At 72.3% G+C, this 56,955-nt stretch carries 50 protein-coding genes (1 of these 50 only partly in view); 39 read left to right on the top strand and 11 right to left on the bottom strand.

Going from position 1 to position 56,955, the window contains the following annotated elements; genetic code table 11:
- A protein-coding gene (locus ACP7BI_RS12475) for a MerR family transcriptional regulator (protein ID WP_425846794.1) crosses the window boundary here: on the top strand, positions 1-526 show its 3' portion. It extends 158 nt beyond the left edge of the window; the window shows 526 of its 684 coding nt (coding positions 159-684); the start codon falls outside the window, past its left edge; the stop codon is at positions 524-526.
- 166 nt (positions 527-692) lie between these two features.
- A complete protein-coding gene (locus ACP7BI_RS12470) occupies positions 693-1,262 on the top strand; it encodes a MerR family transcriptional regulator (RefSeq protein WP_211449555.1) in 570 nt (189 codons plus the stop codon).
- A gap of 750 nt (positions 1,263-2,012) precedes the next feature.
- Here the strand turns inward: ACP7BI_RS12470 and ACP7BI_RS12465 are convergent.
- Complete coding sequence (locus tag ACP7BI_RS12465) at positions 2,013-2,933, bottom strand: ParA family protein (protein ID WP_425846792.1); 921 nt, start codon at positions 2,931-2,933, stop codon at positions 2,013-2,015.
- 64 nt (positions 2,934-2,997) lie between these two features.
- On the opposite strand from ACP7BI_RS12465, the gene ACP7BI_RS12460 reads away from it, so the two are divergent.
- Both ACP7BI_RS12460 and ACP7BI_RS12455 read left to right on the top strand, forming a co-directional pair.
- On the top strand, positions 2,998-6,402 hold the full coding sequence (locus ACP7BI_RS12460; protein ID WP_425846790.1) for a pyruvate carboxylase: 3,405 nt from the start codon (positions 2,998-3,000) through the stop codon (positions 6,400-6,402).
- On the top strand, positions 6,399-6,890 hold the full coding sequence (locus ACP7BI_RS12455) for a peptide deformylase (RefSeq protein WP_425846788.1): 492 nt from the start codon (positions 6,399-6,401) through the stop codon (positions 6,888-6,890). The genes ACP7BI_RS12460 and ACP7BI_RS12455 overlap by 4 nt, the downstream gene beginning before the upstream one ends.
- 41 nt (positions 6,891-6,931) lie before the next feature.
- Here ACP7BI_RS12455 and ACP7BI_RS12450 read toward each other — a convergent pair whose 3' ends face one another.
- The gene (locus ACP7BI_RS12450) at positions 6,932-8,737 is read right to left on the bottom strand and encodes an AMP-dependent synthetase/ligase (RefSeq protein WP_425846825.1); all 1,806 of its coding nucleotides are present in this window, start codon (positions 8,735-8,737) and stop codon (positions 6,932-6,934) included.
- Positions 8,738-8,887: 150 nt separating this feature from the next.
- On the opposite strand from ACP7BI_RS12450, the gene ACP7BI_RS12445 reads away from it, so the two are divergent.
- Positions 8,888-9,616 carry a lysophospholipid acyltransferase family protein gene (locus ACP7BI_RS12445; protein WP_425846786.1) on the top strand — a complete coding sequence of 243 codons (729 nt, stop codon included), beginning with the start codon at positions 8,888-8,890 and terminating at the stop codon, positions 9,614-9,616.
- A gap of 44 nt (positions 9,617-9,660) precedes the next feature.
- Complete coding sequence (locus ACP7BI_RS12440; protein WP_425846785.1) at positions 9,661-11,061, top strand: class II 3-deoxy-7-phosphoheptulonate synthase; 1,401 nt, start codon at positions 9,661-9,663, stop codon at positions 11,059-11,061.
- Positions 11,062-11,080: 19 nt separating this feature from the next.
- On the opposite strand, the gene pknB is transcribed toward ACP7BI_RS12440, so the two are convergent.
- Positions 11,081-12,997 (bottom strand): Stk1 family PASTA domain-containing Ser/Thr kinase, encoded by a 1,917-nt coding sequence (pknB, locus tag ACP7BI_RS12435; protein ID WP_425846782.1) that lies wholly within the window; start codon positions 12,995-12,997, stop codon positions 11,081-11,083.
- Positions 12,998-13,070: 73 nt separating this feature from the next.
- Here pknB and ACP7BI_RS12430 point away from each other — a divergent pair, with 73 nt between their 5' ends.
- The gene (locus ACP7BI_RS12430; RefSeq protein ID WP_026374152.1) at positions 13,071-13,403 is read left to right on the top strand and encodes an Rv2175c family DNA-binding protein; all 333 of its coding nucleotides are present in this window, start codon (positions 13,071-13,073) and stop codon (positions 13,401-13,403) included.
- 3 nt (positions 13,404-13,406) lie between these two features.
- Here ACP7BI_RS12430 and ACP7BI_RS12425 read toward each other — a convergent pair whose 3' ends face one another.
- Entirely contained in the window at positions 13,407-14,528 is a 1,122-nt protein-coding gene (locus tag ACP7BI_RS12425) for a polyprenyl synthetase family protein (RefSeq protein WP_425846779.1), read from the bottom strand.
- 63 nt (positions 14,529-14,591) lie between these two features.
- Between ACP7BI_RS12425 and ACP7BI_RS12420 the strand changes: the two genes are divergently transcribed.
- From ACP7BI_RS12420 to ACP7BI_RS12305, 24 genes are all read left to right on the top strand, one after another.
- Positions 14,592-14,966, top strand: a complete 375-nt coding sequence (locus ACP7BI_RS12420; protein WP_425846777.1) for a DUF3040 domain-containing protein — start codon at positions 14,592-14,594, stop codon at positions 14,964-14,966.
- A gap of 388 nt (positions 14,967-15,354) precedes the next feature.
- Positions 15,355-15,786 carry a division/cell wall cluster transcriptional repressor MraZ gene (mraZ, locus tag ACP7BI_RS12415; RefSeq protein WP_211449537.1) on the top strand — a complete coding sequence of 144 codons (432 nt, stop codon included), beginning with the start codon at positions 15,355-15,357 and terminating at the stop codon, positions 15,784-15,786.
- Positions 15,787-15,884: 98 nt separating this feature from the next.
- On the top strand, positions 15,885-16,892 hold the full coding sequence (gene rsmH / locus ACP7BI_RS12410; RefSeq protein WP_425846774.1) for a 16S rRNA (cytosine(1402)-N(4))-methyltransferase RsmH: 1,008 nt from the start codon (positions 15,885-15,887) through the stop codon (positions 16,890-16,892).
- On the top strand, positions 16,889-17,554 hold the full coding sequence (locus ACP7BI_RS12405; protein WP_425846772.1) for a hypothetical protein: 666 nt from the start codon (positions 16,889-16,891) through the stop codon (positions 17,552-17,554). Before rsmH ends, ACP7BI_RS12405 begins: the two co-directional genes overlap by 4 nt.
- Before the next feature lie 91 nt (positions 17,555-17,645).
- Complete coding sequence (locus ACP7BI_RS12400) at positions 17,646-19,439, top strand: peptidoglycan D,D-transpeptidase FtsI family protein (RefSeq protein ID WP_425846769.1); 1,794 nt, start codon at positions 17,646-17,648, stop codon at positions 19,437-19,439.
- A gap of 29 nt (positions 19,440-19,468) precedes the next feature.
- Positions 19,469-21,043: a Mur ligase family protein gene (locus ACP7BI_RS12395; RefSeq protein WP_425846766.1), complete on the top strand. Its 1,575-nt coding sequence runs from the start codon at positions 19,469-19,471 to the stop codon at positions 21,041-21,043.
- Positions 21,043-22,446, top strand: coding sequence for a UDP-N-acetylmuramoyl-tripeptide--D-alanyl-D-alanine ligase (locus ACP7BI_RS12390; RefSeq protein WP_425846764.1), 1,404 nt, complete (start codon positions 21,043-21,045; stop codon positions 22,444-22,446). The genes ACP7BI_RS12395 and ACP7BI_RS12390 overlap by 1 nt, the downstream gene beginning before the upstream one ends.
- On the top strand, positions 22,447-23,550 hold the full coding sequence (gene mraY, locus ACP7BI_RS12385) for a phospho-N-acetylmuramoyl-pentapeptide-transferase (protein ID WP_425846762.1): 1,104 nt from the start codon (positions 22,447-22,449) through the stop codon (positions 23,548-23,550).
- Positions 23,547-25,043 carry a UDP-N-acetylmuramoyl-L-alanine--D-glutamate ligase gene (gene murD, locus ACP7BI_RS12380; protein ID WP_425846760.1) on the top strand — a complete coding sequence of 499 codons (1,497 nt, stop codon included), beginning with the start codon at positions 23,547-23,549 and terminating at the stop codon, positions 25,041-25,043. The genes mraY and murD overlap by 4 nt, the downstream gene beginning before the upstream one ends.
- Positions 25,009-26,229 carry a putative lipid II flippase FtsW gene (gene ftsW / locus ACP7BI_RS12375; protein ID WP_425846758.1) on the top strand — a complete coding sequence of 407 codons (1,221 nt, stop codon included), beginning with the start codon at positions 25,009-25,011 and terminating at the stop codon, positions 26,227-26,229. The genes murD and ftsW overlap by 35 nt, the downstream gene beginning before the upstream one ends.
- Positions 26,230-26,231: 2 nt before the next feature.
- A complete protein-coding gene (locus ACP7BI_RS12370) occupies positions 26,232-27,314 on the top strand; it encodes a UDP-N-acetylglucosamine--N-acetylmuramyl-(pentapeptide) pyrophosphoryl-undecaprenol N-acetylglucosamine transferase (protein ID WP_425846756.1) in 1,083 nt (360 codons plus the stop codon).
- Positions 27,311-28,726, top strand: coding sequence for a UDP-N-acetylmuramate--L-alanine ligase (gene murC / locus ACP7BI_RS12365; protein ID WP_425846755.1), 1,416 nt, complete (start codon positions 27,311-27,313; stop codon positions 28,724-28,726). Before ACP7BI_RS12370 ends, murC begins: the two co-directional genes overlap by 4 nt.
- On the top strand, positions 28,723-29,832 hold the full coding sequence (locus ACP7BI_RS12360) for an FtsQ-type POTRA domain-containing protein (protein ID WP_425846752.1): 1,110 nt from the start codon (positions 28,723-28,725) through the stop codon (positions 29,830-29,832). The genes murC and ACP7BI_RS12360 overlap by 4 nt, the downstream gene beginning before the upstream one ends.
- Positions 29,833-30,033: 201 nt before the next feature.
- Positions 30,034-31,200, top strand: a complete 1,167-nt coding sequence (gene ftsZ / locus ACP7BI_RS12355) for a cell division protein FtsZ (RefSeq protein ID WP_425846751.1) — start codon at positions 30,034-30,036, stop codon at positions 31,198-31,200.
- Between the two features lies 1 nt (position 31,201).
- Positions 31,202-31,876 (top strand): YggS family pyridoxal phosphate-dependent enzyme, encoded by a 675-nt coding sequence (locus ACP7BI_RS12350; protein ID WP_425846748.1) that lies wholly within the window; start codon positions 31,202-31,204, stop codon positions 31,874-31,876.
- A gap of 27 nt (positions 31,877-31,903) precedes the next feature.
- Positions 31,904-32,374 (top strand): cell division protein SepF, encoded by a 471-nt coding sequence (locus ACP7BI_RS12345; protein WP_425846746.1) that lies wholly within the window; start codon positions 31,904-31,906, stop codon positions 32,372-32,374.
- 10 nt (positions 32,375-32,384) lie between these two features.
- Positions 32,385-32,693 (top strand): YggT family protein, encoded by a 309-nt coding sequence (locus tag ACP7BI_RS12340; RefSeq protein WP_425846743.1) that lies wholly within the window; start codon positions 32,385-32,387, stop codon positions 32,691-32,693.
- Between the two features lie 115 nt (positions 32,694-32,808).
- Positions 32,809-33,594 carry a DivIVA domain-containing protein gene (locus ACP7BI_RS12335; RefSeq protein ID WP_425846741.1) on the top strand — a complete coding sequence of 262 codons (786 nt, stop codon included), beginning with the start codon at positions 32,809-32,811 and terminating at the stop codon, positions 33,592-33,594.
- A gap of 8 nt (positions 33,595-33,602) precedes the next feature.
- On the top strand, positions 33,603-34,202 hold the full coding sequence (gene lspA / locus ACP7BI_RS12330; protein ID WP_425846739.1) for a signal peptidase II: 600 nt from the start codon (positions 33,603-33,605) through the stop codon (positions 34,200-34,202).
- The gene (locus ACP7BI_RS12325) at positions 34,202-35,122 is read left to right on the top strand and encodes an RluA family pseudouridine synthase (protein ID WP_425846737.1); all 921 of its coding nucleotides are present in this window, start codon (positions 34,202-34,204) and stop codon (positions 35,120-35,122) included. The genes lspA and ACP7BI_RS12325 overlap by 1 nt, the downstream gene beginning before the upstream one ends.
- Before the next feature lie 56 nt (positions 35,123-35,178).
- Complete coding sequence (gene dnaE / locus ACP7BI_RS12320) at positions 35,179-38,688, top strand: DNA polymerase III subunit alpha (RefSeq protein ID WP_425846735.1); 3,510 nt, start codon at positions 35,179-35,181, stop codon at positions 38,686-38,688.
- Positions 38,689-38,911: 223 nt separating this feature from the next.
- Positions 38,912-40,222, top strand: a complete 1,311-nt coding sequence (gene hisD / locus ACP7BI_RS12315; protein ID WP_425846732.1) for a histidinol dehydrogenase — start codon at positions 38,912-38,914, stop codon at positions 40,220-40,222.
- Positions 40,222-40,701, top strand: coding sequence for a transcriptional regulator NrdR (gene nrdR, locus ACP7BI_RS12310; protein ID WP_425846729.1), 480 nt, complete (start codon positions 40,222-40,224; stop codon positions 40,699-40,701). The genes hisD and nrdR overlap by 1 nt, the downstream gene beginning before the upstream one ends.
- Complete coding sequence (locus tag ACP7BI_RS12305) at positions 40,698-41,717, top strand: quinone-dependent dihydroorotate dehydrogenase (RefSeq protein ID WP_425846727.1); 1,020 nt, start codon at positions 40,698-40,700, stop codon at positions 41,715-41,717. Before nrdR ends, ACP7BI_RS12305 begins: the two co-directional genes overlap by 4 nt.
- 16 nt (positions 41,718-41,733) lie before the next feature.
- Here ACP7BI_RS12305 and ACP7BI_RS12300 read toward each other — a convergent pair whose 3' ends face one another.
- On the bottom strand, positions 41,734-42,333 hold the full coding sequence (locus ACP7BI_RS12300; RefSeq protein ID WP_425846725.1) for a DUF3043 domain-containing protein: 600 nt from the start codon (positions 42,331-42,333) through the stop codon (positions 41,734-41,736).
- Positions 42,334-42,375: 42 nt separating this feature from the next.
- On the opposite strand from ACP7BI_RS12300, the gene ACP7BI_RS12295 reads away from it, so the two are divergent.
- From ACP7BI_RS12295 to ACP7BI_RS12275, 5 genes are all read left to right on the top strand, one after another.
- Positions 42,376-43,785 carry a dipeptidase gene (locus ACP7BI_RS12295; RefSeq protein WP_425846722.1) on the top strand — a complete coding sequence of 470 codons (1,410 nt, stop codon included), beginning with the start codon at positions 42,376-42,378 and terminating at the stop codon, positions 43,783-43,785.
- 46 nt (positions 43,786-43,831) lie between these two features.
- Complete coding sequence (locus ACP7BI_RS12290; protein ID WP_211449491.1) at positions 43,832-44,173, top strand: HesB/IscA family protein; 342 nt, start codon at positions 43,832-43,834, stop codon at positions 44,171-44,173.
- 251 nt (positions 44,174-44,424) lie between these two features.
- Positions 44,425-45,231, top strand: coding sequence for a cytochrome c oxidase subunit II (gene coxB, locus ACP7BI_RS12285; protein WP_425846719.1), 807 nt, complete (start codon positions 44,425-44,427; stop codon positions 45,229-45,231).
- A complete protein-coding gene (ctaD, locus tag ACP7BI_RS12280) occupies positions 45,231-46,964 on the top strand; it encodes a cytochrome c oxidase subunit I (protein WP_425846717.1) in 1,734 nt (577 codons plus the stop codon). The genes coxB and ctaD overlap by 1 nt, the downstream gene beginning before the upstream one ends.
- 1 nt (position 46,965) lies before the next feature.
- Positions 46,966-47,388 (top strand): cytochrome c oxidase subunit 4, encoded by a 423-nt coding sequence (locus ACP7BI_RS12275; protein WP_425846715.1) that lies wholly within the window; start codon positions 46,966-46,968, stop codon positions 47,386-47,388.
- 55 nt (positions 47,389-47,443) lie between these two features.
- Here ACP7BI_RS12275 and ACP7BI_RS12270 read toward each other — a convergent pair whose 3' ends face one another.
- The 4 genes from ACP7BI_RS12270 to pepN are packed head-to-tail and all read right to left on the bottom strand — an operon-like array spanning position 47,444 to position 52,960.
- Positions 47,444-49,072 (bottom strand): FAD-binding dehydrogenase, encoded by a 1,629-nt coding sequence (locus tag ACP7BI_RS12270; RefSeq protein WP_425846713.1) that lies wholly within the window; start codon positions 49,070-49,072, stop codon positions 47,444-47,446.
- 23 nt (positions 49,073-49,095) lie between these two features.
- On the bottom strand, positions 49,096-49,479 hold the full coding sequence (locus ACP7BI_RS12265) for a globin (RefSeq protein ID WP_425846712.1): 384 nt from the start codon (positions 49,477-49,479) through the stop codon (positions 49,096-49,098).
- Complete coding sequence (locus tag ACP7BI_RS12260; protein ID WP_425846709.1) at positions 49,479-50,408, bottom strand: mechanosensitive ion channel family protein; 930 nt, start codon at positions 50,406-50,408, stop codon at positions 49,479-49,481. Before ACP7BI_RS12260 ends, ACP7BI_RS12265 begins: the two co-directional genes overlap by 1 nt.
- Positions 50,409-50,419: 11 nt before the next feature.
- Positions 50,420-52,960 carry an aminopeptidase N gene (gene pepN / locus ACP7BI_RS12255; RefSeq protein ID WP_425846706.1) on the bottom strand — a complete coding sequence of 847 codons (2,541 nt, stop codon included), beginning with the start codon at positions 52,958-52,960 and terminating at the stop codon, positions 50,420-50,422.
- Positions 52,961-53,078: 118 nt separating this feature from the next.
- Between pepN and ACP7BI_RS12250 the strand changes: the two genes are divergently transcribed.
- From ACP7BI_RS12250 to ACP7BI_RS12240, 3 genes are read left to right on the top strand one after another with little or no spacing between them, the layout of a single operon-like run.
- Positions 53,079-53,726, top strand: a complete 648-nt coding sequence (locus ACP7BI_RS12250) for a DsbA family protein (protein ID WP_425846703.1) — start codon at positions 53,079-53,081, stop codon at positions 53,724-53,726.
- The gene (locus tag ACP7BI_RS12245; RefSeq protein WP_425846700.1) at positions 53,726-54,211 is read left to right on the top strand and encodes a ribose-5-phosphate isomerase; all 486 of its coding nucleotides are present in this window, start codon (positions 53,726-53,728) and stop codon (positions 54,209-54,211) included. Before ACP7BI_RS12250 ends, ACP7BI_RS12245 begins: the two co-directional genes overlap by 1 nt.
- The gene (locus tag ACP7BI_RS12240; protein WP_425846698.1) at positions 54,211-55,203 is read left to right on the top strand and encodes an Fpg/Nei family DNA glycosylase; all 993 of its coding nucleotides are present in this window, start codon (positions 54,211-54,213) and stop codon (positions 55,201-55,203) included. The genes ACP7BI_RS12245 and ACP7BI_RS12240 overlap by 1 nt, the downstream gene beginning before the upstream one ends.
- A gap of 25 nt (positions 55,204-55,228) precedes the next feature.
- Here the strand turns inward: ACP7BI_RS12240 and ACP7BI_RS12235 are convergent, their stop codons facing one another.
- Both ACP7BI_RS12235 and ACP7BI_RS12230 read right to left on the bottom strand, forming a co-directional pair.
- On the bottom strand, positions 55,229-55,885 hold the full coding sequence (locus ACP7BI_RS12235; RefSeq protein ID WP_425846695.1) for a hypothetical protein: 657 nt from the start codon (positions 55,883-55,885) through the stop codon (positions 55,229-55,231).
- 182 nt (positions 55,886-56,067) lie between these two features.
- On the bottom strand, positions 56,068-56,955 hold an 888-nt coding region (locus ACP7BI_RS12230; RefSeq protein WP_425846692.1), incomplete at its 5' end, for a DUF222 domain-containing protein.

The following is a 56,955-nucleotide window of genomic DNA, read 5'->3' as shown; positions in this document are numbered from 1 at the left end:
CAAGTTCGACGCGACTGACGTCGAGCGGCTCCGCTACATCCTCACGCTGCAGCGCGACCACTACCTGCCGCTCAAGGTCATCCTCAGCCACCTCGACGACATCGACGCGGGCCGCTCGCCGCAGATCCCGGGCGCGAACGTGCGCCTCGAGGCGCCGTCGATCCTCGGCAGCGAGCGCCGGCTCTCGCGCACCGAGCTGCAGGCGGAGGCAGGCGCCTCGAAGCAGCTGCTCGCCGACGCGATCTCGGCGCAGCTGCTGCCGGGCGCCGAGCCGTTCGGCGACGCCGCCGTGCAGGCGCTGCGCGCGCTCGTCGAGCTGCAGCGGTACGGCATCGAGCCGCGGCACCTCCGGGGCATGCGGCAGTCGGCGCAGCGCGAGGCCGCGCTCATCGAATCGGCGCTCAAGCCCATGCGCGGGCGCCGCGAGACGGGCAGCCAGGCGAAGGCGGCCGAGACCGCTCGCGACCTCGCGGGCCAGATCCAGGCCGTCCGCGACCTGCTCACGCGCGACGCGCTCGGCGCGTGAGCGCCCGCGCGTCCCGGCCGCGCGTCGGCGGCAGGGCGTAGACTCGACCCGACACGCCGCGCCGGTCGCAGGTTCCGCCGGGTCGGGGCGACGGGTCGATACGGTGGGCGACAACACTCAACCTCGACTTGAAGGTTGGGGCTCAGCTCTTCGGAAGGGAACGGCGATGCGCGACGGCACCCGGGATGCAGATCAGGGCGGCACCCCCCGCATCGACTCGGGCCTGCTCTTCACCGACGGCCTCCCGCAGGAGCACGACGCGGTGGGCTACAAGGGCTCCATCGCCGCCGACGCCGCCGGCATCACCTACCGCCAGCTCGACTACTGGGCGCGCACCGGGCTCGTCGAGCCGACGATCCGCCCCGCCCACGGCTCCGGCAGCCAGCGGCTCTACTCCTTCCGCGACATCCTCGTGCTCAAGCTCGTCAAGCGGCTGCTCGACACCGGCATCTCGCTGCAGCAGATCCGCGTCGCGATGCAGCAACTGCACGACGCGGGCGTGCGCGACCTGACGCAGACGACCCTCATCTCCGACGGCGCGAGCGTCTACCTCTGCACCTCGAACGACGAGGTCATCGACCTGCTGAGCAACGGCCAGGGCGTGTTCGGCATCGCCGTCGGCCGCGTGCTCCGCGAGGTCGAGTCGCAGCTCATCGAGCTCGAGGGCACGCCGGTCGACGAGCGCCCCGTCGACGAGCTCGCCGCGCGCCGCGCGCGCCGCAGCCGCACCGCCTGACCCGCCCCCCGCATCCGCGCCGCCCGCTGCCGCCACCCCCGCAGCCGACTGGCGCCTCCCGCAGTTGACTGGCGCCTCCCGCATCTGAGTGGCGCTTCCCGCATCTGAGTGGCGCTTCCCGCATCTGAGTGGCGCTTCCCGCATCTGAGTGGCGCCTCCCGCAGGCGAGTGGGGGCGAGCCGCAGACGGGTGGCACCTCCCGCCTCCGAGCGACGCCTCTCCGAGCGGTCAGTTCCGCCCGCGAGCGGTCAGTTCCGCCCGCGAGCGGTCAGTTCCGCCCGCGAGCGGTCAGCTCCGCCCGCGAGCGGTCAGTTCCGCCCGCGAGCGGTCAGCTCCGCCCGCGAGCGGTCAGCTCCGCCCGCGAGCGGTCAGCTCCGCCCGCGAGCGGTCAACTCCGCCCGCGAGCGGTCAGCTCCGCCCGCGAGCGGTCAGCTCCGCCCGCGAACGGTCAACTCCTCTGGGGATGACAGCTCGAGGCCCGAAGCGACCGCTCACGCGCGGAAGTGACCGTTCACGCGCGGAAGTGACCGTTCACGCGCGGAAGTGACCGCTCGCGCGCGGAAGCGACCGCTCACGCGCGGAAGCGACCGCTCACTCGCGGAAGTGACCGCTCACTCGCGGAAGCGACCGTTCACGCGCGGAAGTGACCGTTCACGCGCGGAAGTGACCGCTCACGCGCGGAAGTGACCGCTCGGGGCGGGCGGGATGCGAGAGCGCCCGCACCGGAGGGGTGCGGGCGCTCTCGGGCTGCTACTGCTTGTCGGGAGCGGAGGAGGAGTTGGCCTCCGCCTCGGCTGCCGCTGCCTCCTCGAGCTGGGCAGCGGCCGTCGCGTCGACGGCAGCCGTCGGCGCCGGCACCTTGCGGCCCGAGGCCGCCTCGTCGCCCGCGCGGCCCGAGGCGGTCAGCACGAGCTGCAGCAGCTCGTCGAACTGCAGCGCCATCTCCTGCGCGCCCTCACCGGGCCACACGTGCAGCGGCCGGGCGGCGCCCTGCGCCTGCTGCATCGAGGTGCGCTCGGGCAGCACCGTGTCGAGCACGAGCGGGCCGAACATGTCCTTGAGCTCCTGGATGCGGTACTGGTGCTCGAGGGACTGCGGGCGCGCGCGGTTCACGACGATGCCGAGCGGCTGGAGGCGCGGGCTGAGGCCGCGGCGGATCTCCTCGATCGCGCGCAGCGCGCGGTCGGCGGCGGCCACCGAGAACAGGCCGGGCTCCGTCACGACGAGCACGCGGTCGGACGCGGCCCACGCGGTGCGCGTGAGGGCGTTGAGCGACGGCGCGCAGTCGACGAGCACGAGGTCGTAGTCGTTCTCGACCGTCGTGAGCGCCGTCTCGAGCTTCCAGATGTCCTTGATCGTCGGGTGCGGCCCGTCGAAGTTGATCGCCGAGGGCGAGCCGATCAGCACGTCGATCGTGCCGCCGTGGCCCTGCGTCCAGCCCGAGGGCGAGATGGCCTGCTGGACGACCTTGTCCTTCGGGTTCGCGAGCACGTCGGCGACGTTGAGCCGGCCTTCGATCTCGATGTCCATGCCGGTCGAGGCGTCCGACTGCGGGTCGAGATCGACGACGAGCGTGCGGAGGCCCTTGGCGAAGGCGGCGGAGGCGAGGCCGAGCGTCACCGTGGTCTTGCCGACACCGCCTTTGAGCGAGCTGATCGAGAGTACGTGCACGGCGCCCAAGCCTAGCCCCACTACATTGAGAAGCCCGCGTCGCCGCACCCTGGAGGGTTCCTCTATGTTCTCGAAGCTCCTCGTCGCCAACCGTGGTGAGATCGCCATCCGGGCCTTCCGCGCGGCCAACGAGCTCGGCATCCGCACCGTCGCCGTCTACGCGCACGAGGACCGCAACTCCCTCCACTGCCAGAAGGCGGATGAGGCGTACCAGATCGGCGAGCCCGGCCGCCCCGTGCGCGCCTACCTCACGGTGAGCGAGATCATCCGGGTCGCGAAGGACGCGGGCGCCGACGCCATCTACCCCGGCTACGGCTTCCTGAGCGAGAACCCCGAGCTCGCGACCGCGGCCGCCGAGGCCGGCATCACCTTCGTGGGCCCGGGCCCGTCGGTGCTCGCGATGGCCGGCAACAAGGTGACGGCCAAGGAGCACGCGATCGCCGCGGGCGTGCCCGTGCTGCGCTCGACGCCCGCGACGACCGACATCGAGGCGCTCGTCGCCGGCGCCGACGAGATCGGCTTCCCCGTCTTCGCGAAGGCGGTCGCGGGCGGCGGCGGTCGGGGGATGCGTCTGGTCCAGCGTCGTGAGGACCTCCGGGATGCGCTCGAGGGCGCGATGCGCGAGGCCGACAGTGCGTTCGGCGACCCGACGATGTTCATCGAGCAGGCGGTCGTGCGCCCCCGCCACATCGAGGTGCAGATCCTCGCGGACGCGACCGGCGAGACCGTGCACCTGTTCGAGCGCGACTGCTCGGTGCAGCGCCGCCATCAGAAGGTCGTCGAGCTCGCCCCGGCCCCGAACCTCTCGCAAGAGCAGCGCGACGCGCTCTACCGCGACGCCGTCGCCTTCGCGCGGTCGATCGGCTACGTCAACGCGGGCACCGTCGAGTTCCTGCTCGACACCGCGGGGGAGCGCGCTGGCCAGCACGTCTTCATCGAGATGAACCCGCGCATCCAGGTCGAGCACACCGTGACCGAGGAGATCACCGACGTCGACCTCGTCGCGAGCCAGATCCGCATCGCCGCGGGCGAGTCGCTCGAGCAGCTGGGCCTCACGCAGGACCGCATCGAGATGCACGGCGCCGCGCTGCAGTGCCGCGTCACGACCGAGAACCCGGCCGACGGCTTCCGCCCCGACACGGGCCGCATCACGGCCTACCGCTCGCCCGGCGGCGCGGGCGTGCGGCTCGACGGCGGCACGATCAACCCGGGCACCGAGGTGAGCCCGCACTTCGACTCGATGCTCGCGAAGGTCACGTGCCGCGGTCGCGACCTCGACACCGCCATCCGCCGTGCCCACCGCGCGGTGAGCGAGTTCCGCATCCGCGGCGTCGCCTCGAACATCCCGTTCCTGCTCAACCTGCTCGACGACGAGGAGTTCCGGGCGGGGGATGTCTCGACCCACTTCATCGACGAGCACCCCGAGCTCACGCGCATCAACCCGCCGAAGGACCGCGCGTCGAAGGTGCTCGCGTGGCTCGCTGACGTCACCGTCAACCAGCCGAACGGCGCGGCCGACGGCGTCATCAACCCGGCGATCAAGCTGCCCGGCTGCGACCTCGAGACCGAGGCGCCCGCTGGCGAGCGCCAGAAGCTGCAGCAGCTCGGCCCCGAGGGCTGGGCGCAGGCGCTCCGCGACCGCACCTCGCTCGCGGTCACCGAGACGACCTTCCGCGACGCGCACCAGTCGCTGCTCGCGACGCGCGTGCGCACCGCCGACCTCGTGGCGATCGCGCCGCACGTCGCGCGCATGACGCCGGAGCTGCTCTCGATGGAGGCGTGGGGCGGCGCGACCTACGATGTCGCGCTGCGCTTCCTCGGCGAGGACCCGTGGGAGCGGCTCGCGCGGCTGCGCGAGGCGATGCCGAACATCCCGCTGCAGATGCTGCTGCGCGGCCGCAACACCGTCGGCTACACGCCCTACCCGACGGAGGTGACGAGCGCGTTCGTCGACGAGGCTGCCGCGACCGGCATCGACGTCTTCCGCATCTTCGACGCGCTCAACGACGTCGACCAGATGCGCCCCGCGATCGATGCGGTGCGCGCGACCGGCACCGCGGTCGCGGAGGTGGCGCTCTGCTACTCCGGTGACCTGCTGAACCCCGACGAGGACCTCTACACGCTCGACTACTACCTGCGGCTCGCCGAGCGCATCGTCGACGCCGGCGCGCACGTGCTCGCGATCAAGGACATGGCGGGGCTCCTCCGCGCCGGCGCGGCGTCGAAGCTCGTCGCGGCGCTGCGCGAGCGCTTCGCGCTGCCGGTGCACCTCCACACGCACGACACCGCGGGCGGCCAGCTCGCCACGCTGCTCGCCGCCTCGGCCGTCGGCGTCGACGCCGTCGACGTCGCGAGCGCCCCGATGGCGGGCACGACGAGCCAGCCCTCGCTCTCGGCCCTCGTCGCCGCGGTCGCGCACACCGAGCGCGACACGGGCCTCTCGCTCCAGGCCGTGAGCGACCTCGAGCCCTACTGGGAGGCTGTGCGCCGCCTCTACAAGCCGTTCGAGTCGGGCCTGCCCGGCCCCACCGGCCGCGTCTACCACCACGAGATCCCCGGCGGGCAGCTCTCGAACCTGCGCCAGCAGGCGATCGCGCTCGGCCTCGCCGACGACTTCGAGCGCATCGAGGACTGGTACGCCGAGGCGAGCCGCATCCTCGGCCGCCCCACGAAGGTGACGCCCTCGTCGAAGGTCGTCGGCGACCTCGCGCTCCAGCTCGTCGCGCAAGGCGTCGACCCGGAGGAGTTCGAGCGCGACCCGCGCAAGTTCGACATCCCCGACTCCGTCATCGGCTTCCTGGCCGGCGAGCTCGGCGACCTGCCGGGCGGCTGGCCCGAGCCCTTCCGCTCGAAGGTGCTCGAGGGCCGCGACGTCGACATCTCGGTGAAGCCGCTCGCCCCCGAGCAGGCCGCGCGCCTCGCCGAGCCGGGCGCCGACCGCCGCGACGCGCTCAACGAGCTGCTCTTCGCCGGACCGACGAAGGCCTTCAAGGAGACGCGCGAGCAGTACGGCGACCTCTCGGTCGTCGACACGATCGACTTCCTCTACGGCATGCAGCACGGCGAGGAGCACCACGTCGGCATCGGCCGCGGCGTCACGCTCAACGTCTCGCTCGAGGCGGTCGGCGAGGCCGACGACGACGGCATGGTGACGGTCATGACGGTGCTCAACGGCCAGCTGCGCCCCGTCTACGTGCGCGACCGCTCGGTCAAGGTCGACAAGCCGCAGGCGGAGAAGGCGGATGCCTCCATGCCGGGCCAGGTCGCGGCTCCCTTCGCGGGGGCGGTCACCGTCAAGGTCGCCGCGGGCGATCAGCTCGCGGCCGGCGACCCCGTCGCGACGATCGAGGCGATGAAGATGGAGGCGGCGATCACGACCCCGATCGCCGGCACCGTCGAGCGGCTCGCGCTCTCGGGCACGACGCCCGTCGAGGCGGGCGACCTCATCGCGGTGGTGCGGCCCGCGTGAGCGTCCGAGAGATCCGCGTCTTCGGCGATCCGGTGCTGCGCGAGCGCGCCGAGCCCGTCGACCCCGCCGACCCGGCGACGGCCGCACTGGTGCAGGACCTGCTCGACACCGTGCAGCTGCCCGGTCGCGCCGGCGTCGCCGCCAACCAGATCGGCGTCGCGAAGGCCGCGTTCGCCTACCTCGTCGACGGCGAGCTCGGCTACGTGCTCAACCCGCGCATCGACGAGGTGCGCGGCGAGCCGGAGCTCGTCGACGAGGGCTGCCTCTCGGTGCCTGACCTCGGCTTCCCGACCCCGCGGCACCCCTTCTGCCGCGTGATCGGCGTCGACCTCGACGGGCGCGAGGTCGTGCTCGAGGGGGAGGGCCTCATGGCGCAGATGCTGCAGCACGAGATGGGGCACCTCGACGGGCGGCTCTACCTCCAGTCGCTCGACAAGGAGACGCGCGCGGTCGCGATGCACGCCGTGCGACAGGCCGACTGGTTCTGAGACACGAAGGGGGCCCCGCGGGGCCCCCTTCGTGCTGCGGCTCACTCGCCGACGTCGTGCGCCTTCGAGTCGGCGGCGTAGATGTCGTCGATCTGCGCCTCGAAGTCCTGCAGGATGTTGTGGCGCTTGATCGACATCTTGGGCGTCAGGTGACCGTTCGCCTCGATGAACTCGACCGGCACGATCGCGAACTTGCGCACCGACTCCGCGCGCGAGACGAGCCGGTTCGCGCGCTGGATCGCGGAGCGCACCTCCTCGATGACCGCGGGGTGCTGCGCCGCCTGCTCGAGCGAGAGCGACTTGTCGTGGCCGTTGTTCTCGAGCCACGTGGGGAGCATCTCGCCGTCGAGCGTGATGAGGGCGGCGATGAAGGGCCGCTGGTCACCGACGACGACCGGCTGGCCGATGATCGTGTTCGAGCGGATGGGGTCCTCGAGCGTGTTGGGCGCGACGTTCTTGCCCGCAGCCGTGACGAGGATCTCCTTCTTGCGACCCGTGATCGTCAGGTAGCCCTCGCTGTCGAGCGACCCGATGTCGCCCGTGTGGAACCAGCCGTCCTCGGTGAACGCATCCTTCGTGGCCTGCTCGTTCTTCCAGTAGCCCGCGAACACGGCGACGCCCTTGCCGAGCACCTCGCCGTCCTCGGCGATGCGCACGCCGTTGCCGGGCAGCGCCGGACCGACGGTGCCGATCTTGAAGCGGTCGGGCACGTTGACCGTGAGCGGCGCGGTCGTCTCGGTCAGGCCGTAGCCCTCGAGGATGCGGATGCCGAGCGAGCGGTAGAAGTGCGCGAGGTAGGTCGACAGCGGCGCCGAGCCGGACACGGCGTACTTCACCTGCCCGCCCATCGCGACCTTGAGCTTGTTGAGCACGAGGCGCTCGAGCACCTTGAAGCGCAGCTTGAGGCCGAGCGGCACGTGGCCCTCGTCGAGCGCCTTGGAGTGGGCGACGGCGGCCTGCGCGGCCGCGCGGAAGATCTTGCCCTTGCCGCCAGCCTCGGCCTTCTGCTCGCTCGCGTTGTAGACCTTCTCGAACACGCGCGGCACGGCGAGGAAGAAGGTCGGCTTGAAGCTGCCGAGCGACGCGAGGAGCTTCTTCGTGTCGGCCTGGTGGCCGACGCGGACGCTCGCCGAGATCGCGAGCACCGAGATGAAGCGTGCGAAGACGTGCGCCTGCGTGACGAACAGCAGGGTCGACGAGCCCGGCCCGACGACGTCGGACATCACGGCGGCAGCGTTGCGGCACAGCTCGACGAAGTTCGAGTGCGTGAGCATCGTGCCCTTGGGGCGACCGGTCGAGCCCGACGTGTAGATGAGGGTCGCGAGGTCGCTGCCGACCGCGAGCGAGCGACGGCGCTCGATCTCGTCGTCGGCGACGTCCTTGCCCTGCTCGACGAGCCGGTCGAGGTCGCCGCGGTCGATGCGCCAGACGTCGGCGACGGCGGGGAGGTCGCCGTGCGCCTCGTCGAAGCGCGAGACGAGGTCGGCGTCCTCCAGGATGACGCGCGTCGCGCCGCTGTCGGAGAGGATCCACTGGATCTGCGAGGGCGCCGAGGTCTCGTAGACCGGCACCATGCGCGCACCGGCGTACCAGAGCGCGAAGTCGACGAGCGAGAACTCGTAGCGCACCTTGCACATGAAGCCGACGAAGTCTCCCGGCTGCACGCCCGCAGCGACGAAGCCCTTCGCGAGCGCGATCACCTGGCGGTGGAACTCCCGCGCGGTGACCTCGCGCCAGCCCTCGCCCTCGGGGATGGCGAAGAGGGAGCCGTCGGGGGTGCGGCGGACGGTCTCCTCGAGGAGATCGGTGACGTTGGCGTCTGGGTCGGCTGGGACGACCGGGGGCATGACGCCGTCAGGGACGGTGATCTGAGGCACTGGGACTCCTTCGGCTCTCGTGCATTCCCCTCATCATATTGCCGCGGTGCAGCGACGGGACGCGGCGCGCATGTCCCTGTGGCCGCGCGGCCTGCCCTAGGCTCGCGTCCTGGAGGTGCGATGTTCTACTGGCTGATGCGGCACTGGGTCGTCGGCCCGTTCATGACGCGGGTGTTCCGGCCCTGGGTCTCCGGACTCGAGAACGTGCCGGCGTCGGGTGGCGCCATCATCGCCGGCAACCACCTCTCGGTCATCGACTCGTTCCTCATGCCGCTCGTGCTCGACCGGCGCGTGTACTTCCTCGCGAAGTCGGACTACTTCAACGGCACGGGGCTCAAGGGTCGGCTCATCCGCTGGTTCTTCCTCGGCGTCGGGCAGCTGCCGATGGACCGCTCGGGCGGCGAGAAGAGCTCGCAGAGCCTCAGCGCCGCGCTGCAGAAGCTGCAGGACGGGCAGCTCATCGGCATCTACCCCGAGGGCACGCGCAGCCCCGACGGCAAGCTCTACCGCGGCCGCACCGGCGTCGCCCGCATGGTGCTCGACGCGCGCGTGCCGGTCATCCCGTGCGTCATGGTCGACACCGAGAAGATCATGCCGATCGGCCGGCGGCTGCCGCGCGTGGGCCGCATCGGCATCGTCTTCGGCGAGCCGCTCGACTTCTCGCGCTACTACAACCTCGAGGGCGACCGCTTCGTGCTGCGCTCGATCACCGACGAGATCATGGTGACCCTCAACCGCATCTCCGACCAGGAGTACGTCGACATGTACGCCTCGAGCGTCAAGTCGCGCATCGACGCCGAGCGGCGGGCGCCCGTCGCGACGCCGGTGACCGACCCCGCGCCTCGGTAGACTCGACAGGTGGCGCACTCGGCGCCCACGTGAGGCAGAGGCACATGACTGACACGATCGCGATCCCGCATTCCGACGAGCGCCGCTCCATCGAGCAGGGCCTCGACGCGTATCGGGCGCTGCCGATCAAGCAGCAGCCGCAATGGCCCGACGAGGCCGAGCTCGAGCGCGTGCGCCGCGAGCTGCGCGCCGCGCCGCCGCTCGTGTTCGCGGGCGAGGTCGACATGCTCCGGGATCGGCTCGCTGCCGCGGCCGAGGGTCGCGCGTTCCTCCTGCAGGGCGGCGACTGCGCCGAGACCTTCGCAGGCGCGACCGCCGACAACATCCGCAACCGCGTCAAGACGATCCTGCAGATGGCGGTCGTGCTCACCTACGGCGCTGCGATGCCGGTGATCAAGATGGGCCGCATGGCGGGGCAGTTCGCCAAGCCGCGCTCGAACGACCACGAGACGCGCGGCGACGAGACGCTGCCGGCGTATCGCGGCGACATCGTCAACGGCTACGACTTCACGCTCGGCTCCCGCACGGCCGACCCCGAGCGCATCCTGCGCGGCTACCACATGGCCGCGTCGACGCTCAACCTCGTGCGCGCCTTCACGCAGGGTGGCTTCGCCGACCTGCGGCAGGTGCACTCCTGGAACAAGGGCTTCGCCGAGAACCCGCTCTTCGCGCGCTACGAGGCGCTCGCCGCCGAGATCGACCGCGCCGTGCGCTTCATGGAGGCCGCGGGCGCGAACTTCGATGAGCTCAAGGGCGTCGAGTTCTTCACCGGCCACGAGGGCCTGCTCATGGACTACGAGCGGCCGCTCACGCGCATCGACTCGCGCACGGGCCTCGCCTACAACACGTCGAGCCACTTCCAGTGGATCGGGGAGCGCACGCGCGAGATCGATGGCGCGCACGTCGACTTCTTCTCGCGCGTCCGCAACCCCATCGGCGTGAAGCTCGGGCCAACCACGACGCCCGCCGACATGGAGGCGCTCGTCGACAAGCTCGACCCGCACCGCGAGCCTGGCCGCCTGACGTTCATCACGCGCATGGGAGCCGGCCGCATCCGCGACGCGCTGCCGCCGCTGCTCGAGGCCTCGAAGTCGCTCGAGTCGACGCCGCTGTGGGTCACCGACCCGATGCACGGCAACGGCATCACGACGCAGAACGGCTACAAGTCACGGCGCTTCGACGACGTCGTCGACGAGGTGCGCGGCTTCTTCGCGGCGCACCGCGCGGTCGGCACGTTCCCGGGCGGCATCCACGTCGAGCTCACGGGCGACGACGTCACCGAGTGCCTCGGCGGCTCGGAGGACATCGACGAGCTGGGCCTCGAGTCGCGCTACGAGTCGCTGTGCGACCCGCGCCTCAACCACATGCAGTCGCTCGAGCTCGCGTTCCTCGTCGCCGAGGAGCTGCGCGACGCGGGTCGCCTGCGGGAGCGCGCCGCGAGCTGACCGAGCCAGACGGCGCCGCTCAGTAGGTGGCGTCGATGACGATCGTCGAGCCCTCGACGACCGGCCCGGGCGCGCCCGGGTCCTGCGAGAGGATCGCGGCGAGCGCCTGCAGCGGCGACGGCACGTTCGTGCGGAGGTCGGGCACGAGGCCCGCATCGCGGATGGCCTGCACGGCCTCGGGGATGGGGTCGCCCACGACGTCGGGGACCTCGATCATGCGGGGTCCGAGCGAGACGACGCCGCCGATCGTCGCGCCGCGGCGCACGGGCCCGTCACTCGGGATCGCGACGGAGATGAGCTGCCCCGTCGGCACGTCGAGCGAGTGCTCCTCGGAGAAGTCGGCGCGGAGCCCCGCTCGCTCGAGCGCCGCGGACGCCTCGGCCGCGCTCTGGCCGGCCGCCGCGGGGATCGGGCCGAGCGAGACGCGCAGCGCGATGGGGGAGAGCTCCTCGAGCGACTCGAGCTCCGCGAGATCGGTGCCATCAGGCGCGAACGCGGCGAGCACGGTGTCGGCCGGCGCCTGGTCGAACACGAGGTCGGGATCGCCCTCGGCGATGGTGAACTCCGCCGCCTCGATCGCGGTGCGCGCCTCCTCGAGCGGCATGCCCGCGAGCGCGGGCACCGCGAGGCTCCGCCGGCCTGAGGAGACGATGAGCCGCACGCTCTCGCCGTTCGCGAGCTCGGTGCCCGCATCCGGATCGGTGCGGAGCGCGAGGCCAGCCTGCATGTCGTAGTCGGGCTCGGCGACGGTCTCGGACACCTCGATGCCGTGCTCGGCGAGCAGGGCGATCGCGGCGTCCGCGGCCTCGCCCGAGACCTCCGGCACCGTCGATCGGCCGCCCGGCCCGAGGTTGAACCACCAGCCGACGCCGGCAGCGACCAACGCGCCGATGACGACGACCGCGAGCCACAGCATCCCGCGCCTGCGCCGCACGGTCGCGCGCCGCGCGAGCGCGCCCGCGGCGACCCCGTCGCCGGAGTCGTGCACGACCTCCGGCGCGGCGGCGATGCGGCGCTGCGGCTTGGGCCGCTCGATGACGGTCGTCGAGCGGTCGTCCTGGGAGAGCGAGGGGAGGAGCGCCGTGCGCGCGTCGAGGCCCCGCTCGCGGATCGCGAGCACCTCGGCGAGCATCTCGCTCGCGTCGGCGGGCCGCAGGTTGGGGTCGCGCTGCGTCGCCCAGTGCACGAGCGAGTCGAGCTGCTCGGGCACGCCGGGCGCCTCGGTCGAAGGCAGCGGCACCTGCTCGTTCGCGTGCTGGAACGCGATCTGCATCGGTTCGTCGCCCGTGAACGGCTGCTTGCCGGTGAGCATCTCGAAGAGCATGATCCCCACCGCGTAGATGTCGCTGCGGGCATCGGCGACGCCGCGCGTGACGAGCTCGGGGGAGAGGTAGGCGATCGTGCCGAGCAGCGCCTTGCCGGTCGCGGTGTTGGCGGTCGCAGCGCGCGCGAGGCCGAAGTCGCCGATCTTGATGCGCCCGTCGTGGGCGAGCAGGATGTTCTCGGGCTTGAGGTCGCGGTGCACGATGCCGGCGCGGTGCGCGGCCGAGAGCCCCGCGAGGATCGCCTCGAGCACGTCGAGCGACTGCTCGGGCGTGATGCGGCCGCGCTCGGCGAGCAGGTCGCGCAGCGTGATCGAGGGCACGAGCTCCATCACGAGCCACGCGAGCTCGCCCTCCTCGCCCTGGTCGTAGGTGTTGACGACGTTCGGATGCGCGAGGCGGGCCGCCGCCTTCGCCTCCTGGATGAAGCGCTCCCGGAAGTCCTCGTCGTCGCTCAGGTGCGGGTGCATGACCTTCACGGCGACCTTCCGGTCGAGCCGCAGGTCGACGCCCTCGTACACGCTCGCCATGCCGCCGCGCGCGATGCGCTCGCCCACTTCGTAGCGACGGTCGATCATCCGTCCGATGACGGGATCGCGGGGGTCGACGGGCACGAAGCGAGGATAGGCGGCCGCGACGCGCTCGCCGTGACCCACGCCGCTGAGCGAGCGATGCCAAGATGGGGGCGTGACGCAAGACACCGCATGGCTCTCCGTGCCCGACCTCGTGACACTGCTCGGCCAGCCCGTGGGGCGCATCCATCGCCTCATCGAGGAGCATCGCCTGCCCGCGACGCGGCGCAACGGCCCGCTGCAGGTGCCGGCGCTGTGCGTGCAGGACGGCGAGCCGCTGCCTGAGCTGCGCGGCACGCTGCTCGTGCTGCTCGACCAGGGCTTCACCGAGGACGAGGCGATCGACTGGCTGCTCGCCGAGGACGACTCGCTCGGCGTGCCGCCCGTCGAGGCGATGCGGGGCGGCGCGAAGGCCGCGGTGCGCCGAGCGGCGCAGCTGCTCGGCTGAGGCTCAGCGGTCGCGCTTGGCGACCGTGTCGGCGAGCCGCTCGAGCTCGAGCATCGCCGCCCGTGAGAGCTCGCCCTCGTGGAGCGACTCGAGCGCCTCGCCGACCGCGCGGTCGATGAGCGACTCGAGGCGCGCGGGCGCCTCGGAGCGCGCGATCGCGTCCTGCAGGATCGCGACCTGCCGCTCGTCGAGCTCGCGGTCGCCGAGCAGCTCGTCGAGCATCGTGCGGATGCCGGGCGCGAGCCGCTGCCGAGCGATCTCGATGAGCACCGTGCGCTTGCCCTCGCGCAGGTCGTCGCCCGCCGGCTTGCCGGTGACCGCGGGGTCGCCGAACACGCCCAGCAGGTCGTCGCGCATCTGGAACGCGACGCCGAGCGGCAGCCCGTAGCCCGCGAGCGCATCGAGCTGCGCGTCATCGCCGCCTGCGAGCAGCGCGCCGAGCGCGAGGGGCGCCTCGACCGAGTACTTGGCCGACTTGAAGATCGCGACCGTGTGCGCGCGGTCGAGCAGCGCATCCGGATCCTGCCGGATCCACGCGGCCTCCTCGAGCACGTCGAGGTACTGGCCGAACGTGACCTCCTCGCGCATGCGCCGGTAGGCGTCGTGCACGCGCTCGCCGTGCGCCGAGCCGCGGCACGCCTCGACCATGCGGTCGTCGGCCCAGTTGAGCAGCAGGTCGCCGACGAGGATCGCGGCGCTCGTGCCCCACGAGGCGGCATCGCCCACCCACTCGCCCTCGCGGTGCATCGCCTCGAGCGCGCGGTGCATCGCGGGCCGTCCACGACGGGTGTCGGATGCGTCGATGATGTCGTCGTGGACGAGCGCGGCGGCGTGGAAGAGCTCCATCGCGGTCGCGACGCCGACGACGTCGTCCCACGCCGGGTCGCGCTCGGTGCCGGCCGCGTGCGTCGCGCCGGGGCGCGCCGCCGTGACGGCGTGCCAGCCCCACAGCACGAAGGCGCTCCGCACCCGCTTGCCGCCCGAGACCATCTCGCGCACGTGGCGCACGAGCACCTCCGCATCGGGGGAGATCGTGGCGAGGGCGCGCTCGCGCGCGTCGAGGTACTGGTGGATCGAGCCCTCGACTGCTCGGGCGAATCGCTGCTGTGCGGACACAACCCACATGCTATTGACAGGAGTGATGCGTAGACTGGCGCTCCGCACCGGTCGGACGAAGGGGGGTGCGAGATGGGCCTCTCCGAGCACGAGCAGCGATTGCTCGACGAGATGGAGCGCAATCTCTACAAGCACGAGGCGGACATCGTCGCGACGACGAGCGGGCCTCGCACGGTCGACTACACGAAGGTGGCCGTCGGCGTCCTCGGCGTCGTCGCCGGCCTCGTCCTCATCGTCGTCGGCGTGCTCATGAAGCTCGCCTTCATCGGCGTCGCCGGCTTCGGCGTCGCGGTGCTCGGCGCGCTGTGGGCGCTCTCGGCATCGCGCCCCGCGACGGGCGACGAGGTGCCGCGCTCCGGCGCGATGGGCGAGGGGCCCGCCGCGACGAAGCAGTCGACGAGCCTGATGGACCGCCTCGCCGAGGAGTGGGACGACCGCAACCGCTGAGCCCGCAGCGCTCACCTTCACGGTGAGCGCGGAGGGCTCAGGGTCGAGTGGCGCGCGGCATCGCCGCGCGCGTATCGAGACCTGCTGACCCCGGCGCAGCCCGATCCAGCTCCGGACACGCACCCCTCCACGTTCCTCCCCCAGGGACCGACTCACCCGAGTCGGTCCCTTTTTCGCGCCCGCAAGTCACTCCGACGCCCCGTCGTACGGCGCATCCGACCCGATTCAGCGTCGAACCCCTCCACCGCCTTCTGCCGCAGAATCCTGCGCAACACGCGGGCGAATGCAGAGCATTCCTAGGCTGCAGTGGCGGTCTGTGGAGTAGAGTGGAGGAAGTCGGGGCGACCCGGCGCACCAGCTGCTCGCAGGCCGGACGAGAGGGGGCACCGTGTTCCTCGGCACGCACACGCCCAAGCTCGACGACAAGGGCCGCGTGATCCTCCCCGCCCGCTTCCGCCAGGAGCTCGAGGGCGGGCTCGTGCTCACGCGCGGCCAGGAGCGGTGCATCTACGTCTTCTCGATGCGCGAGTTCGAGCGCGTGCACGACCAGATCCGGCAGGCGCCGCTCACCTCGGCCGGTGCGCGCGACTTCCTGCGGCTCTTCCTCTCCGGCGCCTCGAGCGAGCAGCCCGACAGCCAGCACCGCGTGACGATCCCCGCGAACCTCCGCGACTACGCGGGCCTCGGCCGCGACCTCACCGTGATCGGCGCGGGCTCCCGCGCGGAGATCTGGGACACCGAGGCGTGGAACGCCTACTACGCGGCCAAGGAGGCCGACTTCGCTGCGACGACCGAGGAGGTGATCCCCGGCATCTTCTGACCCGACCCGTGACCCTCAGCCGGTCGCCGCGCCGCACCTTCCCCGGTGGCGCGTCGCACGGATGGGGATCAGGGGCCGGGTCGGACCGCCCGAAGCCCATGGACGCATCCGACCTCCACATCCCCGTCATGCTCGCGCGCACGCTCGAGCTGCTCGCGCCCGCGATCGAGCGCGCCGAGTCCGCGGGCCGCGCGCCGCTCGTCATCGACGGCACGCTCGGCATGGGTGGCCACACCGAGGCGATGCTCGCGGCGCACCCGTCGCTCCGCGTCGCCGGCATCGACCGCGACCCCGACGCCATCCGGCTCGCGGGGGAGCGGCTCGCGCCCTTCGGTGACCGCTTCGTGCCCGTGCAGACCACGTACGACCGCATCGACCTCGCGCTCGAGGCCGCCGGCGCCGCGCGCGCCGACGGCATCCTGCTCGACCTCGGCGTCTCGAGCCTGCAGCTCGACGACGCCGAGCGGGGCTTCGCCTACGCGAAGGACGCGCCGCTCGACATGCGCATGGGCCAGTCGGGCGATGTGACGGCCGCGACGATCCTCGCCGAGCGCAGCGACCGAGAGCTCGCGCGGCTCTTCCGCGTCTACGGCGACGAGAAGCTCGCCGACCGCTACGCGCGGGCGATCGTCGCCGCGCGCGCCGAGGCGCCGATCGAGACCTCCGCGCGGCTCGTCGACATCCTGCAGGCGGCGACGCCGCGCGCGCTCGCGAACCAGGGCCACCCCGCGAAGCGCGTCTTCCAGGCGCTGCGCATCGAGGTCAACCAGGAGCTCGCGATCCTCGAGCGCACGATGCCCGCCGCGATCGACGCGCTCGGCGTCGGCGGCAGGCTCGTCGTGCTCGCCTACCAGTCGCTCGAGGACCGCGTCGTCAAGCGCGCCCTGCAGGCGGCGTCGAGCTCGACCGCGCCGCGCGACCTGCCCGTCGAGCTGCCCGAGCACGCGCCCCATCTGCGACTGCTCGTGCGCGGCGCCGAGCTCGCCGACGAGGCCGAGCGCGCCCGCAACCCCCGATCCGCACCCGTCCGCCTGCGCGCGGCCGAACGCATCCGGCCCGCATCGAACGACTCGACCGACGCCCCGACCCCCAGGGAGCAGCCATGACCAGCCTGAGCGTCTTCGACCTGCACGCACAGCCGGTGTCCGCGCCCGAGGCGCCCGCCGAGCGGCACCTGCGGGCGCTGCCGTCGCCGCGCGTCGCGCCCCGGCGCACGCCGCGCCTCGTGCACGGCGTCATCGCCCTCGCGGGCCTCGCCGGCATCGTGTGCGCGCAGCTCGGCCTCTCGGTCGTCATCAGCGAGGGCGCCTACCGCATGAGCGCGCTGCAGGCCGAGTCGACGAGCCTCGCGCGCGCCGAGCAGAGCGTCGCCGAGGAGCTCGCGGTGCTGAGCTCGCCGCAGCACGTCGCGGTCGCGGGCGCCGAGCTCGGCATGCTCGCAGGCCAGCCCTCGCAGTTCCTCACGCTCGCGACGACCTCGACCGCGGGCGGCCCCGACGCGCTCCACATGCAGGTGCCGGCCGTCGACGGCTTCGGCATGTACGTGCCCAACTCCCTCCTGACCGCCCAGCCGCAGGTCGCCGCGTCCGTCGCCCAGGTGCAGGCCGCAACGATCGAGCCCTACCCGGGCATGCTGCTGCCCGCAGGCGAGAGCGCCCCGGCGATCGCCGCGGCCGCGCCCGCCGCCGCGCAGGACGTCGAGCCGACGGCGGTCGCGCCGACCACCGTCGCGCCCGGCACGCTGCTGCCGGCTCCCGGGCAGGAGTGAGCCGGCGAGGGCGTGGCGGCACGGCCGCGCGCCCCGACGCCGATACCGTGCACGTCGACATGGATGCTCGGCCGCCGAGCAGGAAGCGCAGGTGAGCGTGGCCGCGAGCGCGAAGCGCAGCAGCGATCGGCTGCGGACCGTCCTGGTCGCCATCCTCACGTTCGCGCTGCTCGCTGTCTTCGTCGTGCGGCTCGCCGACATCCAGCTCGTGCGCGCCGAGGCGCTCAACGCCGAGGCGGATGGGCGCCGCGGGGTGACGCAGACGATCTTCGGCACGCGCGGGCCCATCGTCGACGCGAACGGCACGGTGCTCGCCGAGAGCGTCGACCGGTGGGACCTCACGATCTCGCCGCGCTACACGCGCGACCTGCAGCCCGGCATCGACCGCGTCGACGCGACGCTCACCGTCGGCGACGCACTCGTCCAGATCGGCGCCATCACGGGCCAGGACCCCGTCGACCTGCAGGCGAAGATCCTCGCAGAGCTCGAGCGCGACCCCGACTCCGACTACCTGCTGCTCGTCGGCGGACTCGACGTCTCGCAGTTCGAGGCGGTGCGCGACCTCGGCCTGCCCTACGTCTACCTCCGCCTCAATCCCCAGCGCGTCTACCCCGCTGGCTCGGTCGCGGGCAACCTCGTCGGCTTCATGGGCGCAGACGAGCCGCTCGCGGGCGTCGAGCGCTCCGAGCAGGAGTGCCTCCGGGCGGAGTCTGGCTCGCGGGTGTTCGACCGCGGCGCCGACGGGACGCCCATCCCGGGCTCCATGACGACCAGGCCCGCCGTCGACGGTGGCTCCGTGCAGCTCACGATCGACACCGACGTGCAGTTCCAGATGCAGCAGCTCACGCAGCAGTACACGTCGCAGCTGCGCGCGCGCAGCGGCACGAGCATCGTCATGCGCACCGACGGCTCGATCGTCGCGGTCGCCGAGTCATCGACCGTCGACCCGAACGACCCCACGGCATCCGATTCCCGTGACCGCGGCTCGCGCGCGTTCACCGCGGCGTACGAGCCGGGCTCGATCTTCAAGGCGTTCTCGTTCGCGGCCATGCTCGACCTCGGCATCATCACGCCGCGCGACGAGCTGAGCGTGCCGTGGACGTACACGGCGCCCGGCGTGCGCGTGCGCGACGCCGTCTCGCACGAGGTCAAGCAGTGGACGGCCGCGGGCATCCTCGTCAACTCGTCGAACTCGGGCATGGTGCGCCTCGCGGAGCCGATGGCGACCGCCGACTACTACGACTACCTCGACCGCTTCGGCTTCGGCGAGACGAGCGCGGTCGACTTCGCCGGCGAGCAGCCGGTGGCGCTGCGCAACCCCGTGAACCTCGACGCGCAGACGCAGCTCAACGTGCTCTTCGGCCAGGGCATCGCTGCAACCCCCATCCAGCTCGCGTCGGCCTACCAGGCGCTCGCGAACGGCGGCGTGCACCTGCCAGCGCGGCTCATCGCCGGCTGCACCGACGCCGAGGGCGAGGTCACCGCGCCCGAGGTGGGCGAGGGGGAGCGGGTCGTGAGCGACACGACCGCGCGCCAGACGCTCGAGGTGCTCGAGAACGTTGTGACCGACTACGGCTACGACACCTTCCCGATCGAGGGGTACCGCATCGCCGCGAAGACCGGCACGGCGCAGATGGCGTACGAGGACGGATCGGGCTACGACCCCAACCGCATGATGATCTCGGTCGCGGGCGTGTTCCCCGTCGACGACCCGCAGTTCGTCGTGCTCACGATGTACGACAGCCCCCAGACGATCCGCACGAGCGGCGGGGCCATCCCAGCCTTCCACGATATGGTGAACCTGTTGATCCGCCACTTCGACATCCCGCCCAGCACGACCCAGCAGCCGGAGATCCCGCTCGAGTGGACCGCCGATCAGCCATGAGAGCAGCGTTGGACGAGGAGAGGATGTCCGTGGGACCCGTCGCACCGAGGATCCTGCGGCCCGAGCACCCGACCCCCAGGCCGCTCACCGGTCTCGTCGCGGCGTTCGAGCTGACGGTCGAGGCCGATCTCGACGGCATCGAGGTCACGGGCGTCACGCTCGACTCGAGCGACGTCGAGCCCGGCGACCTCTTCGCGGCGCTGCCCGGCGCTCGGCGTCACGGCGCCGAGTTCGCCGCCGCGGCGCTCGAGCAGGGCGCGGTCGCGGTCGTCACCGACCCGGCCGGCGCCGCGATGCTCGAGACCGGCGCCCCCGTCATCGTGCTCGACGACCCCCGCGCCGCGCTCGGCGAGATCTCGGCCTGGGTCTACCGCACGGGCGAGGACCGCCCGCGGCTCTTCGGCATCACCGGCACGAACGGCAAGACGTCGACCTCCTTCATGCTCGAGGGCCTGCTCGCCGACCTCGGCTTCGTCACGGGCCTGTCGACGACCGCCGAGCGGCACGTCGGCGACCTCGTCGTGACGTCGAAGCTCACGACCCCGGAGGCGAGCGAGCTGCACGCCCTGCTCGCGCGCATGCGCGAGGCCGGCGTCCGCGCCGCCGTGCTCGAGGTGAGCGCGCAGGCGATCGAGCGGCACCGCATCGACGGCGTCGTCTTCGACGTCGTCGCCTTCACGAACCTCAGCCACGACCACCTCGACGACTACGGCTCGATGGACGCGTACTTCGACGTGAAGGCCGAGCTCTTCACCCCCGATCGCGCCGAGCGCGGGGTCGTGTGCGTCGACACGGAGTGGGGCCGCCGCATCGCCGAGCGCAGCCGCATCCCCGTCACGACCGTCACGAGCGAGCCGGGCGTCGACGCCGACTGGCACGTCGACATCTGGGAGGAGACCCCCTCCTCCACCTCGTTCACGCTCACGGGCATCGACGGCGGCGCCGTCGAGGTGCAGATCCCCTTCATCGGCCGCCACATGGCGATCGACGCGGCGATCGCGATCCTCATGCTCGTCGAGGACGGCTTCGAGATGGACGCGATCGCCGAGGTCATCGACCGCGGGATGCGCCCGACGCTCCCCGGTCGCATCGAGCGCGTCTCGGGCGAGGAGGGCCCCTCGGTCTTCCTCGACTACGGTCACAGCCCCGACGCCTTCGCGCAGACCCTCGAGGCGCTCCGGCGCGTGACCGAGGGGCGCCTCGTCATGCTGTTCGGCGCCGACGGCGACCGCGACGCGACGAAGCGAGCCGACATGGGGCGCATCGCCGCCGAGCTCGCCGACGCCGTCGTGGTCACCGACTTCAACCCGCGCACCGAGGACGCCGCGAGCATCCGCGCCCAGGTGCTGGGCGGCGCTCGCGCGGCAGCGGGCGGCAAGCCCGTCATCGAGTCGTCGCCCGAGGAGGCGGCGATCCGCGAGGCGCTGCGCCTCGCCGGCCCCGGCGACACCGTGCTGTGGGCGGGCCCCGGCGACGCCGACTACCGCGACGTCGCGGGGGTGCGCGAGCCGTTCGACGCGCGCGCCGAGGCGCGCCGCGCGCTCGAGGAGGCCGGCTGGCCCACCGAGGAGCGCGGCGAGCGCCCGGCGCGGGACGTGCGCTGATGCTCCGGATGCGTGCCCGCGAGATCGCGGATGCCGTCGGGGGAGCGCTCCACGGCGACGACGTGCTCGTGACGGCCTCGGTCGAGACCGACTCGCGCCTCGTCGCGCCAGGCGGCGTCTTCGTCGCGATGCCGGGCGAGTCGACCGACGGCCACCGCTTCGTCGACGCGGCCGTCGCCGCGGGCGCCGCGCTCGTCATCGCCGAGCGCCCGCTCGAGCAGGCCGTGCCGCACATCGTGGTCGACTCCGGCGTCGTCGCGCTCGGCGCGCTCGCCGCCGACGTCATCCGGCGCGTGCGCGAGGCGGGCGAGCTCACCGTCATCGGCGTCACCGGCTCGAACGGCAAGACGACGACGAAGAACATGCTGCAGGCGATCCTCGAGCAGCACGGGCCCACCGTGAGCCCCATCAAGTCGTTCAACAACGAGGTCGGCGCCCCGATGACGATGCTGCGCATCGACGAGTCGACGCGGTACCTCGTGCTCGAGATGGGTGCGAGCCACGAGGGCGACATCGCCCGCCTGACGGCCATGTCGCATCCGGATGTCGGGGTCGTGCTCAAGGTAGGGCTCGCCCACGCGGGCGAGTTCGGCGGCGTCGAGGCGACGACGCGGGCGAAGACCGAGATGGTGCAGGACCTCGGCTCCCACCACGTCGCCGTGCTCAACCGCGACGACGAGCGCGTCGCGGGGATGGCGCGGTCGACGCGCGCCCGCATCGCGTGGTTCGGCACTTCGCCCGGCCCCGCCGACGAGCCGACGACCCTGTGGGCCGACGACGTCGATTCGACGCTCGAGGGCACGATCGCGACCATCCATCGCGGCGACGAGTCGTGGCCGCTGCGCCTGCGCATCCTCGGTGAGCACCACGTCATGAACGCGCTCGCTGCGCTCACCGTCGCCGACGCGCTCGGCCTCGACCTCGAGCGCGCCGTCCGGGCGCTCGGGAGCCTCGAGCGCGCGGAGCGCTGGCGCATGGAGCTGCTCGAGCCCGGCGGTGGCATCACGGTCATCAACGACGCCTACAACGCGAGCCCCGACTCGATGGCCGCCGCGATCCGCTCGCTCGCGCACATGACGCGCGGGGCGCAGCGCCGCTCGATCGCCGTGCTCGGCGAGATGGGCGAGCTCGGCGCGCTCTCGACCGAGGAGCACGACCGCATCGGCCGGCTCGCGGTGCGCGTGCGCATCGACCGGCTCGTCGTCGTCGGGAGCGCCGCGAAGGCGATCCACGACGCGGCCGAGCTCGAGTCGTCGTTCGGCCAGGACACCGCGTGGGTCGAGACCGCAGAGGAGGCCGAGGCGCTGCTGCGATCGAGCCTCGAGCCCGGCGATGTCGTGCTCGTCAAGTCGTCGCTCTCCGCGGACCTCAAGGACCTCGGCGACCGGATCGGGGGCCGCTAGGTGCTCGTGCTCATCGCCTCCGCCGGCATCGCCCTGCTCGTCTCGCTGCTCGCGACGCCGCTGTTCATCCGCGGCTTCGCGCGCATCGGCTGGGGCCAGTTCATCCGCGACGACGGCCCGCAGTCGCACCACACGAAGCGCGGCACGCCCACGATGGGCGGCCTCATCTTCATCGTCGCGATCCTCGCGGGCTACTTCGGCGGCAAGCTGCTCGGGCAGGACCCGCCGACGGTGCCCGCGCTGCTCGTGCTGCTGCTCATCGTCGGGATGGGCGTCGTCGGCTTCGTCGACGACTTCCTGAAGATCTCGAACCAGCGCTCGCTCGGCCTCGGCGGATGGGCGAAGGTGCTCGGCCAGCTCGTCGTCTCGGTCGCGTTCGGGGTGCTCGCCGTCACCGTGCCCGTCGGCCCGAGCGGGAGGCCCATCGTCGACCCCGTGATCTCGGGCGTCCGCGACATCCCGTGGCTCGACCTCGCGCCGTGGGGCGCCGTCGGCGTCATCGTCTTCGTGCTGTGGATCACCCTCATCAACGTCTCGGCGGCGAACGCCGTCAACGTGACCGACGGGCTCGACGGCCTCGCGACCGGCTCGATGATCATCTCGATGATCGGCTACGCGTTCATCGCCTTCTGGCAGTTCAACCAGTCGTGCTTCACGCCCGGCGCGGCGGAGGAGGATCTCTTCCGCTGCTACGACGTGGCGCAGCCGCTCGACGTCGCGACGCTCGCGGCGACGATCGCCGCCGCGCTCATCGGCTTCCTGTGGTGGAACACGAGCCCCGCGCAGGTGTTCATGGGCGACGTCGGCTCGCTCGCCCTCGGCGGCGCGCTCGCCGGCCTCGCGGTCATGACCGACACCCACCTGCTGCTGCTGCTCATCGCGGGCCTGCCGATCATCACGACCGGCTCCGTCATCGTGCAGCGCGCCTACTTCAAGATCACGCGCGGCAAGCGCATCTTCCTCATGAGCCCGCTGCACCACCACTTCGAGCTCAAGGGCTGGGCCGAGATCACGGTCGTCGTGCGCTTCTGGATCATCGCGGGGCTCTGCGTCGCGGCGGGCGTCGGCCTGTTCTACTTCCAGTGGCAGGTGGCGACGCCGTGAGCCGGCTCGACGAGCTCACCTCGTGGCACGCCGACTGGAAGGGCCTCCGCGTCGCGGTGCTCGGGCTCGGCGTGACGGGCTTCGCGGCGGTCGACACGCTCGCCGAGCTCGGCGCCGACGTGACCGCGATCGCCGAGCGCGTCGACGACGAGCGGCGGACCATCCTCGGCGTGCTCGGCGTGCCGATCGTCGAGGCCGGCCGCGACGAGTCGCCGGCGGCGCTGTCGGAGGCGGAGCTCGTGATCTCGTCGCCAGGGCTGCGCCCCGACCACCCGTGGCTGACCGCGGCCGCCGAGCACGGCATCCCCGTCTGGGGCGACATCGAGCTCGCGTGGCGCGTGCGCGACAAGGTGCGCGCCGCGGAGTGGATCATCATCACCGGCACGAACGGCAAGACCACGACGACCCAGCTCACCGCGCACATGCTCCGCGAGGCGGGCAAGCGCGTCGCGCCGGTCGGCAACATCGGCACGCCCGTGCTCGACGCCGTGCGCGACCCCGAGGGCTTCGACGCGCTCGTCGTCGAGCTCTCGAGCTTCCAGCTCCACAGCCTCCCCGTCGACGGCCCCGGCGCGCTCTGGCCGCACTCCGCCGCGTGCCTCAACATCGACGACGACCACCTCGACTGGCACGGATCGGCGGATGCGTACCGCGCGGCGAAGGGGAAGGCCTACGGCAACGCGCGGGTCGCCGCGGTCTACAACGTCGAGGACGACGCGACCATGCGGCTCGTCGAGGACGCGGACGTCGTCGAGGGCTGCCGCGCGATCGGCTTCTCGCTCGGCGTGCCGGGCCCGAGCGACCTCGGGATCGTCGACGGCGTGCTCGTCGACCGCGCCTTCCTCGAGGAGCACCGCTCGAGCGCGCTCGAGCTCGCGCACCTCGACGACCTCGAGCCCGCGGGGCTCCGCTCGCCCCACATGGCGCGCAACGTGCTCGCTGCCGCGGCGCTCGCGCGCGCGTTCGGCGCCGATCCCGCGCACGTGCGGGGCGCCATCCGCTCGTTCCGCCTCGACCGCCACCGCACCGAGCTCGTCGCGATCGTCGACGGCGTGCGCTTCGTCGACGACTCGAAGGCGACCAACCCGCACGCGGCCGAGGGCTCGCTCAGCGCCTTCGACCGCGTCGTCTGGATCGTCGGCGGGCTCTTCAAGGGCGCCGACGTCGCGCCGCTCGTCGCGAAGCACGCGCGCCGCGTCGCCGCCGCCGTCGTGATCGGCGTCGACCGTGCGCCCGTCGTCGAGGCGTTCGCGCGACACGCGCCCGGCATCCCGGTCGTCGAGGTCGACACGACCGAGACTGGATCGGTGATGCGGCTCGCCGTCGAGGCTGCCGCGTCGCTCGCCGAGCCAGGCGCGACGGTCCTGCTGGCCCCGGCGGCGGCATCCATGGACCAGTTCGACGACTACGCGGAGCGCGGCGACCGGTTCGCCGACGCGGTGCGGGAGAGGGGGGCTCGTGGCGACCACGACGGCTCCCGTCCCGGCGGCTGACGCCCGAGCGGCCCGCATGGGCCGACGCGCGCTCGTGCGCGTGCGCGCCGTCTTCGGCGCGCCGACCCTCAACGCGGCCCTGCTCTCGGGCACGACGCTCTTCCTCGTCGCCTTCGGCCTCATCATGGTGCTCTCGTCGTCGTCGGTCGAGGCCTACGTCGCGGGCGGCTCGTTCTTCACCGACTTCGCGAAGCAAGCGGCGTTCGCCGCCGTGGGCATCGTGCTCATGCTGCTCGCGGCCCGCATGCCGGCCACGACGTGGCAGCGCCTCGCGTGGCTCGGCATCATGCTCGGCATCGCACTGCAGGTGCTCGTCTTCACGCCGCTCGGCTTCGGCGCGAACGGCAACCGCAACTGGATCGGCGTCGGCGGCTTCTCGCTGCAGCCGTCGGAGTTCGTGAAGGTCGCGCTGTGCGTCTGGCTCGCGATGATCATGACGCGCAAGCAGTCGCGCATCCACGGCTTCTGGCAAGCGTGGATCCCGGCAGGCCCCGTCGCGGGCCTCTCGATCGGCCTCGTCCTCCTCGGCAGCGACCTGGGCACCGTCGTCATCATGGCGCTGCTCTCGTTCGGCGCGCTGTGGTTCGCGGGCGTGCGGTGGTGGCACCTCGTGCTGCCCGCCGTCGGGCTCGGCCTGCTCGCCGTCCCGGTCGTGCTCTCGAGCCCGTCGCGCGTGCGCCGCGTGACCGCCTTCATCCAGGGCTGCACCGACGCCGACTACTACTCCGGCTGCTGGCAGCAGCTGCACGGCACGTGGGCGCTCTCTGCGGGCGGCCTCTTCGGCGTCGGGCTCGGCAACTCGCGCGCGAAGTGGTCGTGGCTGCCCGAGGCCGACAACGACTACATCTTCGCGATCATCGGGGAGGAGCTCGGGCTGCTCGGCGCCGCGGTCGTGCTCGCGCTCTTCGCGCTCCTCGCCTGGACCATGCTGCGCATCGTGCGTCACGCCTCGCTGCAGATCACGCGCGTCGTCACGGGCGCCGCGATGGTGTGGCTCGTCGGGCAGGCGATCGTCAACATCGGCGTCGTGCTCGGCCTCCTGCCCGTGCTCGGCGTGCCGCTGCCGTTCATCTCCTCCGGCGGCTCGCAGCTCATCGCCGCGCTGCTCATCGTCGGCATCGTGCTCTCGCTCGAGCGGGTCGACAACCCGACCGTGCGCGGCTCGCTCCTCGAGGCGCGGGACTGACGATGCGCGTCCTGCTCGCCGGCGGCGGCACCGCCGGCCACGTGAACCCCCTGCTCGCGACGGCGCAGCGGCTCCGCGAGCGGCATCCGGGCGCCGAGCTCGTCGTGCTCGGCACGCGCGAGGGGCTCGAGCGCGAACTCGTGCCGCGCGCGGGCCTCGAGCTCGCCACGATCGAGAAGCTGCCCTTCCCGCGCCGCCCAGACCTGGCCGCGCTGCGGTTCCCGGGTCGCTGGCGGCGCGCGGTCGCCGAGGTGCGCGCGCTCATCCGCGAGCGGCGCATCGAGGTCGTCGTCGGCTTCGGCGGCTACGCGTCGGCGCCCGCCTACCGCGCCGCGCGGCTCGAGCGCGTGCCGATCGTCATCCACGAGGCCAACGCCAAGCCCGGCATGGCCAACCTGCTCGGCGCCCGCTGGACCGAGTTCGTCGGCATCTCCTACCGCTCGACGAGGCTGCCGGGCGAGCTCGTCGGCATGCCGCTGCGCCCCGAGATCACCGCGCTCGACCGCGCTGGCCTCCGCGCCGAGGCGCGCGCCGAGCTCGGCCTCGACGCCGACCGGCCGACGCTCCTCGTCACCGGCGGCTCGCAGGGCGCCCGCTCGATCAACCGCGCGATCGTGGCGGCCGCGGGCGACATCGTCGACGCCGGCTGGCAGATCCTGCACCTCTCGGGCGGTCGGCAGACCGACTTCGAGCCCGCGACCGTGCCGCACTACGTCGCGATCGAGTACCTCGACCGCATGCACCTCGCCCTCGCCGCCGCCGACCTCGTCGTCTGCCGCGCCGGGAGCCTCACGGTCTCCGAGCTCATGGCCGTCGGGCTGCCCGCGATCTACGTGCCGCTGCCCTACGGCAACGGCGAGCAGGGCCTCAACGCGGCCGACCAGGTGGCGGCCGGGGGAGCCGAGCTCGTCGCCGACGCCGACTTCACGGCAGAATGGGTGCGCGCACGGCTCGTGCCGCTGCTGCGGGACGTCGATCGCCTCGCGGCGATGGCCTCCGCCTCCGCGGGAGCCGGCGCGAGCGACGGCAGCGACCGGATGTGCGATCTCATCGAGCGGGCCGCCGCCACGAGGAGGCAGCCGTGATCGAACCAGACCTGACCCAGCCGATCCCCGCGTCGATCGAGCGCGTGCACTTCATCGGCATCGGCGGCTCCGGCATGTCGGGCATCGCGCACATGATGCTCGACGGCGGCATCGCCGTCTCGGGCTCCGACCGCTCGGGCTCGGCGACCGTCGACCGGCTGCGCGAGCGCGGCGCGAGCGTCGCGATCGGCCACGACGCGGCGAACCTCCCCGTCGACGGGGAGCACCGGGCGGATGCGGTGGTGGTCACGAGCGCGCTCTGGCCCGACAACCCCGAGCTCGTCGCGGCGCGCGAGGCAGGCATCCCCGTGCTCCACCGCTCGCAGGCCCTGCACGTGCTCGCGCGCGGGAAGCGCGTCGTCGCGGTCGCCGGCGCCCACGGCAAGACGACGACGACCGGCATGCTCGTCGTCGGGCTCCACGGCCTCGGCATCGAGGCGGGCTTCGTCAACGGCGGCATCATCGCCGGGCTCGGCGTCTCGAGCGGCCACGGCGACTCCGACGTCTTCGTGCTCGAGGCCGACGAGTCGGACGGCTCCTTCCTGCTCTACGACGTCGCGGTCGCGCTCATCACGAACGTCGACACCGACCACCTCGACCACTACGGCACCCCCGAGGCGTTCGACGCCGCGTTCGCCGGCTTCGCGAACCGCGCGAGCGAGGCCGTCGTCATCTCGATCGACGACCCGGGCGCGCGCCGCGTGCGCGAAGCCATCTCGCACGACCGCGTCGTGACGTTCGGCGAGGCCGAGGGCGCCGACGTGCGCATCCTCGACGTCCGCCTCGGCGAGAGCGCCGAGTGCACCGTCGAGGTCGCCGGCAGCCGCTTGGAGCTCTCCGCCGGCGTGCCCGGCCGGCACAACGCCGTCAACGCGGCGGGCGCCCTCGCGACCCTCGTCGCGCTCGGCATCGCCCCGGCCGAGGCTGCGCGCGCGCTCGCCGCCTTCCGTGGCACCGGCCGCCGATTCGAGCTGCACGGCGAGCGCCGCGGCGTGCGCGTCTTCGACGACTACGCGCACCACCCCGCCGAGGTCGACGCCGCGCTCACCGCGGCGCGCAGCGTCATCGGCGACGGGCGCATCATCGCGATCCACCAGCCCCACCTCTACACCCGCACGCGCGACATGGCCGGCGACTTCGCGGCCGTCTACGAGCGCGTCGCCGACCACACCGTCGTGCTCGACGTCTACGGCGCGCGCGAGGACCCCATCCCGGGCGTCACCGGCGCGCTCGTCGCCGAGCGGTTCGCCGACCCGGCCGACGTCGACTACCTGCCCGACTGGCAGCGCGCTGCCGAGCGCGCCGCCGCGCTCGCGCGCGAGGGCGACATCATCGTGACGCTCTCGTGCGGCGACGTCTACCGCATCATCCCGCAGGTGCTCTCGGCGCTCGAGGAGGGCGGCGAGGCGTGAGGCGACCCGACGGCTTCGAGCCGGTCGAGCCCGAGCCCGCACCCGAAGCCGAGGAGGCGGGGGAGCGGACGATGGACCTCGCCGAGCTCGTGCGCGCGCGGCGCGAGGCGCTCCGGCGCGAGGCGTTCGAGCGCGAGGCCGCCGAGTCGGTGCCGCAGCGGCGGTGGGCGCTGAGCGCCTACGGCGACCTCGACGAGGGCGAGGGGGCGGATGCGGGCGGCGCGGTCGCGGGGACGGCACCGGTCGAGCCGCTCGACGAGGGCGGCTCGCACGCGCAGCGGGTCGACCGTGCGTGGCGCGAGGCGGAGCGCGAGCAGCGCCGCGCCGAGCGCACCGAGGCGCGCGAGACCGCTCGCGCGGCTCGCGCCGCGAAGCGCGCGCGCGTGCGCCGGGAGCGCGCGGAGGTGCGGCGCTTCACGGCCGCGCGCCGCCGCCAGCTGCGCACCGCGCTGCTGACCGTCGGCGGGCTCGCGATCGCCCTCGCGGTGCTCGTCGGGCTCGTCTGGTCGCCGCTCATGTCGGTGCGCGAGGTGCGGGTCGAGGGCACCGAACGGCTCGGCGCGGCCGCGGTGCAGCAAGCGCTCGCCGACTCGATCGGCCAGCCGATCGCGACCGTCACCGAGGAAGGGGTCGCGGAGCGGCTCCAGGCCATCCCGCAGATCGAGTCCTTCCGCGTCGACATCGTGCCGCCCTCGACCGTGATCGTCCGGATCGTCGAGCGCGAGCCCGCGGCGATCGTGCCGGGCGAGAGCGGCGAGGCCGTCATCGACGCGGCCGGGGTCGTGCTCGGCGGCGTCGACGAGTCGACCGCGGCGCTGCCCCGGCTCGACGGCGTCGAGGTGGGCACCGAGGAGTTCGAGGCGGTCGCGACCGTGCTCGTCTCGGTGCCGCGGAACGTGCTCGAGGCGACCGCGACGATCGCGGCGCCGACGCCGTCCGACATCCAGCTCTTCCTGCACAGCGGCCAGACGGTGCTGTGGGGCGGCACCGACGAGAGCCAGCTGAAGGCCGACGTGCTCGCCGCGCTGCTCGAGACGCAGGATCCCTCACTCGCGCTCGTGCTCGACGTCAGCGCGCCCGAGACGCCCGTCGTGAGCGGCTCCTGACGGCGGTTCGCGCTTCCGCGACCCCGCCGCCACCGCTCGCGGAATCTGACGATTCTTTTTCTTGTCGCGGCGTGCGCCGACACACCGAGTCGCTCCCGACCGAGCGTGCCCGCCGCCCGTAGCGTCGGAGTCGTCAGCATGAAGTGAGGAATTCTCTAAACTTCAACTAGAGGTTGAGAGTTCGATCGAGGGGCCGGGACCGTGACTTCCAACAACAACTACCTCGCCGTCATCAAGGTGGTCGGCGTCGGCGGCGGCGGCGTGAACGCCGTGAACCGCATGATCGACCTCGGCCTGCGCGGCGTCGAGTTCATCGCCATCAACACCGACGCGCAGGCGCTGCTGCTCAGCGATGCCGACGTCAAGCTCGACGTCGGCCGCGAGCTCACCAAGGGCCTCGGCGCGGGCGCCGACCCCGAGGTCGGTCGCCGCGCCGCCGAGGACCACGCGGAGGAGATCGAGGAGGCGCTCGCGGGTGCCGACATGGTCTTCGTCACCGCCGGCGAGGGCGGCGGCACGGGCACGGGCGGCGCGCCCGTCGTGGCTCGCATCGCGAAGAGCCTCGGTGCGCTCACCGTCGGCGTCGTGACGAAGCCGTTCTCGTTCGAGGGCCGCCGCCGCCAGGCGCAGGCCGAGGCGGGCGTCGAGGCGCTCAAGAACGAGGTCGACACGCTCATCGTCGTGCCGAACGACCGCCTGCTCGAGATCAGCGACATGGGCATCTCGATGGTCGAGGCCTTCGAGACCGCCGACCAGGTGCTGCTCGCGGGCGTGCAGGGCATCACCGACCTCATCACGACGCCGGGCCTCATCAACGTCGACTTCGCCGACGTGAAGTCCGTCATGCAGGGCGCGGGCTCCGCGCTCATGGGGATCGGCTCGTCGCGCGGCGCCGACCGCGCCATCAAGGCGGCCGAGCTCGCTGTCGCGAGCCCGCTGCTCGAGGCGAAGATCGACGGCGCGCACGGCGTGCTGCTCTCGATCCAGGCGGGCAGCAACCTCGGCATCCACGAGACCTACGACGCGGCGAAGCTCGTGCAGGAGGCCGTGCACCCAGAGGCGAACATCATCTTCGGCACGGTCATCGACGACACGCTCGGCGACGAGGTGCGCGTGACGGTCATCGCCGCAGGCTTCGACGGCGCCGGCCCGATCGCGAAGGACGACGACTCCGTCATCCGCTCCGCGGCGCGCACCGAGATGGGCCTGCGCGAGTCGTCGCACAGCGCTCCGAGCGCGCACGAGGCCCCCGCCGAGCGCCGGCCGATCCCGGCCCCGCCCGTCGCCGACCACCTCACCGGACCGGTGCAGCCGCTCACCCAGGTGGACGAGGAGGAGGACGAGTTCCTCCCCGACTTCCTCCGCTGACGTGACCGACACCCCCGCCGCCCGCCTGGCCGCGTTCCTCGACGAGCTCGAGGGCGCGCGCCGCGGGCGCGAGGTGACGCTCGTCGTCGTGACGAAGCTCCACCCCGCGTCGCTCGTGCGCGAGCTCGCCGAGGCGGGGCACCGGCACTTCGGCGAGAGCCGCCACCCGGAGTCGCGAGACAAGGCGGTGGAGCTCGAGGGTCTCGGACTCACGTGGCACTTCGTCGGCCAGCTGCAGCGCAAGAAGGCGCGCCAGGTGGCCCGCTACGCCGACGTGCTGCACTCGATCGACTCCGACGAGCTCGTCGAGGCGCTCGAGGGCGGCGAGCCGGGCGACGAGCGCCCCGTGCGCGACGCGCTCGTGCAGATCAACCTGACCGACGACCCCGACCGGGGCGGCGTCGCGCCGGCTCGGCTCGACGCGCTCGCCGAGCGCGTCGCGGCATCTCCGGCGCTCCGGCTCCGGGGCGTCATGGCGGTCGCCCCGCTCGGCGAGGAGCCGGCGCGCGCCTTCGAGCGGCTCGCCGCGCTCGCCGAGCGCGTGCGGGCGATCGACCCCGCCGCCGACTGGATCTCCGCCGGCATGAGCGGGGACTGGCGCGAGGCGCTCGACCACGGCGCGACACACCTGCGCATCGGCACGGCAATCACGGGAAACCGTGCGACCGGCTTGTAGCGTGAACCCAGCCACGAGGAGGATCCCATGAGCAACGCACTCAAGAAGGCAGCGATCTACTTCGGCTTCGCCGAGGAGGACGAGCTGACCCAGGAGGTCCGTCCTGTCGAGCGGGCCGAGCACGAGGAGCGCGCGCCCCAGCCCGTGCGCGAGCGCGCGGCCGAAGAGCCGCGCCGCGCACCCGTCACGAAGCTCCGCGCGAGCCAGAAGGTGAACGACATGAGCGAGATCCTCACGGTGCACCCGCGCCAGTACAAGGACGCGAAGGCGATCGCCGAGGCGTTCCGCGCCGGCACGCCCGTGATCATCAACCTGTCGCAGATGACCGACGGCGACGCGCGTCGCCTGATCGACTTCTCCGCCGGGCTCACGCAGGGCCTCGAGGGCCGCATCGAGCGCGTGACGACGAAGGTCTACCTGCTGACGCCCGAGCACATCGCCGTCTCCGGCGCGCGCTCGATCGACGAGGACGCCGACTCGGCCGTCTTCTCGCACTGACGCGCGTTCCGTGGTGCTCGTCTCGATCCTCGCCTGGGTCGTCCACTCCGCCGCGCTGCTCGCGTTCTACCTCCTCTTCGCGCGCATCGTCGTCGATCTCGTGCGGCAGGTGCGGCGCGACTGGCGACCGACGGGCTTCTGGCTCGTCGTGTCGGTGTGGATCCTCCGGCTGACCGACCCGCCGCTGCGGTTCGTGCGCCGGTTCGTGAAGCCCGTGCGCGTCGGCGGCGCGATGCTCGACCTCGCGATGGTCGTGCTCATGCTCGCGCTGCTGCTCCTCATGACGATCGTCGGTCCATTCCGGCTCCTGCCAGCCTGAGCGCGCGCTCGGTCGGCGCTTGGCTAGGATCGACAGGATGCCGTCCGAGGGCGGGTACAGTGAATCTGCGCTGCGGGCCCGCTCGGGCCGGGCAGCCGACGAAGAAAGGCAAGCCATGGCACTGACTCCTGACGACGTCGTCCACAAGCGCTTCGAGACGACGCGCTTCCGCGACGGCTACGACCAGGACGAGGTCGACGACTTCCTCGACGAGGTCGTCACCGAGCTGCGTCGCCTCATCGAGGAGAACGACGGGCTCCGGGCCGAGAACGAGCAGCTCCGCCAGGGCATCGCCCCCGCCGAGCCCGCGCCGGCCGCCGAGGTCGACACCGCGGAGCTCGACGCCCTGCGGGCCGAGAACGAGCAGCTCAAGCAGCAGCTCGCCGAGCGCGACGCCGCGCCGGTCGAGCAGGCCGAGCCCGTCGCGGCCGGCGAGCCCGACACCGCCGAGCTCGACGCGCTGCGCGCCGAGAACGAGCAGCTCAAGCAGCAGCTCGCCGAGCAGCAGGAGAGCGCCGCGCAGTCCGCGCCCGAGCCCGCGGCCGAGGCGTCGAGCCCCGTGCAGACCGAGGCGAACAGCCTCATCGTGCTCGCGCAGCGCCTGCACGACGAGCACGTCGCCGAGGGCGAGCGCAAGCGCGACGAGCTCATCGCCGCCGCTGAGCAGACCGCCCAGCAGATCGAGGAGGCCGCCGAGGAGCGCAAGTCGCTGCTCGAGCAGGAGTTCGACCAGACCAAGGCCCGCCTCGACGAGCAGAAGGGCCTGCTCGAGCAGAAGATCGACGAGCTCAAGAGCTTCGAGCGCGACTACCGCCTCAAGCTGCGCGGCTACATCGAGAGCCAGCTGCGCGACCTCGACCGGTCGTCGTCGCTCGCCTTCGGCGGCCAGGGCGGCAGCTGAGCCGCTCGGTGACGCTCGACGCTGCACCCGAGACCCCGAGCGCGGCCCCGGCGGCGCGCTCCTGGCGCACGTTGGGGCTCGTGCTCGGGGTCGCGGCCCTCGTCTGGCTCGGCGACTTCCTCGCGAAGGAGTGGGTCATCGCCGAGATGGCCGAGGGGGAGCGCCGGCAGGTGCTCGGCGAGGTGCTCCAGTGGCACTTCGTTCGCAACCCGGGCGCGGCGTTCTCGCTCGCGGCCGGCTCGACCTGGATCTTCACGATCCTCGCCGCCGCGGTCGTCGTGGTGATCATCACGCAGCTGCGACGCATCCGCTCCATCTGGTGGGCGGCCGCGTTCGGCGGCCTCCTCGGCGGCACGCTCGGCAACCTCACCGACCGCCTCACGCGCGAGCCGGGCTTCTTCGTCGGCCACGTCGTCGACTTCATCCAGGTGTGGGGCTTCCCGGCGATCTTCAACATCGCCGACATCTTCATCGTCTCGTCGATGATCGGCATCGTGCTGCTCGTGCTGCTGAACATCGGCCTCGACGGGCAGCGGCACACCGACGAGCCGAAGGCGGCGGATGCGACCGGCGAGCCGGGTGCTGACGCAGAGGGCGCGCGCGACTGATGGAGTCCCGCTTCCTGCAGGTGCCGCCCGGGCTCGACGGCTCGCGCGCCGACGCCGGCATCGCGCGGCTGCTCGGCCTCTCGCGCACCGCGGTCGTCGCGATGCTCGAGAGCGGCGGCGCCGTGCAGGACGGCGCCGTGCTCGGCAAGTCCGACCGGCTGCGCGGCGACGCGTGGCTCGACCTCTCGTGGCAGCCGCGCGAGGAACCCACGATCGTCGCGACGCCCGTGCCCGACCTCGGCGTCGTGCACGACGACGACGACATCGTCGTGGTCGACAAGCCCGCGGGCGTCGCAGCGCACCCGAGCATGGGCTGGCAGGGGCCGACGGTCGTCGGGGCGCTCGCCGCCGCCGGCTTCCGCATCGCGACCTCCGGAGCGGCCGAGCGCCAGGGCGTCGTGCACCGGCTCGACGCGGGCACGAGCGGGCTCATGGTGGTCGCGAAGAGCGAGCGCGCCTACTCGCGGCTCAAGGCCGCCTTCCACGACCGCGAGGTGGAGAAGATCTACCGCGCGGCGGTGCAGGGCCACCCCGATCCGCTCGCCGGCACGATCGACGCGCCCATCGGGCGGCATCCCAACCACGAGTGGCGCTTCGCGGTCGTCTCGAGCGGCAAGCACGCCGTGACGCACTACGAGACGCTCGAGGCGTTCCGCGGCGGCAGCCTGCTCGAGGTGCAGCTCGAGACGGGGCGCACCCATCAGATCCGCGTGCACATGGCGGCCAGGAGGCATCCGTGCCTCGGCGACGCGATGTATGGCGCCGACCCGACGGTGAGCGCCCGGCTCGGGCTCGAGCGGCAGTGGCTGCACGCGGTGCGGCTCGGCTTCAAGCACCCCGGCACGGGGGAGTGGGCGGTCTTCTCCTCCCAGCCCGCGCCCGAGCTCGCGCACGCGCTCGAGGTGCTGCGCGAGGAGTAGCAGGGGCGAGCGCGCCGCCGCCCGCGGTGGGCTCCCCGCCGTAGGATCGAGGGGCCATGGCAGACTCCTTCGCGCACCTCCACGTCCACACCGAGTACTCGATGCTCGACGGCGCCGCTCGCATCAACGAGCTCATGAAGGCCGTGCAGGCGGAGGGCATGCCGGCGGTCGCGATGACCGACCACGGGAACGTCTTCGGCGCGTACGAGTTCTGGAAGGCGGCGCGCGCGCAGGGGGTCAAGCCGATCATCGGCACCGAGGCGTACATCACGCCCGGCACGCACCGCAGCGAGAAGACGCGCGTGAAGTGGGGCGGGGCCGACGCGTCGCCCGGCGACGACGTCTCGGGCAGCGGCGCGTACACGCACATGACGCTGCTCGCCGAGAACAACGAGGGGCTGGCGAACCTCTTCCGGCTCTCGTCGTACGCCTCGATGGAGGGCTTCTACTTCAAGCCGCGCATGGACCGAGAGCTGCTCGAGCGCTACTCGACGGGGCTCATCGCGACGACCGGCTGCCCCTCTGGCGAGGTGCAGACGCGGTTGCGGCTCGGCCAGTTCGACGCCGCGCTCGACGCCGCGGCGAGCTACCGCGACCTCTTCGGCGCGAACAGCTACTTCCTCGAGATCATGGACCACGGGCTCGAGATCGAGCGGAGGGTCAAGGATGACCTGCTCGAGATCGGCAAGCGGCTCGGCCTGCCGCTGCTCGCGACGAACGACCTGCACTACACGCACGCCGCCGACGCGAAGAGCCACGAGGCGCTGCTGTGCGTGCAGTCGGGCTCGACGATGGACGACCCGAACCGCTTCCGGCTCGAGGGCGGCGGCTACTACGTCAAGTCGGCCGCCGAGATGCGCCACCTCTTCCGCGACCTCGAGGGCGCGAGCGACAACACGCTGCTCGTCGCCGAGCGCTGCGACGTGCAGTTCGACGAGTCGGCGAACTACATGCCGCGCTTCCCCGTGCCGGAGGGGCACACGGAGGAGTCGTGGTTCCGCCACGAGGTGCAGGTGGGCCTCGAGCGCCGCTACCCGGGCGGCATCCCCGAGGCGGTGCACCGGCAGGCGGAGTATGAGATGGGCGTCATCTCGAACATGGGCTTCCCCGGCTACTTCCTCGTCGTCGCCGACTTCATCAACTGGGCGAAGGACAACGGCATCCGCGTCGGGCCCGGGCGCGGCTCGGGCGCGGGCTCGATGGCCGCGTACGCGATGCGCATCACCGACCTCGACCCGCTCGAGCACGGCCTCATCTTCGAGCGCTTCCTCAACCCCGACCGCGTCTCGATGCCCGACTTCGACATCGACTTCGACGACCGCCGGCGCCCGGAGGTCATCCGGTACGTGACCGAGAAGTACGGCTCGGAGCGCGTCGCCCAGATCGTCACGTACGGCACGATCAAGTCGAAGCAGGCGCTGAAGGACGCATCCCGCGTGCTCGGCTTCCCGTTCGGGATGGGCGAGAAGCTCACGAAGGCGATGCCACCCGCGGTGATGGGCAAGGACATCCCGCTCTCGGGCATCTTCGACGAGACGCACGAGCGCTACAAGGAGGCCGGCGACGTGCGGGCGGTCATCGAGACCGACCCGGATGCGAAGACCGTCTTCGAGACGGCGCGCGGCCTCGAGAACCTCAAGCGCCAGTGGGGCGTGCACGCGGCGGGCGTCATCATGTCGTCCGACCCGCTCATCGACATCATCCCGATCATGAAGCGCGAGCAGGACGGCGCGATCATCACGCAGTTCGACTACCCCGCGTGCGAGTCGCTCGGCCTGATCAAGATGGACTTCCTGGGGCTGCGCAACCTCACGATCGTCTCGGATGCGCTCGACAACATCCGCGCGAACCGGGGGGAGGAGCTCGACCTCGAGACCCTCGCGCTCGACGACCGCGGCGCGTACGAGCTGCTGCAGCGCGGCGACACGCTCGGCGTCTTCCAGCTCGACGGCGGGCCGCTGCGCTCGCTCCTGCGGCTCATGAAGCCCGACTCGTTCGAGGACATCTCGGCCGTCATCGCGCTCTACCGCCCCGGCCCCATGGGCGCCGACTCGCACACGAACTACGCGCTGCGGAAGAACGGGCTGCAGGACATCACGCCCATCCACCCGGAGCTCGAGGAGCCGCTCGCCGAGATCCTCTCCGAGAGCTACGGCCTCATCATCTACCAGGAGCAGGTGATGGCGGTCGCGCAGAAGGTCGCCGGCTACTCGCTCGGCCAGGCCGACATCCTGCGGCGCGCGATGGGCAAGAAGAAGAAGGCAGAGCTCGACAAGCAGTTCGAGGCCTTCTCGGGCGGCATGCTCGAGCGCGGCTACTCGGCCGGTGCGGTCAAGGCGCTGTGGGACATCCTGCTGCCCTTCTCCGACTACGCGTTCAACAAGGCGCACTCCGCCGCGTACGGCGTCATCTCCTACTGGACCGCCTACCTCAAGGCGCACTACCCGGCCGAGTACATGGCGGCGCTGCTGACGAGCGTCGGCGACTCGAAGGACAAGATGGCGCTCTACCTCTCGGAGTGCCGCCGCATGGGCATCACGGTGCTGCCGCCGGACGTCAACGAGTCGTCGCTCTACTTCACCGCCGTCGGCGACGACATCCGCTTCGGCCTCGGCGCGGTGCGGAACGTGGGCGAGGGCGTCGTCGACGGCATCATCGCCGCCCGCACGCGCGAGGGCGCCTACTCGAGCTTCCACGACTTCCTGAAGAAGGTGCCGCTCGGCGTCGCGAACAAGCGCACGGTCGAGTCGCTCATCAAGTCGGGTGCGTTCGACAGCCTGGGCGCGACGCGTCGCGCGATGCTCGAGATCCACGAGGATGCGGTGGATGCCGCCGTCTCGATCAAGCGGAACGAGGCCAACGGCCAGGTCGACCTCTTCGGCGACATCTTCGACGACCTCGACACGGTCGCCGACCGGGTGCCCGACCGGCCGGAGTGGGGCAAGAAGGACAAGCTCGCGTTCGAGCGCGAGATGCTCGGCCTCTACGTCTCCGACCACCCGCTCTCGGGGCTCGAGCTCGAGCTCGCGAAGCACGCGACGCACCAGATCCAGGATCTCGGGGACTCGGCCGAGGACGGCGACACCGTCATGATCGCGGGCCTCATCACGAGCGCGCAGCACCGGGTCGCGCGGAACTCCGGCAACCAGTACGGCATCATCACCGTCGAGGACTTCGGCGGCGAGATCGAGATCATGGTGCTCGGCAAGACCTACACCGAGTTCCGCCCAGCGCTCGTGCCCGACCAGGTGGTCGTCGTGCGCGGCCGCGTGCGCACGCGCGACGACGGCTTCACGCTGCATGCCAACTCGATCGACACCCCCGACGTGCAGCCGGTCGACGAGTCGAGGCCGCTCGAGCTGCGGATCCCGGAGCGGCGCGCGTCGATGACGGCGATGCGCGAGCTGCGCACGCTGCTCGAGCGGCACTCGGGGCCGACCGACGTGCGCCTCGCGCTCGAGCGCCCCGAGGTGCTGCGGGTCTTCTCGCTGCCGCAGAAGGTGCGCGTCTCGAGCGACCTCTTCGGCGAGATCAAGAGCCTGCTGGGGCCCGCCTCGATCGCCTGACCGCGGCTCTCGAGCGGTCACTTCCGCACGCGAGCGGTCACTCCAGCCCCTGACCGGTCACTTCAGCCCGTGACCGGTCAGTCGAGACAGGCCGAGTTGACCGCTCACGCGCGGAGTTGACCGCTCACGCGCGGAGTTGACCGCTCGCGGGCTGACTCGACCGCTCGCGGGCGGAAGTGACCGCTCGCGACGGGCGGGGCGCAGCGCGAATACGATGGAGGTCATGCTCCGACGACTCGACCTCACGACGCTGCCCGGGGATCAGGAGCTGCGCGCGCTGCTGCCGCGGCCCGCTGTCGACGTCGAGCGCGCGCTGCCCGCGGCGCAAGAGCTCATCGCCGACGTGCGCGAGCGCGGCGCCGAAGCGCTCGTCGCGCAGGCCGAGCGCTTCGACGGCGTGCGGCCCGCCGAGCTCCGCGTGCCGGCCGAGGCGGTCGAGCAGGCGCTCGACGCGCTCGAGCCGACCGTCCGCACCGCGCTCGAGACGGCGATCGCCCGCGTGCGCGTCGGCTCCGCAGCCCAGGTGCCGCCGCCGACCTCCGTCGAGCTCGCGCCGGGCGCGGTCGTCGAGCTGCGCTGGCAGCCGGTCGACCGGGTCGGCCTCTACGTGCCGGGCGGCAAGGCCGTCTACCCCTCGAGCGTCGTCATGAACGTCGTCGCGGCGCAGGCTGCGGGCGTCGGCTCGATCGCCGTCGCGAGCCCCGCGCAAGCCGAGCACGGCGGGCTCCCGCACCCGACGATCCTCGCGGCGTGCGCGCTGCTCGGCGTCGACGAGGTCTACGCGATGGGCGGCGCCGGCGCGGTCGGCGCCTTCGCGCACGGCGTGCCGGGCATCGGGCTCGAGCCCGTCGACGTCGTCACCGGCCCGGGCAACGTCTTCGTCGCCGCCGCGAAGCGCGCCGTCGCCGGCCGCGTGCGCGTCGACGCGGAAGCCGGTCCGACCGAGATCCTCGTCATCGCCGACGACTCCGCCGACCCCGAGCTCGTCGCCGCCGACCTCGTGAGCCAAGCCGAGCACGACGAGCTCGCGGCGGCCGTGCTCGTGACCGACAGCGCCGACCTCGCCGACCGGGTCGACGCATCCGTCGCCCGCCGCGCGGCCGCGACCGCCGCGGCCGAGCGCGTCGCGACGTCGCTCGCCGGCGAGCAGTCGGCGATCGTGCTCGTCGCCGACCTCGAGGCCGCCGTGCGCGTGAGCGACGCCTACGCGCCCGAGCACCTCGAGATCCAGACCCGCGACGACGACGGGGTGCTCGCGCGCATCCGCCACGCCGGTGCGATCTTCCTCGGCGCGCACGCGCCCGTGAGCCTCGGCGACTACGCCGCCGGCTCCAACCACGTGCTGCCGACGGGCGGCCAGGCGCGACGCGTCGCGGGCCTCGGCGCCGCGACGTTCCTGCGGCCGCAGCAGGTCGTGCGCTACGATCGCGCGGCGCTCGAGGCGGTGCGCGCCGACGTCGTCGCGCTCGCCGGCGCCGAGGGCCTGCCCGCGCACGGCGAGGCGATCGACGCCCGATTCGAGGAGGCGCGCTGATGCACTGCCCGTTCTGCCGCAATCCCGACTCGCGCGTCGTCGACTCGCGCACGACCGACGACGGCACCGCGATCCGCCGCCGGCGCCAGTGCACCGAGTGCGGGCGCCGGTTCACGACCGTCGAGACGGCGAGCCTCTCGGTCGTGAAGCGCTCGGGCGTGCTCGAGCCCTTCCGGCGCGAGAAGGTCATCGAGGGCGTGCGGAAGGCCGTGCGCGGCCGCCCCGTCACCGACGCCGACCTCGCGAGCGTCGCGCAAGCGGTCGAGGAGACCGTGCGCGCGACCGGCGCGAGCCAGATCGACGCGAACGAGATCGGCCTCGCGGTGCTGCCGCCGCTGCGCGCGCTCGACGAGGTCGCCTACCTCCGCTTCGCGAGCGTCTACAACGCCTTCGACTCGCTCGACGACTTCGAGTCGGCCATCCGGGCGCTCCGCGAGGAGCGCGCCGCGGCGGCGGACGGCGCCGAGGACGAGCGGTGACCGCCTACGACCTGCTCTTCCGGCACGGCTTCGCGCACATCGACCCCGAGCGCGCGCACCACCTCGGCGCCGCCGCGATCCGCGCGATCGGCGCCGCGCGCCCCGGCGTGCGGACGGATGCGCGGCTCACGACGCGCGCGCTCGGCCGCGAGTTCCCGACCCCCTTCGGCATCGCCGCGGGCTTCGACAAGGACGCGACGATGATCGCTGGCCTCGGCGCGCTCGGCTTCGGCCACGTCGAGGTCGGCACCATCACGGCGCGCCCGCAGCCCGGCAACGACCGGCCGCGGCTCTTCCGGCTCGTCGACGACCGCGCGCTCGTGAATCGCATGGGCTTCAACAACGGGGGAGCGGCGGCCGCCGCCGAGCGCATCGCCGCAGCTCGCGAGGCGCGCTCCCGCCCCGTGATCGGCGTCAACATCGGCAAGAGCCGCGTCGTCGACGCGGACGACGCCGCAGCCGTCGAGGCCGACTACCTGCACTCCGCGCGCCTGCTCGCGCCGGTCGCCGACTACCTCGCCGTCAACGTCTCCTCGCCCAACACCCCGGGCCTCCGCGGTCTGCAGGAGGAGCGGCTGCTCGAGCCGCTGCTCGCCGCGGTGCGCGAGGCGGCGGGCGCCGTGCCCGTGCTCGTCAAGATCGCGCCCGACCTCGACGACGAGCAGGTCGCGGGCATCGCCACCCTCGCCACGCGGCTCGAGCTCGGCGGCATCGTCGCGACGAACACGACGATCCGCCGCGACGGGCTGCGGACGGCGGCGGATGCGGTGGCTCGCGCGGGCGCGGGCGGCCTGTCGGGCCCTCCCGTCGCGTCGCGCTCGCTCGCGGTGCTGCGCCTGCTGCGGGCCCAGCTGCCCGCCGCGATCGACGTCGTGTCGGTCGGCGGCGTCGAGACCGCCGGAGACGTGCGCGCTCGGCTCGACGCGGGCGCCGCGCTCGTGCAAGGCTACACGGGGTTCATCTACCGCGGGCCCGGCTGGGCGCGCGAGGTCAACCGCGGGCTGCTCGCCGGCTGATCGGCCGGCGACCCGATCACTCCGGGTACTTGAAGAGCTTCGTCTTCGGCTTCGGCATGCGCATGAAGGGCAGCTGCACCGATCGCATGGTCGCGTACCAGCCGTGACCCTTCGCATCCTTCTCGCCGAACTTGCCGCGGATCGCGCGCCGCAGCTGCCACGCCATGAAGACCGAGTCGAGCACGACGATGATCACGAAGCCCCACAGCACGAGGTTCGCGATGAGGCGCCACTGCGGGTCGTTGACGAACGTCATCACGAGCACGACGATCATCATCGGCATCGCGAGCGTGCCGATCGAGAGCCGCGCGTCGACGAAGTCGCGCACGTAGCGGCGCACGGGGCCCTTGTCGCGCGCGGGCAGGTACTTCTCGTCGCCGGCCTCGAAGCCGCGGCGCGCCTTCTCGCGCTCCGCCCGCATCTTGTCCTGCATCTGGCGACGGGCTTCCTTGCGGTCCTCCGGCACGAGCGGCCGGCGGTTGCGGGCGACCTGCTCCGACTGCTTGGGCGTGCGACGAGCCTCGGGCGCGGGAGCGGCGACGGCCTTGTCGTCGGCGGAACGGCGGAACAGGGCCACGGGGAGGTCCTTCTCGTTGTCGGCCAGGTGAACCCTCATCCTACCGCCGCGCACGTGCTCGAGCCGCCTAGGATCGAGCGCATGACTCACGCCTCCGCTGACCCCAGCGCCCTCCCCGAGCGCGACCAGGCCATCCTCGCCGCCGTCGAGGCCGGGTTCGCCCGCGCCGTCGACGACCTGAAGGCGCTCGTGCGCATCCCCTCGGTCTCGTGGGACGCCTACGACCCCGCGCGCGTGCAGGAGAGCGCGGAGGCGGTCGCGGCGCTCGCCGAGGGCACCGGCGTCTTCGAGCGCGTCTCGATCGAGCGCGCGCCGATCGGCGACACCGACGAGCTCGGCCAGCCCGCCGTGCTCGCGACCCGCGCGGCGCGGAGCGGCAAGCCCTCGATCCTGCTCTACGCCCACCACGACGTGCAGCCGTGGGGCGACGAGGCGCTCTGGCGCACGCCGCCGTTCGAGCCGACCGAGCTCGACGGCCGCCTCTACGGCCGCGGCGCCTCCGACGACAAGGCCGGCGTCATCACGCACATCGCCGCCGTCCGCGCGCTCGCCGAGGTGCTCGACCCCGAGGTCGGCCTCGCGCTCTTCATCGAGGGGGAGGAGGAGCACGGCTCGCGCTCCTTCAAGCGCTTCCTCGAGCTGCACGCCGACGCGCTGCGCGCCGACGTCATCGTCGTCGCCGACAGCGACAACTGGTCGACCGAGACGCCCTCGCTCACCGTCGCGCTGCGCGGCAACGTCGCGCTCAACGTGCGCATCACGACGCTCGGCCACGCGAGCCACTCCGGCATGTACGGCGGGGCGGTGCCCGATGCGATGCTCGCGTTCGCGAAGCTCGCCGCGACCATCTGGGACGACGAGGGCTCCGTCGCGATCGAGGGGCTCACCGAGGCCGACCTCGACGTGCCCGAGCAGTCGGAGCAGCACCTCCGCGACGAGGCCGCCGTGCTCGACGGCGTCGAGCTCATCGGCACCGGGCCGCTGCTGCGCCGCCTGTGGGCGAAGCCGGCCGCGACGATCACGGGCGTCGACGCGCCGAGCGTGCCCGACGCATCCAACACGATCCTCCCGACGATGCGCTTCCGCCTCTCGACGCGCATCGCGCCGGGCCAGTCGGCCGCCGACGCGTTCGCCGCGATCGAGCGGCACCTGCGCGCGCACGTGCCGTTCGGCGCGCACCTCGAGATCACCGACGTCGACCTCGGCGACCCCTTCCTCGTCGACGCGACGGGCTGGGGCGCCGCGGAGGCGAAGCGAGCGATGGCGGATGCGTGGGGTGCGGAGCCCGTCGAGACCGGCATCGGCGGGTCCATCCCATTCATCGCCGACCTCGTCGCCCAGTTCCCGGGCGCGCAGATCCTCGTGACGGGCGTCGAGGACCCCGGCACGATGGCGCACAGCCCGAACGAGTCGCAGCACCTCGGGGTGCTCAAGCGCGCGATCGGGGCCGAGGCGCTGCTGCTCGCGCGCGCGGGAGACCTCGAGGCGTAGACTGGGGGACGCCGGTCCAGCCCGGCCGACTCGAAGGGAGCGAACCATGACGGATGTCGCGACGCACGGCGTCATGCTCACCGACACGGCCGCCGACAAGGTGCGCCGCCTGCTCGACCAGGAGGGCCGCGACGACCTGCGGCTGCGCGTCGCCGTGCAGCCGGGCGGATGCTCGGGGCTCATCTACCAGCTCTACTTCGACGAGCGCATGCTCGACGGCGACGTCGTGCGCGACTTCGACGGCGTCGAGGTCGTCGTCGACCGCATGAGCGTGCCCTACCTCGACGGCTCGACGATCGACTTCGAGGACACGATCCAGAAGCAGGGCTTCACGATGGACAACCCGAACGCGGGCGGATCCTGCGCCTGCGGGGACTCCTTCCACTGACCGACGCAAGGCCCCACGCCGAAGCGCCGCGGATTCCTCTGGAGCCGCGGCGCTTCGCCGTTGCACGGCCGCTTGGGAGGAGCGTCGCCGGGGCCTGAGCGCCGTCTGTGGGTACTAGGATCGAAGCAGACTGCTCAACGACTCGGAGGAAGACATTGCGCAATCGTCGATCTCGCTGGATCGCCGCCCCGGTCGCGGTGGTCGTCGCTCTTGCGCTCGCGGGATGCACCCAGGCTCAGCTGCAGGGGTACATGCCTTCCGAGCCGGGCCTGACGAACCACGTCGACCGCATCATGGGGCTCTGGACGACCTCGTGGATCGTCCTGATGGGCGTCGGCATCATCACGTGGGGCCTGATGATCTGGGCCGCGATCGCGTACCGCCGCCGCCGCGGCCAGACCGGCCTGCCGGTGCAGCTGCGGTACCACATGCCGATCGAGATCTTCTTCACGATCGTGCCCGTCGTGCTCGTCGCCGGCTTCTTCGCCTTCACGGCGCGTGACCAGGCGATCATCGAGGAGCCCATCGAGGACCCGGACTACTCGCTCACCGTCTACGGCAAGCGCTGGTCGTGGGACTTCGTCTACGAGCGCGAGGGCCAGGACCCGGTCTACTACCAGGGCATCCAGGTGCAGAACGACCCCGAGACGGGCCAGATGCGGGCCGACTCGCTGCCGACGCTGTACCTCCCGACGAACTCGTCGATCGAGATCACGCTGGAGGCGCGCGACGTCGCGCACTCGTTCTGGGTGGTGGAGTTCCTCTACAAGAAGGACATGCTGCCCGGCATCACCAACCAGATGTACTTCGAGACCGGTGACCAGGAGGGCGTGCTGCGCGGCAAGTGCGCCGAGCTCTGCGGCGAGTACCACGCGTACATGCTCTTCAACGTCGAGCTCGTGAGCCCCGAGGAGTACGACGCGTACCTCGAGAGCCTCGAGCAGCAGGGCTTCGTGGGCGAGATCGGCGAGTCGATCAACCCCTTCTCCGGCGACGAGAACGTCGACCCCGACCGCGACGCGGACGTCGACACGACCAACGAAGGCGAGGACCGCTGATGACTGCCACGGTGACGCCCGGTACGCAGACGCGACCGGCGTTGAGCCCGGGGGCTGAGCGCAAGGGCAACGTGCTGGTCAAGTGGATCACCACCACTGACCACAAGACGATCGGGTACCTCTACCTGATCACGTCGTTCCTCTTCTTCCTGATCGCCGGCGTCATGGCGCTGCTGATCCGCGCCCAGCTGTTCGCGCCAGGCCTCGAGGTCGTGCCGACGGAGGAGCAGTACAACCAGCTCTTCACGATGCACGGCACGATCATGCTGCTGATGTTCGCGACGCCGCTCTTCGCAGGCTTCGCGAACGTCATGATGCCGCTGCACATCGGTGCCCCGGACGTCGCGTTCCCGCGCCTCAACGCCCTCGCGTACTGGCTGTTCTCGTTCGGCTCGCTCATCGCGGTCGCGGGCTTCCTCACGCCGCAGGGCGCCGCCTCGTTCGGCTGGTTCGCCTACACGCCGCTGTCGACGACCGCGTTCTCGCCCGGCATCGGCGGGCACCTGTGGGTGCTCGGCCTCGGCCTCTCGGGCTTCGGCACGATCATGGGTGGCGTCAACTTCGTCACGACGATCATCACGATGCGCGCGCCCGGCATGACGATGTTCCGGATGTCGATCTTCACCTGGAACATCCTCATCACGTCGATCCTCGTGATCGTCGTCTTCCCGGTGCTCGCGGCCGCGATGTTCGGCCTCGCGATGGACCGCATCCTCGGCGGCCACATCTACGATCCAGCCAACGGCGGAGCCGTGCTCTGGCAGCACTTGTTCTGGTTCTTCGGGCACCCAGAGGTGTACATCATCGCGCTGCCGTTCTTCGGCATCATCTCCGAGATCATCCCGGTGTTCGCGCGGAAGCCGATCTTCGGCTACAACACGCTCGTCGGCGCGACGATCGCCATCGCGGCGCTGTCGGTCACGGTGTGGGCGCACCACATGTACGTCACCGGCACGGTGCTGCTGCCGTGGTTCGCGCTCATGACGATGCTCATCGCGGTGCCCACCGGTGTGAAGATCTTCAACTGGATCGGCACGATGTGGCGAGGCTCCATCACGTGGGAGTCGCCGATGCTCTGGACGCTCGGGTTCCTCGTGACGTTCACGTTCGGCGGGCTCACGGGCGTCATCCTCGCCTCGCCGCCGCTCGACTTCCACATCTCCGACACGTACTTCGTGGTCGCGCACTTCCACTACGTCGTGTTCGGCACCGTGGTGTTCGCGATGTTCGCCGGCTTCTACTTCTGGTGGCCGAAGTGGACGGGCAAGATGCTCAACGACCGGCTCGGGCACGTGCACTTCTGGATGCTGTTCATCGGCTTCCACATGACGTTCCTCATCCAGCACTGGCTGGGCGTGATGGGCATGCCGCGGCGGTACTACACGTACCTCGTGGAGGATGGCTTCACGTGGATGAACCAGGTGTCGACGGTCGGCTCGATGATCCTCGGCCTCTCGATGATCCCGTTCCTCTGGAACGTCTGGATCACGGCGCGCACCGCGCCGCGCGTGATGGTCGACGACCCGTGGGGCACCGGCCGCTCGCTCGAGTGGGCGACGAGCTGCCCGCCGCCGCGCCACAACTTCCACTCGATCCCGCGCATCCGCTCGGAGTCGCCGGCGTTCGACCTGCACCACCCGAACGCGGGCATGCAGTACGGCGTCGGGGTCGGCGCGCTCAAGGACGCTCCGCAGCGTCCGGTCGTGGATCTCTCGGACGAGGAGGTGCGCTGACATGCGCGTCAACATCATCCTGATGGCGATCCTGACCGCCTTCTTCTTCCTCTGCTCGGCGGCGTACACGATCTGGCACATGCTCGCGTACGACGGCGGCGTCGAGTGGACCGGCACCCTGGGCCTCGCGCTCACGGGCCTCATGTCGGGCCTCATCGGGTTCTACCTCGTGCTCGTGTGGCGCGGCCAGGGCGGGGTCGAGCACCCCTCCGACCGCCTCGACGCCGAGATCGACGACGCCGACCCGGAGGAGGGGCACTTCTCCCCGTGGAGCTGGTGGCCGATCGGCGTGGGCTTCGCGCTCGCGCTGGTGTTCCTCTCGGTCACGGGCCCGACGTTCCTCATCCCGATCTCGGCCGCGCTGCTGCTCATCACGCTCGTGGGCTGGGTGTACGAGCACTACCGCGGCAACTTCACGCACTGACCGCTCGAAGCGAAGCGCCCCGTCCCGCGCGGACGGGGCGCTTCGCTGTCCCGGCTCAGACGGCGCGACCGGCCCGCAGCCCCGTGTGGAGGCATCCGCCGAGGAACGTGCCCTCGAGCGCGCGGTAGCCGTGCACGCCGCCGCCGCCGAAGCCCGCGGCCTCGCCGACCGCGAAGAGTCCCGGGATCGGCGCGCCGTCGACGTCGAGGGCGCGCGAGTCGAGGTCGGTCTGGATGCCGCCGAGGGTCTTGCGCGTTAGCGTGTGGAGGCGCACGGCGATGAGCGGCCAGTGGCGCTCGTCGAGGATGCGGTCGGGAGCGGCGGTCCGGACGAGCCGGTCGCCGACGTACTCTCGCGCGCGGCGGATCTCGACCGCTTGCGGATCGGTCGACGCGGGGTCGGCGACGGCCTCGTCGCGCTCGTGGATCGCGGCGACGACGGCCGCCCGGTCGAGGCCGGGGCCGAACCGCTCCATGCCGTCGAGCAGCTCGGTGAGGCTGCCGGCGACGACGAAGTCCTCGCCGTGGTCGAGGAACGCCCGCACGGGCGCGGGCGCGCCGGGCAGCACGCGCTGCGCGAGGCGGCGGAGGCTCCTGCCGGTGAGGTCGGGGTTCTGCTCGGAGCCCGACAGCGTGAACTCCTTCTCGACGATCGACTGGGTGAGCACGAACCACGAGTGCTCGGCGCCGACTGAGCGGAGGTGCTCGAGGGTCGAGAGCGTGTCGAAGCCGGGGTAGTTGGGGGAGGGCAAGCGGCGCCCGAGGTGGTCGATCCACAGGCTCGAGGGACCGGGGAGGATGCGGATGCCGTGCTGGGGCCAGACCGGATCCCAGCTCCGGATGCCCTCGGTGTAGTGCCACATGCGGTCGCCGTTCACGAGCCGCGCGCCCGCCTCGGCCGCGATCGCGAGCCCCGAGCCGTCGACGTGCAGCGGCACGCCGCGCACGGCCGTCTCGGGCGCGGCGCCGAGGCGCGCGGGCCACAGCTCGCGCACGCGCTCGAGCTCGCCGCCGATGCCGCCGGTCGCGACGACGACCGAGTCGGCGCGCAGCTCGAAGGCGCCGACCGGCTCGCAACTCGAGGGCTCGCCGCGCACGGTCACGTCGGGCGCGAGCCGCGAGCCCGCGACGCCGACGACGCGGCCGTCCTCGACGAGCAGCCGCTCGGCGCGGTGGCGGAACGAGAGCTGCGCCCGGCCGTCGGCGACGGCGTCGCGCAGGCGTCGCGTGAAGGGGGCGACGAGGCCCGGGCCGGTGCCCCAGACGATGTGGAAGCGCGGCACGGTGTTGCCGTGGCCGCCCGGGGTCCGCGCGCCGCGCTCGGCGTGCCCGACGATGGGGAAGAGCCCGACGCCGAGCTCGCGCAGCCACGGTCGCAGCTCGCGGTGGGCGAAGTCGAGGTAGGCGTCCGCCCACTGCCGGGCCCACGCATCCTCGTCGCGGTCGAAGCCGGCCGAGGCCGCCCAGTCGGCGCGCGCGAGCCCCGGCGAGTCGGCGATGCCGAGCCGGCGCTGCTCGGGGGAGTCGACGAGCAGCAGCCCGCCGAACGACCAGTAGGCCTGGCCGCCGATCGCGTGCGGTCCCTCCTGGTCGATGATGCGCACGCGGCGCCCGCGCTCGAGCGCCTCGCTCGCGGTCACGAGGCCGGCGAGGCCGGCGCCGATCACCAGGACGTCGTCGGCCATGGTGCTCCTCCTTGAGGGTGGGGTCAGCGGATGAGCGGGTTGCGGTTGAGCATCGAGGTCGCGGCCCGCTCGAAGTAGTCCTCGATCTCGGCGCGCAGCAGCGGCGCGGGCTCGAGCGCGTCGAGCGCGCCGCGCATGCACGCGATCCACCGGTCGCGCGCATCCGGGTCGATCTCGTAGGCGGCGTGGCGCATGCGCAGCCGCGGGTGGCCGCGCTGCTCGCCGTAGGTCGTCGGGCCGCCCCAGTACTGCTCGAGGAACATGCGGAGCCGATCCTCGGCGCCCGCGCGGTCGTGCGCGGGATACATCGGGCGCAGCACGTCGTCGGCCCACACGCGCTCGTAGAACTCGTGCACGAGCGCGCGGAAGAACGCCTCGCCGCCGACCGCCTCGTGCATCGAGGGCATCAGCGACCGTCCTCGATGCCCTGGACGACGACCTTCTGCAGCGACGGCAGCTCGACGCCGATCTCGTCGAGCCCTGCCTTGACGCGGCGGCGAAGCTCGCGCGCGACGTCGTCCTTCGCGCTCGCGCGCGTCCGCACGACGAGCCGGATGACGACGGCCTCGGCCGAGACGGACTGGATCCCCCAGGTCTCGGGCTTGTCGATGATGCGGCCGAGCCATTGGGGCTCCTCGCTCATCGCGGTCGCGATCTCGACCAGCCGGGACTCGACCGCGTCGACGTCGGCGTCGTAGGGGACCGCCTGGTCGATCAGCACCCGCGCCCAGCCCTGCGACTTGTTGCCGACCCGGACGACCTCGCCGTTCCGCACGTACCAGAGCGTGCCGTGGACGTCGCGCACCTGGGTGACGCGGATGCCGACCGACTCGACGACGCCTGACGCCTCGCCGAGGTCGACGACGTCGCCGATGCCGAGCTGGTCCTCGAACACCATGAACAGCCCGTTGAGGAAGTCCTTGATGACGCCCTGGGCGCCGACGCCCGCGGCGGCGCCGAGGAAGCCCGCCATCGCGACGAGCGACGCGGCGTTCACACCGAGGATCGAGAGGATCAGGATGAGCGCGAGCGCACCGATGACCCACGCGGCGAGCGTGTTGAGCACGCTGCCGATCGCGCGCGTGCGCTGCACGACCCGCACTTGCGCGAGCGGCGAGTTCGAGAGCGCCTCGGTGTCGGCGGCGTCGGCCCTGCGCTTGACGCCCGAGACGACGCCGTGCACGACGCGGCCGATCGCCGCCCTGACGATCCAGAAGGCGACGAACGCGCCCACGATCGTGAGCAGCACGCCGACCGGTTGGCCCCAGCTCTCCCACCACTCGGCGACGGCGGCCCAGCCGGTCGCCGTCGTCTCATCCGTCGCTGCAGTCAGCATCTCGCTCCCGATCAGGCGTCGCGCTCCTGCGCCTCGAGCGCGCGCTCGACGCCGGCGAGGTGCTCGACGACGATGCGGCGCAGCGCGGGCGCGGCCGACTCATTGCGCTCGAGCCACTCGCGCGTCGTGCGCGCGAGCCGCTCGTCGGCGACGACGGCGGGGTAGAGGCCGACGAGCAGCCCCTCCGCGACCTGGTAGGTGCGCGTGTCCCAGATGCCGTGGATCGCCTCGTGGTACCGGTCGACGATGGCGTCGAGGCTGGATGCGTCGTTGACGTGCACGAGACCGAGTCCCGTGTAGCGCACGATCATGTTCGAGGCGCCCGCCTGGTCGACGACCGACGCGAACGCGGCCTCCTTGGCCTCCGCCGTGGGGATCGTCGCGCGCGCGCGGGCGGCGAACTGGCGGCCGGTCGCGGTGTCGTCGCTCGCGAGCTCCGCCGCGATCTCGGCTTCGCCCGCCGCGCCGTTGAGCACGAGGCCGTCGAGCAGCTGCCAGCGCAGGTCGGCGTCGACCTCGAGCCCGTCGAGGGCGCGCGAGCCGTCGAGCAGGCCGCGGAGCGCGTCGACGTGCCGCTCGGTCGAGGCGAGGCCCGCGAAGGCGCCGACGAACTGGAACTGCGCGTCGGAGCCGGGCTCGGCATCCAGCACGAGCGACCACAGCGCGTCGCCGATGCGCTCGATCGTCGCAGCCCGGCGCGAGGGGTGCACGTAGGTGCGCGCCGCCTGGGCGAGCTGCGCGAGCGCGAGCCGGATGGTCGTCGACTCGGTCTCGGCGCCGATGTTCGCGAGCACGAGGTCGACGTAGTCGCTCGCGGGCGTCTCGCCATCGCGCGTCGCGTCCCACGCGGCACCCCACACGAGGGCGCGCGCGAGCGGGTCGTCGATGTCGCGCAGGCTCGCGAGCGCCGTCGCCATCGACTGCTCGTCGAGGCGGATCTTCGCGTAGGCGAGGTCGTCGTCGTTGAGCAGGATGAGGGCGGGGCGCAGGTGGCCGACGAGCTGCGGCACGTTCGTGACCGGGCCTGCCGCGTCGAGCTCGATGCGCTCGCGGCGCACGAGCTTGCCCTTGACCTCGTCGTAGAAGCCGATCGCGAGGCGGTGCGGGCGCAGCGTCGGCCACTCCGCGGGCGCCGTCTGCTCGATCGAGAAGGCGGTGATGATGCCGTCTTGCGTCGTCTCGAGCGTCGGGCGCAGCGTGTTGACGCCGGCCGTCTCGAGCCACAGGCGGCTCCACTCACCGAGGTCGCGGCCGCTCGCGGCCTCCAGCTCGGCGAGCAGGTCGGCGAGCTCGGTGTTGCCCCACGCGTGCTTGCGGAAGTAGGCGCCGACGCCCTCCATGAACGACTCGAGACCGACCCAGGCGACGAGCTGCTTGAGCACCGAGCCGCCCTTGGCGTAGGTGATGCCGTCGAAGTTGACCTGCACATCCTCGAGGTCGCGGATCTCGGCGACGATCGGATGCGTCGAGGGCAGCTGGTCCTGGCGGTACGCCCAGGTCTTCTCCATCGCCTGGAACGTCGTCCACGCGCCCGTCCACTCGGTCGCCTCGGCGGTCGCGAGCGTCGAGGCCCACTCCGCGAACGACTCGTTGAGCCACAGGTCGTTCCACCAGCGCATCGTGACGAGGTCGCCGAACCACATGTGGGCGAGCTCGTGCAGCACCGTGACGACGCGGCGCTCGCGCATGGCGTCCGTGACCTGCGCACGGAAGACGTACGCCTCGGTGAACGTCACGCATCCGGCGTTCTCCATCGCGCCGGCGTTGAACTCCGGCACGAAGAGCTGGTCGTACTTCTCGAACGGGTAGGCGACCCCGAACTGCTGCTCGAAGAACGCGAAGCCCTTGCGCGTCGTGTCGAAGATGTAGTCGGCGTCCATGTGCTCGGCGAGCGAAGAGCGGCAGAAGATGCCGAGCGGGATCGTGCGGCCGTCGCTCGAGGTGAGCTCGGAGCGGGTGACGGTGTACGGGCCGGCGACGAGCGCGGTGATGTAGCTCGAGATGCGCGGGGTCGGCTCGAAGCTCCACGTGCCGGTGTCGCCCTCGACGACCGGCTCGGGCGTCGGCTGGTTCGAGACGACCTGCCAGCGCGCGGGCGCGACGACCGTGAAGCGGAACGTCGCCTTGAGGTCGGGCTGCTCGAAGACGGCGAAGACGCGGCGGGAGTCGGGCACCTCGAACTGCGAGTAGAGGTAGACCTCGCCGTCGACCGGGTCGACGAAGCGGTGCAGGCCCTCGCCGGTGTTGACGTAGAGCGCGTCGGAGACGATCGTCAGGGCGTTGTCGTCGCGCAGGTCGTCGAGCTGGATGCGCACGCCGTCGTTCACGAGCGCCGGGTCGAGCTCCGTGCCGTTGAGCACGACGGAGTGCACCTCGCGGGAGATGTGGTCGATGAAGGTCGACGCACCCTCGCGAGCGCGGAAGCGCACCGTCGTCGTCGAGCGGAACACCTCGTCGCCGGTCGTGAGGTCGAGGTGGATCTCGTAGCTGTCGACCTCGACGAGCGCGGCGCGCTCCTGGGCCTCGGCGCGGGTGAGGTTCTCTCCGGGCACGCTGGCACTCCCTTGTCTCTCAGGTGCTGGTGGGCAGTGCCCTCCAGCGTAGTCGCGCGCGCCCGGGCGCCCGGTGCCCGCAGGGACCCGGAAGTGCCCGCCCGGATAGCATCGAGGCATGAGCACCGACGTCACGACCGAGCAGCCGACGAGCGTCCGCATGTGGTTCGACCCCACGTGCCCGTGGGCGTGGATGACGAGCCGCTGGCTCGGCGAGGTCGCCGAGGCGCGCGGCTTCGACGTCGACTGGCAGGTCATGAGCCTCGCCGTGCTCAACGAGGGCCGCGACCTGCCCGAGGAGTACGCCGCGCGCATGCCGCGCTCGATGCGGCTCACGCGGCTCGCGACCGCGGCGCGCGCCGGGGGCGGCGACGCGGCCGTCAAGGCGCTGTACGACGCGCTCGGCGAGCGCATCCACCACGAGCGCCGGAAGGACGACGACGCGATCATCGCCGAGGCGCTCGAGGCCGCCGGTCTCGACGCGGCGCTCGCGGAGGAGACCGAGGAGCACGACGAGGCGCTGCGCGCGAGCCACCAGGCGGCGATCGACCTCGTCGGCGACGACGTCGGCACGCCGGTCATCGCCGTCGACGACGTCGCGTTCTTCGGCCCCGTCATCAGCCCCGCGCCCACGGGCCAGGCAGCGCTCAAGCTCTTCGACGGCATCGTCGCGGCGGCATCGATCGACGGCTTCTTCGAGCTCAAGCGCTCGCGCACCCGCGGGCCCGTGTTCGCGACCGACGCGACCGATCCGCAGGAGGCGTGATGCGCATCCACATCGCCACCGACCACGCCGGCTTCGAGATGTCGAAGCGGCTCGTCCAGCACCTGACCGAGCGCGGCCACGAGTGCGTCGACCACGGCCCGACCGAGTACGACGCCGAGGACGACTACCCGGCGTTCTGCATCAACGCGGCACGCGCGGTCGTGCGCGACCAGCACGCGGGCGTCGAGGCGCTCGGCGTCGTCTTCGGCGGCTCGGGCAACGGCGAGCAGATGGCGGCCAACAAGGTCGAGGGCGTGCGCGCGGCGCTCGCGTGGAGCCTCCGCACCGCCGAGCTCGCGCGCGAGCACAACGACGCGAACGTCGTCGCCGTCGGCGCGCGCCAGCACGAGGAGGCCGAGATGCTCGAGATCATCGACGCCTTCATCGCCACGCCCTTCAGCGGCGCCGAGCGGCACGCGCGCCGCATCGCGCAGCTGGGGGAGTACGAGATGACGGGCGGCATCGCGGGCCACGAGATCCGCTGATGCCGGAGGGGCATTCCGTCCATCGCATCGCCCGGCAGTTCCGGGCGAACTTCGTCGGCCGCACGGCTGCCGTGTCGAGCCCGCAGGGCCGCTTCGCCGTCGGCGCGGCCGAGCTCGACGGGCGCGAGATCACGGCGTCGGATGCGATCGGCAAGCACCTGCTCGTCGGCTTCGACGGCACGGCGCACGCTCCTGACCGGTTCCTGCACGTGCACCTCGGCATCTACGGCGCGTGGGACTTCGCGGGCGACATCTCGCTCGATCCGACGATCCTCGCCGCCGACGGGCGCATGGGGCAGACGGGGATGCGCGGGGCCGGCACCGAGGGCGAGTCGGAGGACTCGATCCACTCGATCGGCGCGCCGCGGCTGACGCGGCTGCGCGCGGGGGAGCACGAGACCGCGACGGCGGTGACCGCCTTCCCGCCCGACCCGATCGGGCAGGTGCGGGTGCGCATCCTCACCGACACCGCCGTCGCGGACCTGCGCGGTCCCACCGTGTGCGAGGTGCTCGACGACCGCCAGGTCGAGGCGCTCGCGCAGCGGCTCGGGCCCGACCCCGAGGCGCCGACCGAGTCGAAGCGCCGTGCGGAGGAGCGCTTCGTCGAGCGCGCATCGAGGTCGAACCAGCCGATCGGGCAGCTGCTCATGGACCAGTCGGTCGTCGCGGGCATCGGCAATGTCTACCGCGCCGAGCTGCTCTTCCGCGCTGCGATCGATCCGCACCGGCCCGGCTCGCAGCTGACCGACGACGAGCTGCGCAGGCTCTGGCGCGACTGGGTGAAGCTGCTCCGCATCGGCGTCGAGACGGGGCAGATGCTCACGATCGACGGATTGCGGGGCGCGCGTCGGGCGGCGGCGCTCGCGAACCGCGCCGACCGGCACTGGGTCTACAAGCGCGAGGGGCTGCCGTGCCGCCGCTGCGGCACCGCGATCGCGCTCGAGACGATGCAGGGTCGCAAGCTCTACTGGTGCCCGGGCTGCCAGCTGTGACGCAGGCCGCCGCCGGGCGCTCGCCTCAGCGCCAGCGGTAGAGCGTCGCGCCGTCGATGCCCGACGCCGAGGGGCTCACGACCCACGAGCCGGTCGGGTCGTCCTCGCGCACCGCGACGATCACCTGGGCGGTCTCGCGATCACCCGGCCGCATCTCCCACACGTAGCCGAGGTCGTCGGGAGCGGCGGCAGTCGAGGCGGAGTTCTGGTCCGAGAACGGCCCGCCGTCGGGCTGATAGGCGAACGTCATGTCGAACATCGGGTGCGTCGTGACGACGCCGACGTTCTCGATCTCCAGCTCGAGCACGACGAAGCGCTCGCCCGCGCGGGGCGAGGCGCCAGACTGGGCGGCGAGCGAGTCGGCAGGGTCGATCGAGCGCAGCGCCGTGATCTCCCACGTCGAGCCGCGCTCGGTGTGCACGACGACGGTGTCGCCGTACGAGAACTCGCCCGGCGCGGTCGTCGGCACGGGCGGCTCGGTCGGTCCGTTGGTCGTCGGCGCCGGGCTCAGGTCGGTGAAGACGGGGGATGCGCTGGCCGGGATCGCGGGATCCTCCGGCACCGAGGCGGGGGCCGCGATGCAGGCGGCGAGTGCGAGCGCGACCGTCGCGCCCGCGACGAGCGCGGCGCCCGCGCGGGCGGAGCCGCGCCGGGCGGGTCGGGTCACGAGCCTGGAGCGCACCCCGCAACGCTACCGGCCGCCGCTCGGGCAGGCGTCGCTGCCGCCTATGGATGTCGGGAGCGGGCACGTCGCTGTCGGCGCGCGTCGCGATCGCATCGGCCATCGAGACCGTCGCGTCAGGGCGTCAGGGCGTCAGGGCGTCAGGGCGTCAGGGTGTCAGGGCGCCGCGCGACGCGCGGTGATCAGCGTGCTGTGCCCGCGAGGTCGCAGGTGCAGTCCTGCAGGTGTGCCCATGGCGGGTCGCTCGCGGTGCACTTGGCCGGTTCGTCGCTGGGGTGGCCCCAGTAGTCGGGTGTGCGGTCGAGGAACGCGGGTCCGGCGGGTTCGGGTTCGTCGAGGTAGATCTTGCCGGTGGGGCTGGTCCATTCGAGGACGCCCTGGTCGAGCTGGCGGACGGTCCAGGCGGTCGCGTGCTTCATCAGGTGATGTCGTCGGCACAGGTGCGCGAGGTTCGAGAGGGTCGTGGGTCCGCCGTCGGCGTGGGCGATGGTGTGGTCGGCGTCGGCGCGGGAGACGCGGTTGGTGCAGCCGGGCCAGCGGCAGCGGCCGTCGCGGCGCTGCAGCCAGCGCCGCATGGCCCGGTTGGGCTTGTAGGTGTCGACCGCGACCGGGACGCCGGTGACGGGGTGGAGGAAGAGCCGCTCCCAGGTGATCGTCTCGGAGGCCAGTGCCCGCACGGTGGCGGCGTCGACGAGCGCCCCGCCCTCCAGGGCGCCGGAGAACCGCAGCTGCGGCTCGTCGGCATCGTCGGTGCGCTTGAGCAGCTCGGTGGCGGGGATCGTGATCGTCACGGTCGCGCTGACCGGGTTGATGCCGTGGAGATCCTCCGGCGTTTGCCCGGTGAGCAGCACTTCCATGAGCGCGTCGAAGCGGTACTGGTCGAAGGTGCGGGGGTCGTCCTTCGGCTTGGCGCGGGCGGCGTCGGTGGCGCGGTTGAACGCGCCGTGGATGGTGACGGACGGGCCGGACAGCGCGAGCGTCGAGATCCCGTCGTCATGGTCGTCGACCCAGGCGCGGCGCTGCTCGACCGCCCGGTCGTGGCGGCGCTGGAGCGGCTCGGCCATCGCCCG

The sequence above is a fragment of the Agrococcus sp. TSP3-2-1 genome, assembly GCF_049897585.1.
GTDB lineage: Bacteria > Actinomycetota > Actinomycetes > Actinomycetales > Microbacteriaceae > Agrococcus.
Note: the sequence above shows the minus strand (reverse complement) of the source record. Positions and strands in the feature narration are given on the sequence as shown.

What these genes read in the sequence shown, in the direction of transcription:
- ACP7BI_RS12440 (WP_425846785.1), top strand. Translation starts at nt 9,661, where the DNA reads ATGACTGACACGATCGCGATCCCGCATTCCGACGAGCGCCGCTCCATC.
- ACP7BI_RS12275 (WP_425846715.1), top strand. Translation starts at nt 46,966, where the DNA reads ATGCGCGTCAACATCATCCTGATGGCGATCCTGACCGCCTTCTTCTTC.
- ACP7BI_RS12405 (WP_425846772.1), top strand. Translation starts at nt 16,889, where the DNA reads ATGACCAGCCTGAGCGTCTTCGACCTGCACGCACAGCCGGTGTCCGCG.
- hisD (WP_425846732.1), top strand. Translation starts at nt 38,912, where the DNA reads ATGCTCCGACGACTCGACCTCACGACGCTGCCCGGGGATCAGGAGCTG.
- ACP7BI_RS12240 (WP_425846698.1), top strand. Translation starts at nt 54,211, where the DNA reads ATGCCGGAGGGGCATTCCGTCCATCGCATCGCCCGGCAGTTCCGGGCG.
- nrdR (WP_425846729.1), top strand. Translation starts at nt 40,222, where the DNA reads ATGCACTGCCCGTTCTGCCGCAATCCCGACTCGCGCGTCGTCGACTCG.
- ACP7BI_RS12345 (WP_425846746.1), top strand. Translation starts at nt 31,904, where the DNA reads ATGAGCAACGCACTCAAGAAGGCAGCGATCTACTTCGGCTTCGCCGAG.
- ACP7BI_RS12420 (WP_425846777.1), top strand. Translation starts at nt 14,592, where the DNA reads ATGGGCCTCTCCGAGCACGAGCAGCGATTGCTCGACGAGATGGAGCGC.
- ACP7BI_RS12290 (WP_211449491.1), top strand. Translation starts at nt 43,832, where the DNA reads ATGACGGATGTCGCGACGCACGGCGTCATGCTCACCGACACGGCCGCC.
- ACP7BI_RS12460 (WP_425846790.1), top strand. Translation starts at nt 2,998, where the DNA reads ATGTTCTCGAAGCTCCTCGTCGCCAACCGTGGTGAGATCGCCATCCGG.
- ctaD (WP_425846717.1), top strand. Translation starts at nt 45,231, where the DNA reads ATGACTGCCACGGTGACGCCCGGTACGCAGACGCGACCGGCGTTGAGC.
- ACP7BI_RS12335 (WP_425846741.1), top strand. Translation starts at nt 32,809, where the DNA reads ATGGCACTGACTCCTGACGACGTCGTCCACAAGCGCTTCGAGACGACG.
- ACP7BI_RS12450 (WP_425846825.1), bottom strand. Translation starts at nt 8,737, where the DNA reads ATGCCCCCGGTCGTCCCAGCCGACCCAGACGCCAACGTCACCGATCTC.
- dnaE (WP_425846735.1), top strand. Translation starts at nt 35,179, where the DNA reads ATGGCAGACTCCTTCGCGCACCTCCACGTCCACACCGAGTACTCGATG.
- ACP7BI_RS12245 (WP_425846700.1), top strand. Translation starts at nt 53,726, where the DNA reads ATGCGCATCCACATCGCCACCGACCACGCCGGCTTCGAGATGTCGAAG.
- ACP7BI_RS12425 (WP_425846779.1), bottom strand. Translation starts at nt 14,528, where the DNA reads ATGTGGGTTGTGTCCGCACAGCAGCGATTCGCCCGAGCAGTCGAGGGC.
- ACP7BI_RS12300 (WP_425846725.1), bottom strand. Translation starts at nt 42,333, where the DNA reads ATGAGGGTTCACCTGGCCGACAACGAGAAGGACCTCCCCGTGGCCCTG.
- ACP7BI_RS12370 (WP_425846756.1), top strand. Translation starts at nt 26,232, where the DNA reads ATGCGCGTCCTGCTCGCCGGCGGCGGCACCGCCGGCCACGTGAACCCC.
- ACP7BI_RS12445 (WP_425846786.1), top strand. Translation starts at nt 8,888, where the DNA reads ATGTTCTACTGGCTGATGCGGCACTGGGTCGTCGGCCCGTTCATGACG.
- ACP7BI_RS12260 (WP_425846709.1), bottom strand. Translation starts at nt 50,408, where the DNA reads ATGCTGACTGCAGCGACGGATGAGACGACGGCGACCGGCTGGGCCGCC.
- ACP7BI_RS12270 (WP_425846713.1), bottom strand. Translation starts at nt 49,072, where the DNA reads ATGGCCGACGACGTCCTGGTGATCGGCGCCGGCCTCGCCGGCCTCGTG.
- ACP7BI_RS12325 (WP_425846737.1), top strand. Translation starts at nt 34,202, where the DNA reads ATGGAGTCCCGCTTCCTGCAGGTGCCGCCCGGGCTCGACGGCTCGCGC.
- ACP7BI_RS12265 (WP_425846712.1), bottom strand. Translation starts at nt 49,479, where the DNA reads ATGCCCTCGATGCACGAGGCGGTCGGCGGCGAGGCGTTCTTCCGCGCG.
- ACP7BI_RS12295 (WP_425846722.1), top strand. Translation starts at nt 42,376, where the DNA reads ATGACTCACGCCTCCGCTGACCCCAGCGCCCTCCCCGAGCGCGACCAG.
- ACP7BI_RS12390 (WP_425846764.1), top strand. Translation starts at nt 21,043, where the DNA reads ATGCTCCGGATGCGTGCCCGCGAGATCGCGGATGCCGTCGGGGGAGCG.
- rsmH (WP_425846774.1), top strand. Translation starts at nt 15,885, where the DNA reads ATGGACGCATCCGACCTCCACATCCCCGTCATGCTCGCGCGCACGCTC.
- ACP7BI_RS12250 (WP_425846703.1), top strand. Translation starts at nt 53,079, where the DNA reads ATGAGCACCGACGTCACGACCGAGCAGCCGACGAGCGTCCGCATGTGG.
- coxB (WP_425846719.1), top strand. Translation starts at nt 44,425, where the DNA reads ATGCCTTCCGAGCCGGGCCTGACGAACCACGTCGACCGCATCATGGGG.
- ACP7BI_RS12470 (WP_211449555.1), top strand. Translation starts at nt 693, where the DNA reads ATGCGCGACGGCACCCGGGATGCAGATCAGGGCGGCACCCCCCGCATC.